We start from the raw sequence: 57,671 nt of genomic DNA, 5'->3' as shown, positions 1-57,671 counted from the left end.
GCTGCGCCCCCTTCTGGTTCTTGCCGTCCTTGAGGACCACGGCCGCGTCGCCGCCGCTCACCACCGGTGCCTTGCCGCTGTCGACGGCCGGGAACGGGAAGAACTTGGCGTCCTCGCCGAGCTTCTTGCCGAAGTCGTCCTTGGCCATGCCGCCGACGAAGTCGCCCTCGTAGACCATGCCGGCCTTGGGCTCGGGTCCGAAGACCTGCTCGATCGAGCCCGGGAAGTCGGTGCGCAGCGCGCCGTTCGCGCCGCCGGCGACGAGCTTCTTGTCCTTGAACACCTCACCCAGGGTGGTGAGTGCCTTGACCACGCTGGCGTCGGTCCACGGCAGGGTGTGGGCCGCCAGCTGGTCGTACTTCTCGGGTCCCGCCTGGGAGAGGTAGATGTTCTCGAACCAGTCGGTGAGGGTCCAGCCGTCCTCACCGGCGACGGAGAAGGCGGGCAGTCCCGAGTCGGAGAGCGTGCGGCCGGCCTTGAGCAGGTCCGCGTAGCTCTTGGGCTCGGTCACTCCGGCCTGCTGGAACGCGCTCGGGCTGTACCAGACGGTCGACTTGTGGGCCGCCTTGAAGTAGAGGCCGTAGTACGTCTTGTCGACGGTGCCGTAGTTCTTCCACACCTCGGCGAGGTTGGCGCCCGCGGTCGTCTCGGTCTTCTTCGACAGCGGTGCGAGCCAGCCCTCCTTGGCGAACTGCTGGAGTACACCGACCTGCGGCACCAGGGCCACGTCCGGCGCGTTCCCGCCCTCGATCTTGCTGCCGACGAAGGTGGAGACGTTGTCGCCGGTGGGCACGAAGACGGTCTTGGCGCCGGTCTGCTCGGTGAAGGCGTCCAGGACCTTCTTGAAGTTCTTCTGCTCGCTGCCGGTCCAGACTCCGGCCACGGTCACGGTCTGGCCGTTCAGTTCCTTGCCGCCGCTCGCCGGTCCCGGCGAGCCGCCGCACGCCGTCGCGCCGAGGGTGAGGGCGAGCACCGCCGATGCGGCCGCCGCGGTCCGGGTGGTGGTGAGTCGTCGCATGGTGAAGTCCTTTCGATTCAAGGGTGTGTTCAGGAGGTGGGGCAGTCGCCGGTCCACCACGCGGCGGTCGCTCCGGGGAGCACACCGTCCGGGCAGGGGCCGCTGGAGAGGAGCGGGGTGCCCGCGACGGGGGCGGGCACGGGGTCGGTACCGAAGTTGACCGCGCAGATCAGCCCGTCGCCGCGGACCATGGCCAGCACCTGCGGGGGCGACTCCAGCCAGCGCAGGCCGCCCTCGCCCAACTGGGGCAGGCTGTGCCGCAGTTGAAGTCCGTCGCGGTAGAGGTGCCAGAACGAGCGGGTGTCGGCCAGCGCCCGGTCGGTGGCGTGTTCGGCGAACCAGTCCGGCTGCGGCAGCCAGGGCCGGGCACCCGCCGCACCCTGGCTGAAGCCGAACGGGGAAGCGTGGCCCGACCAGGGCAGCGGCACCCGGCAGCCGTCCCGGATGCGGGCGCGGCTGCCGGTGCGGTGGAAGATCGGGTCGGTGAGCACCTCGTCCGGCAGGTCCAGGACTTCCGGGAGGCCGAGCTCCTCGCCCTGGTAGACGTACGCGGCGCCGGGCAGTGCCAGCATCAGCAGGGCGGCGGCGCGGGCACGCGCGGCACCGAGTCCGCTGCCCTCCACGCCGGGCTCGCCCGCGTAGCGGGTGACGGTACGCACCTGGTCGTGGTTGTTGAGCACCCAGGTGACGGTGGAGCCCGTCCCGGCGATGTCGCGTATCGCCTCCGTGATGGTCGTCCGGAAGGCTTCGGCGTCCCAGGGGGCGCTGAGCAGATCGAAGAAGAACGCCTGGTGCAGCTCGTCGGGCCGTACATACTCGGCGTGTTCGCGCGCCGTCGGTACGGAGACCTCGCCGACGAGCAGCCGCTCGTGGCCGTCCCGGGCTGCGTACTCCTCGCACACGGACCGCCAGCGGCGCCACACCTGGTGGACCTCGGGCTGGTTCCAGGCCAGCGGGTTCACCGAGTCCCGGGACCGCTCGTCGGCGGCGGGGTCGTCCGAGTCGGGCAGCTCGGGGTGCTTGAAGAGACCGGCGGCGACATCGATGCGGAAACCGTCGACACCCCGGTCCAGCCAGAAGCGCAGTACGCGCTCGAAGGAGTCGCCGATCTCGGGGTTGCGCCAGTTCAGGTCGGGCTGCTCCGGGGTGAACAGGTGCAGATACCACTGTCCCGGCGTGCCGTCGGGCTCGGTGACCCGGCTCCAGGCCGGCCCGCCGAACATCGCACGCCAGTTGTTGGGGGGCTCGGCGCCGTCCGGTCCGCGGCCGTCCGCGAAGTGGAAGCGGCCGCGGGCGGCGCTGCCGACAGGCGCGGTGAGCGCTTCGCGGAACCACGGGTGCTCGCTGGAGCAGTGGTTGGGGACGATGTCGAGCAGCAGCTTGAGTCCGAGCCGGCGGGCGTCGGCCATCAGCAGGTCGAACTCGGCCAGGTCGCCATAGACGGGGTCGACGTCGCAGTAGTCGGCGACGTCGTAGCCGTGGTCGTGCTGCGGCGACGGATAGAACGGGCTGAGCCAGATCCCGTCGACACCGAGCTTCCTCAGGTACGGAAGTCCGGCTCGTACGCCGGCCAGATCACCGATGCCGTCGCCCGTGCTGTCGAGGAAGCTGCGGACGTACACCTGGTAGATCACCGCGTCACGCCACCATGCGGTGGCCGTGCGGGAGGGGTGGCCGAGGGGGGCCGGAAGAGCAGTGAGCATCTCGCGCTGACCTGTTCCTGCTGGATGCGAGAGCGCCCCAGAGTGGGTGCGCCGTTATGCATGCATGTTAAGTAGCGATGACGGCAAGGTGTCAACGATGCTGCACAAAGCGGCCCTGATATGCCCGGATTTCTAGAGGTATGCACGAGCGGGTCACTACTTAACATGTAAGTAGTGACCCGGTGAAGGAAACGGTCGGACCTCAGCCCTTCCGGGAGATCGATCCCAGCTCACGGGAGAGCCGTGCCACGGCCTGCTGCGGCGTCTGGCGCAGCGCCATCACATCCTGGGCGACGGCCTGCACGGCGAGGCTCACCTGGTCGTAGCGAGGGCTCTTGGGGCGCGGCTCGGCCGCGAGTACGCTCTGCCGCAGCGTCGGCAGATACGGATAAGCCCTGATCAGAGCGGGGTCCTCGTACAACGCGGCGCGCACCGGTGGCAGCGAGCCCTCGGTCAGCACCTGCCGCTGGACGCGCTCGCTGGTGAGATAGGCGATCAGATCGGCTGCCGACTCCGGATGCCGGGAGTGGCTGCTGACAGCGAGATTGGAGCCGCCCAGCACGCTCGTGCCCGGCCCGGCCGGCCCCGGGAGCGGCACGGCGCCGAACTTGCCGGCCACCTTCGACCCCGGCGCGTTGGCCATCGAGTACACATACGGCCAGTTCCGCAGGAAGAGCAGCCGGCCGTCCTGGAAGGCCTGCCGGGACTCCTCCTCCTTGTAGTCCAGAGCCTTCGGGGAGATCCAGCCCTCCCGCACTCCGCCCGCCAGGAAATCGAGGCCGGCCCGGGCCGCGGCGGAGTCCACCGTGACCCTGGCGCCGTCGTCCCGCAGGATCGAGCCGCCCGCCGAGTGAACCGCCTCGGTGGCATTGACCGTCAGCCCCTCGTACGGCAGGAACTGGCCGGCATAGCCGTCCATGCCGTACGTGGGGGCGAGGGTCCTGGCCTGCCGGGCCAGCTCGGGCCAGCTGCGCGGCGGCTGCTCACCCGCCCGCTCGAGGATGTCCTTGCGGTAGTACAGCAACCCGGCGTTGGTGACGTAGGGAACGGCGTACAGACGGCCGTCGAAGGTGGCCGTGTCCACCACGGGCGCCAGGAAGGTGTTGAGCGGGAACCGGTCCCGCTGTACGGGGGAGATCCAGCCCGCCGCCGCGAACTCGGAAGTCCAGGCCACATCTATGTTCAGCACATCGAACCGGTCGCTGCCGGACCGCAGTTCGCTGATCATCTGGGCCCGGGTCTCGTCCGCCGAGTCGGGCAGTTCGAGCAGCGTCACCTTTTCCTTCGGATGGCTGCGGTTCCAGTCGCTGAGCAGTGGACCGAGATAGTCGGTCAGATCGCCCGCCGTCACCAGCGTCATGGGGCCGCGGCCCCTGGGGGCCGTCGCCGGCTGGGTGCTGAAGCCCGCGTAGCCCGCGAGGAGCACGGCGAGAACGAGGAGTCCCCTACCGGCGGCGTGCATCCACCGCATAGGTTCCTCCCAGTGCACCGATCCGGCCGCGACGCCGTCCCATGTGGCCTATGTATACCCGTTAGGCATGGGCGATACTAGATGTCCAGGCGGAGAAGGCAGGTGGCGCAAACCACAGCCCGTATCCGAGCCAACAAGAAACTATGGACCGGGAGGGAGGGGAGCGCGTGCGGCTGCCGCTCCTGGCACTCCTCACCCGTGGCCCGGCCCACGGTTACGAGCTCAAACAGGACCTTGAGAAGCTCCTGGGCGCCGCGTACCCTCAGCCGAACGTCGGCCAAATCTATGTCACCCTCGGTCGGCTGGAAAAGGCCGGTCTGATCGCCGGCGAGGACGTCGAGCAGTCGGGCAGACCCAATAAGCGTACGTACCGGCTCACCGACGCGGGACACGAGGCCGTACGCGCCTGGTTCGAAGAGACCACGATCGAGCCGCGGGTCCGGGACGAGTTCTTCATGAAGGTCGCCCTTGCCCCGCAGTCCGGACTCGCCGACCCGATCGCACTGATCAACAGGCAGCGGCGGCAGTACTTGAACACCATGCGTGATCTGTCGAAGCTGGCCGCGGCCGAGGACCGTGACAACAAGGTCTCCCAGCTGCTGATCGAAGGCGCGATGCTGCATCTGCAGGCCGACCTCGACTGGCTGGAACGCTGTCAGGAGGAGCTGGAATGAGCGACGACGACGCCGCTCCCGCCGTGCTGGGCGCAGCCGGCGCCGCACCCGTTTCGGGGGACCCGGTGCCGATCGTGCGCGCCGAGCGTCTGACCAAGACCCATCGTGGCGAAGGCGCGCCCGTGCACGCCGTACGCGGAGTGGATCTGACCGTTCAGCCCGGCGAGTTCGTTGCCGTCACCGGCCCCTCCGGCGCCGGCAAGTCCACACTGCTGCATCTGATCGGCGGGCTGCAGCGACCCGACAGCGGCAGTCTCTGGCTCGACGGCCGCCGGGTGGACGCGTACCGCGAGGCCCGCTGGGCGGTGCTGCGCCGCCGGAGCATCGGCATCGTCTTCCAGTTCTTCAATCTGGTCTCCGACCTGACCGTCGCCGACAACGTCGAACTGCCGGCGCTGCTGGCCGGCGCCTCGCCCAAGGCAGCCCGGGAGAGCCGGGCCGAACTGCTCGCCGAACTCGGCCTCGAAGGCAGAGAGCGATCCCTGCCCGGCGAGCTCTCCGGCGGCGAGCAGCAGCGCGTCGCCCTGGCCAGAGCACTGGTGAACCATCCCGCGCTGCTGCTCGCCGACGAACCGGCCGGCAGCCTGGACAGCAAGGGCACCCGAGAAGTGCTCCGGCTGCTCTCCCGCTTCCATCAGCGCGGCCAGACCATTCTGCTCGTCACGCATGACGCCCGGGTGGCCAGCGCGGCCGACCGCGTCATCAGCTTCTTCGACGGGCGAATAGCCGACGACGCTGCTCTCGACGCGGGCCACCGGACCACCGGCCGCGGAGTCTCCGGCGTGCTCGAACTGAAGGAGTGACCGTGCGGGCCACTCTTCGCTGGGCGCACGCCGATCTGAGGGCACACCGCGGGCAGTCGGTCTTCGTCGTCCTGGCCAGCGCCGGCATCATCGCCTCGCTGCTGCTCGCCGTGGCTCTGTTCAGCTACGCCGCCAACCCCTGGCAGCGGATCTTCACCCAGTCCCATGGCGCGCATGTCTGGCTCCACACGCAGGGCGCAGCCGAGACGGAGGCGCTGTCCGGTCTTGACGGCGTCGCCGGTGTCTCGGGGCCGTATCGCACGGGTCGTGCCACGCTCGAGTCCCGAGGCGTCCGGGCGAGCGTGTCCCTGCGCGCGACGGGCACCAGGCCGCCGGAGATCGCCCGGCCACTCGTCACCGCCGGCCACTGGCTCGACACACAGTCGGACGGTGTCGTACTGGAAAGCTCAGTCGCACGCGTGCTGTGGGCGGAGCCGGGCGACATCCTGACCGTCGCGGGAGCGAGCGGCGCGGCCCACACCCTCCAGGTCGCCGGTGTCGCCGAGGCCGCGGAACCCCGCTACCGGCCGGGCGGCGAGCCCGGTATCGGCTGGGTGCTGCCCGGCACGCTCGACCGCATCGCACCCCGGAGCACCGGGCAGAGCGTGGGGCTGCGTCTCGAGGATCCTGCCGACATCGACTTCACCGTCCAGCAGGCCGTCACCCGGCTCGGCGCCGACCGTGTCACCGAGGTGACCAAATGGCAGCAGGCGCGGGCCGAGGCCGGAAGCGACGACCGACTGCTCGGGCAGCTGTTCGCCGTATTCGGTCTGGGGTCGCTGCTGGCCGCCGCGCTCGCCGCATCCGGAGCGATCAGCGCCCGCATCCGCGGACAGTTGAGGGACATCTCCATCCTCAAGGCGATCGGGTTCACGCCGGGCCAGGTGGTACGCGGCTTTCTCGTCCAGCACCTCGCCTTCGCGCTGCTCGGGGTCACCCTGGGCACCGCGGCGATCGCGCTCGTCGGTTCCCGGATACCCGGCAGGATCGGGGAGGCGGCCGGGGTGTGGCAGGACCTGCCAGGGCACACCGCATTGATGATCGGCGTGCCGAGCGGTGCGGTGCTGCTGATCGCGACCGCCACCGGTCTCGCCGCCTGGCGGGCGGGCCGGGTGCCGCCGGTGCCCGTCGCCCGGGCGGCGCTTCCGGCGGCCTCACCGATGACCGGTCTCGGCCGCCGGGCGCTCGGCATGCGGGTGCCGCCCGCGCTGGTGCTCGGATGGCGGGCCGCGTTCCCCCGGCGGCCGCGCACGGTGATCACCGTGGCCCGGCTCGCACTGCCGCTGCTCATGATCACGGTTGCGCTCGTGGCCTGGTCCACCCTGGACATGTTCCGCAGCCGCCCCGCGGACATGGGGGTGCCCGCGGCGCTGACCGTGCGGGCCGAACAACCCGGCGGCCTGACCGGCCGGGAGCTGGGCCGGGCGCTGACCACGCCCCCGGACGTCGGCGCGGCCCACCCCGGCGTGGAGGTCGCGGCCCTGGTGCCGGGACAGACCGGCACCATCACCCTGCGCGGACTCGGCACCGCCCGCGCCCCCTATCCCTTCACCGTCGCCGAGGGGCGTGCCGCCACCGGGCTCGACGAGGCGGTCGCGGGCCAGGGACTGCTCGACCTGCTGGATGTGCGGGTGGGTGACTGGGTCCGGATGACGGTGGAAGGGCGGCCGCAGATCCTGCACATCGTCGGGCGCAGCATCGAACCGGAAGCCGGCGGCCGGGTGATCTCGACGACGGTCGACACACTCCGGGAACGCGATCCCTCACTGCGGCCGGACTTCTACCATCTCGTCCTGCGACCGGGCGCGGATCCCCGGGCGGTGAGCAGCGCTCTCGCCGAGGCGGCCGGAGGCGCCCTGGAAATCCGCGAGACGCCCAACCCGGCGGACCGGCTGGAACCGGCGCGGGCCGTGATCGCGGCCCTCATCGGAGTGCTTGCCCTGATCGGGCTCACCGAGCTGCTGACGCTCATCGGCACCAGTGTCCGCGACCGCGGCCGTGATCTGCTCGCGCTCAAGGCCATTGGCCTGACGCCTCGTCAGATCAGCGCGACGATCGTCACGGCCGCCGGATTCACGGCACTGCTGGCCGCCGCGCTCGGCACGGGTCTTGGGGTGCTGTCCGGCAGCTGGCTGGTGGACACCCAGGGCCGCTCCAGCGGGATGGGCGGGGGCATCGCGCATGTCCCGCCCGCACTGTTGCTTGCTTCGGTGGCGGCGGGCGCGGTGCTGGGCGCCGTGGTGGCCGCGGCGGTACCGGCGACCCGGACCGCGCGGCGACGCCTGGCGGATTCCCTGACCGAGACACTCTGAGGGACTGCCGCGGCCCACAGTGCCGCGGTTTACGGTGCCGCGTCGGGCCAGCCGTACGCGGAGATCGTACGCTCACCCATCGGCCCGGCACCCACCGCCTCCAGGTCCCGGTCCGCGACCCGCATCAGCTGCCCCGCGAGGTCCCGCATCGCGCGGCCTGCCGCGAGTTCGTCGCCGATCGCGGGGATGTCCACGTCCTGGGGGTTGCAGTGAGCGGTTCCGTGGCCGGTCAGCGTCGCGGTGCCGGTCTCCAGCACCGCCGTGGCCTTCGTCGTGCCTTCCTCCTCGACCAGGGACAGGCCGACCTTCCACTCCAGCGTCCGTGTCATGGCCTACCTCCTCGCCCGCGCCGCGCCGCGGTGGGCCGGCGCACTGCCGTCCTGTCTCCAGGATCCACCCGCGCCCGCCCGGCCGCGAGACTCGCCGAGAGCCGTGGTCGCCCCTCCGGAGGCCTTCGCCGAGGACAAGAGGCCGCAGGGCTTCCTGCCGGCCCGCAAACCGGCGGACTCCGGGCGGTAGAAACCGTCAACTCCCGCTTGGTCCAGACCTATTGACGATAGGTCTGGACCAACTTACCGTCGGGTCGGGGGCCGGGCACGGCGAGAAGGGAGCACAACATGATCGGTCGGAGGTTACGCCTGCTGGGCGTCGGCCTGGCGGTGGCGTGCGCCGTGCAGTTGCCGGCCGCCGCGGCCCCGAGCGCACCACGGGCCGACACCTGCGCGGTGAAGCCGAAGCCCTCGGGCAAGGTGCTCCAGGGCTACTGGGAGAACTGGGACGGCGCCGCCAACGGCGTTCACCCGCCCTTTGGATGGACCCCGATCACCGACACCCGCATCCGTGATCACGGCTACAACGTGGTCAATGCGGCATTCCCGGTCATCCGCTCGGACGGCACCGTCCTGTGGGAGAACGGAATGGACGCGACGGTGAAGGTCGCGACCCCGGCCGAGATGTGCCAGGCCAAGGCCGCCGGTCTCACCATCCTGCTGTCCATCGGAGGTGCGGCGGCCGGGATCGACCTCAGCTCCCGCACCGTCGCCGACCGGTTCATCCAGACGGTCGTGCCGATCCTCAAGGCGTACAACTTCGACGGCATCGACATCGACATCGAGACGGGCCTCGTGGGCAGCGGCAACATCAACCAGCTGTCGACCTCACAGGCCAACCTCGTGCACATCATCGACGGCGTGCTCGCCCAGATGCCCTCGAACTTCGGCCTGACGATGGCGCCCGAGACCGCCTACGTCACCGGTGGCAGCGTGGCCTACGGCTCGATCTGGGGCGCGTACCTGCCCATTGTGAAGAAGTACGCGGACAACGGCCGGCTCTGGTGGCTGAACATGCAGTACTACAACGGCAGCATGTACGGGTGCTCCGGCGACTCGTACTCTGCCGGCACCGTCCAGGGGTTCACCGCGCAGACGGACTGCCTGAACAAGGGACTTGTCGTCCAGGGCACCACGATCAAGGTTCCTTACGGCAAGCAGGTTCCGGGACTGCCCGCCCAACCGGGCGCGGGAGGCGGCTATATGTCGACAGGTCTGGTGTCGCAGGCGTGGAAGAACTACAGCAACACCTTGAAGGGCCTGATGACCTGGTCGATCAACTGGGACGGGTCGAAGGGGTGGACGTTCGGGAACAACGTCAAGGCTCTGCAGGGCCGCTGAGGCCGGCGGGGGACGAGCGCCCGGGCCCCGGCAGCCGCGTGATCACGCCTGGCCGGCCGGCTCCGTCCGGGAAGGCGCCGTGATGTGGTACGCCTTGCGCAACGCCTCATGCACGGTCCATGTGGTCCGGTCCCCCTCGCGCAGCACGCACGCGTCGCCGGGGCCGACGTCGAAGGTGGGGCCGTCTTCGACGGCGATGGTGGCCCGGCCGCTGACGACGACGAACAGTTCGTTCGCCTCGGTGTCGGTCACCACGCCGGGGGTGATCTGCCAGATCCCCCGGATCTGCTGACCGTCCTCCGACTCCCAGAGCACCAGTCCCGACACCTCGGGGCTGCCCTGCACGATCTGAGCCGGGTCGAGAGGATCCGGCTCCAGGTCTGCGTCGGGGATGTGTACGGCGAAGCTGGTGAACGTGGTCATGGCCCTGACGCTAGGACATGCCGGGTGCCGGGGCCCACGGACACACTGCCGCCCTCCCGGGCCGGCAGGACGACGATGTGCCGTGGCCCCGCACTCGGCGCTCGCACTGGGCCGGAGGTCAGGCGAGAAGGTGCGAGCCCACCTGCCGGGCCGTTTGTGGGCCGTACGCCTCGGTGAGTCTGCCGAGGAAGTCCTCGGCCTCGAGGGTGTACTCCTGGGTGCCGGTGACCTCCAGTACAAGGGTGGCCAGCAGACAGCCGACCTGGGCCGACACCTCGAGCGGCAGCTGCCGGACGGTGGCGGCGAGGAAGCCCGCGCGGAAGGCGTCGCCAACGCCGGTGGGGTCGGCGCGGTGCCGTTCGCGGGGCGGAGTGATGTCGACGGTGGGCCCGGACTCGCTTTCGATGCGTACGCCACTGGGACCGAGGGTGGTGAGCCAGGTGCCGACGCGGCGCAGGATGTCCCGCTCGGTGAGGCCGGTCTTCTGGATGAGCAGCTTGTGCTCGTAGGCGTTGGTGAAGAGATACGCGGCCCCGGTGAGCAGCTCGTTGATCTCCTCGCCCGTGAGGCGGGCGAGCTGCTGGGAGGGATCCGCGGCGAACGGGATTCCCAGGGCACGGCACTCGGCGGTGCGGCGCAGCATGGCGGCCGGGTCGTCGGGGCCGATCAGCACCAGGTCGGCGGGGCCGGTGCGGGCCAGCACCTCGGCCAGTTCGATTTCGGCCGCCCGGCTCATGGCACCCGGGTAGAAGGAGGCGATCTGGTTGTGGTCGCGGTCGGTGGTGCACAGGAAGCGCGCGGTGTAGAGCTCGGGGACGACGAGGACGCCCCGGGTGTCGACACCGTTGGCCCGAAGCCAGGCGCCGTACTCGCTGAAGTCGGCACCGGCCGCCCCGACAAGGCGCGGGCGCAGGCCGAGCCGGCCGAGGCCGACCGCGATGTTGGCGCCGACGCCGCCGCGCCGGATGTCGAGGTGGTCGACGAGGAAGGAGAGGGATATGTGGTGGAGCTCCTCGGGGAGGAGCTGTTCGGTCATGCGGCCGGGAAAGGTCATCAGGTGGTCGGTCGCGATGGAGCCGCTGACGACGATCCGCGCGGACACTCTGTCTCCTCTCGGTACGGGTCAGGAGGCGGCGGGCCCCAGTCGCGTCAGGGTGTCCAGCACCTTGGCGCGGCTGACGAAGACCTCGGGCGGCAGTGATACGTACAGCTGGATGGTGGTCACGCCGGCGCGGTGGTAGCGCAGGATGCGCTCGCGGCACTCCTCGGGCGAGCCGCTGATGAACAGTCCGTCCACGACCTCGTCGGGCAGCGCCTTCTGGGCGGCCTCGGGATCGCCGGCGGCCCACTGGTCGTGGGACTCACGCAGCAACTCGCCGTGGCCGAGCCACTCATGGAACTTGCGATACGGCTCGCGGTTGAGGATCCAGGCGAGGAAGGGGCGCGAGGCACGGTGCGCGTAGTCGGTGTCGTCGGTGGGACAGACGAACACCTTGACCACCAGTTCCTTGCCGGGCGGCTGCGGACCGACGGCGTCGAGGATCTTCGGTACGTCCTCGGGGAAGAGGAGGTTGGTGATGGCACCGTCCCCCTCGGTGAAGCCCAGTCGCAGCATGCCGGGGCGCAGCGCCCCCAGGATCACCTTCGCGGGCTGGGCCGGCGGGTGCGGCAGCCGGTAGCCGGTAATGGAGAAGGTGTCGAAGTCACCGGCGATGTGCTCGCCGCGCAGTGCGCGGGTGACGAAGCGCAGGACGTCCCTGGTGCGTTTGAAGGGCTCGTCGAACGGGATGCCGTTGATGTCGGTGACGTGTGCGGGGACGGACGCACCGAGTCCCAGCAGCAGCCGCCCGGGGGCGAGTTGGGCCAGCGTCGCCGCGGTCTGGGCGAGCACCGCGGGTCCGCGGGTGTGCACGGGAACGATGCCGGTGGCGATGCGCAGGGTCGGCGACCAGGCGGCGGTCACGGCGAGTGGGGTGAACGCGTCGGTCCCGCCGCCCTCCGCGCTCCACACATCGGTGTAGCCGAGCTCCGGCAGCCGTTCGATGATGAAGCGGTGCCGGTCGATGGTCAGTCCGGGCAGCGGGAGGGTGACACCCCACTTGGGGGGAACGGCTTCGGTACGCGGGGTGGGGTGGTGCGGCTCGGTCATGGAGTGACTGCCGTCCTCTCGTGCGGGGGCGGGGGGGATCAGCGGGCGGAGGCCGGACTCATGAGCCGACCGAGACCGTGGTCAGGTCCAGGAACCAGGACTGCGGCTGTATGAGCCCTCGTACCTTGGGCGACAGTGCCCGCGGATTGCGGTCGTTGACGACGAACAGCCATGGGGCGTCCTTGGTCACGAGGGAGAGCGCCTCGCGGTAGTCGGCCCGGCGCCGGGTGCGGTCGGTGGACGCCGAAGCGGAGGCGAGCAGCCGGTCGACGTCCGCGTTGCGGTAGTGGCCGGTCCAGAAGGGGCTGTTGCTGCCGATGAACAGCGGGAGCAGTGCCTCGGACTGGAAGAGGGTGGTGGACTGGGCGATGGCGTCTGAGCCGAGCGCGACCTTGCCGTCGGCCTCTGCGCCGATGAGGGTCGTCCAGTCGGTCGTGCGGATCTCGACCTTGATACCGACCGCCCCGAGGTCCCGCTGAATGGCTTCCGCGATCGGCACCGGCAGCAGATTGCCGGAGCCGCCGGTGGGGACCGTGACCGTGGTGCTCAGTCCCTTGTCGTAGCCGGCCTCGGCCAGCAACTTGCGGGCCTTGGCCGGGTCGTATGCATAGGTGTCACCCGACTTGTCGTAGGCGAAGGTGGCCCGGGGCGCGGCCTGCGCGGCGGGGTCGGCGGTGCCGTGCAGCAGTTTTTCGGCAATGGCTGCGCGGTCGACGGCGTAATTGGCCGCGCGCCTGACCCTCGGGTCCTTCCAGGGCTTCTTGGAGGTGTCGAGGATCCAGTACCAGAGGTGGTCATAGCTGTTGGTGGCGATCGTGGCACCGTCGGCCTTCAGGCTGTCGATGTCGTCGGGGTTCGGGTACTCGATCCAGTTGACGTCCCCCGAGCGCAGGGCCGCGGTGCGGGCGGCGGCGTCCGGGAGCGACTTGATCACCAGCTTGTCGAGCTTGGGTGCGCCCCGCCAGTAGTTCTTGTGGGCGGCCAGTTCGATCTGCTGCCCTTCCTTCTGCGAGGTGAAGGCGAACGGGCCGGTGCCGACAGGGTGGCGGGCGAAGTTCTTGGTGCCGGTCTTACGGACCGCCGTAGGGCTCGCGATCAGCACATGGGCCAGGTCTTCGGTGAAGTGGCCGTTCGGCTGCTTGGTGACCAGCTGTACGCGGCCTTCGCCGAGCTTGCGATAGCTGGTAATGTCCCCGGCGTACTCACCGGCGGCGGCGCCGAGCGCGTCGGTGTAGTACTGGCTCTTCTTGTTGAGGTAGCGGTCCAGGTTGAAGATCACGGCGTCGGCGTTGAAGGCGGTGCCGTCCTGGAAGGTGACGCCTTTGCGCAGGGTGAAGGTCCAGGTCTTGTTGTCAGCGGCGACCTTCCAGGCGGTCGCGAGCGCGCCGGTGATCTCGGGCGGAGCGTCGGTTTTCGACAGGTCGTAGCGGGTGAGTCCTTCGTAGAGCTGGAAGCTCACCAGCCGCTTGCCCTCGAATCCGGCGCCTCCGATGACGGTGTCGGGGTTGGGCAGCTTGCCGGTGGCGCCGATGACCAGGGTGCCGCCGCGGCCGGAGCCGCCTGCGCCCGGCTTCGCGGGGCCGGAGTCACCGGAGCCGCAGCCGGCGGTCCCGAGCAGAAGCAGTACGGCGGCCGGGATCGCGATGGCTCTGGCGATGGACCTGCGGTGCGTCATGGCGTTGGTTCCTTGTGGGTTCAGTGGAGCGGGGAGGGCTCGGGGGACGTTTCGGGGACGGGCTCATGCGGCCCCGGCCCGCCCCTGACGGCGGCGAGCAGGGCGCGGGTGTACGGGTGCCGGGGGTCGTCCCAGAGACGGGCGACCGGCCCTTCCTCCACGACCCGGCCGCGCCGGAGCACCAGCACGCGGTCGGCCAACTGCCGTACGACGGCCAGGTCGTGGGAGATGAAGAGGTAGCCGAGGCCGGTGTCCTGGCGCAGCTGAGCCAGCAGTTCCAGGACGCGGTGCTGGGAGGAACGGTCGAGGGAGGAGGTGGGTTCGTCGCAGACCACCAGGTCGGGGCCGGTCGCCAGGGCTCGGGCGACGGCGACCCGCTGAAGTTGCCCGCCGGACAGTTCGCGGGGATGGCGGCGGGCGAGCGCCGGGTCGAGGCCGACCTGCCGGAAGAGGTCCGCGACGGCCTCGGCGCGCTCGCGGCGCGGGGTGCCGTGGACGCGTAGGGCGAAGGCCACGGCGTCCCCTGCCGGCAGCGCCGGGTTGAGGGAGCCGCGCGGGTGCTGGGGGACGAACTGCAGCCGGGCGCGTACCGCCTTCCCGGCACGGCCGCGCAGCCGGTACGGATCGTGGCCCGCGAAGCGGACCGTGCCGGACTCGGGTCCGAGCAGGCCGAGCGCCAGCCGGGCGACGGTGGACTTGCCCGAGCCGGACTCGCCGACGAGGCCGACGGTTTCGCCCGGTGCGACGTGCAGGGTGACGTCCTGCAGGGCCGGTGGCGCCTGCCCGTACCGCTTGGTGACGTGCTCGAGAAGGAGCAGGGGCGTGCTCATCGGCGTACCTCCGGCTGCGCGGCCACCAGTTCGGCGGTGAAGGCGTGGCCGGGGCGGGAGAGCACCTGTTCGGGGGGGCCGGCCTCGACGATGCGCCCGGCCCGCATCACCGCCACCCGGCCGCCCACCCGGCGGGCGACGTCGAGGTCGTGGGTGACCAGCAGCAGAGCCGTGCCGTGCTGCGTCCGCAGCCGGTCGAAGAGGTCGAGCACCTGGGCCCGTACGAGGACGTCGAGCGCTGTCGTGGGCTCGTCGGCGACCAGCAGTCCGGGTCGGCAGGCGATCGCGAGGGCGATGGCCGCGCGCTGACGCTGGCCGCCGGAGAGTTGATGCGGATGGCTGCGGGCGACCCGCTCCGGATCGGCGATACCGGCGTCGGCGAGCAGCCCGGTCACGGCCGCTCCGGCGGCCCGGCGCCCGGCGGCGATCCGGTGGCGCAGCAGGATCTCGGTGAGCTGCGGGCCGATCCGGCGCAGCGGGTCGAGGGCGCCGGTCGGGTCCTGCGCCACATGGCCGATGCGGCGGCCACGTATCCGGGACAGGGTCCGCTCGTCCGTGGTGCGCAGGTCGGTCCCGTCGAGCCGGACACTCCCGGTGACCCGGGCGGTGCGGCCGGGCAGGCCGAGAACGGTGCGCGCCACCGTGGTCTTGCCGCTGCCGGACTCGCCCAGCAGCACGAGCGCGCCCCCGGCCTCGATACCGAACGACACGCCGTCCACCGCCCGGACCGGTCCCTCGGGGCCCGGATGGTCGACGGTCAGGTCCGTGACGGACAGCAGGGGCAGGCTCATCGCAGGTCCTCCCGGATGCCGACCCGGCGGCGCAGCCCCTCGCCGAGAACGTTGAAGACCACGGAGACGACCAGGATCGTGACGGCCGGCAGCACGGCGACCCAGGGGTGGGTCAGCAGGCTGGGGCGCAACTCGTCGAGCATGGCGCCCCATTCGGCGGTGGGTGGAGCGACGCCGAGGCCGAGGAAGGAGAGGCCGGCGGCGTAGACGATGGACAGTCCGATGAGCGAGGAGGCGTAGGCGAGCACCACGGGCGCGACGACCGGGAGAATCTGCCGCAGGGCGATCAACGTCCGTCCGGCGCCGCTCACTTGGGCGGCTTCCAGGTACTCGGAGGAGCGGATCCGCCGCACTTCGGTGTACGCGACCCGGGTCACCGCAGGGGTGAGGACCACGGACAGGGAGAGCACGGTGGCGCCGAGACCCGGTTGCAGGACGGTGCCCACGGCGATGGCCAGCAGGATGCCCGGGAAGGCGTAGAGCACGTCGAGGGAGCGCAGCAGCGCCTGCTCGGTGAGCCGGCCGCCGAGACCGGCGGCGATGCCCAGTGCGGTTCCGGCCGCCGCCGCCACCGCCACCGGTACGAAGCCGCCGATCAGAGACGGCCGGGCGGCCCAGATCAGCCGGCTGAGCACATCCCGGCCCTGGCCGTCGGTGCCGAGGAGGTGGCCGGGCGCGGCGGGGTCGAGCAGCCGGTCCCCCAGGGCGCCGGCCGCCGGGTCGTACGGGGCCAGCAGCGGTGCGGCGAGGGCCACCCCGAGCAGCAGGGCGGCGAGTACGGCGGGGATCAGCACACCGGCGGCGCGGCGGCGCGGCGCCTTCGGCGGGGAGGCCGGTTGCGGAGCATGCGTCGTGGGACCGGTCGCCGGAACGGACACCGGGCTCGCGGATTTCGTCATCTGCTTCGTCGTCGGCTTCGTCGTGGGCGGGGGCATCGTCAGCTCCGCACCCGCGGGTCGATCCACGCATGAGCCGTGTCGACGAGGAGGTTGACGCCGACGAAGGCGACCGCGACCATCAGCACGCCGCCCTGGACCAGGGGCAGGTCCCGCGCCGAGAGGGCGTCGTACAACAGCCGGCCGACACCGGGCCAGGCGAACAAGGTCTCCACAAAGACCACGCCCTCCAGGAGATAGGCGAGTTGGAGCCCGGCGATGGTGAGCAGCGCCGGGGAGGCGTTGTGCACGCAGTGCCACAGCACGGCCGGCCGGCTCAGACCGCGCGCCCGGAGGCTGTCCGGCAGATCCCCGGCGAGCACCGAGCCGAGTGCGGCCCGGAACACCCGGGCGGTCAGGCCGAGGGGGACGAGCGCGGCGGCGACGGCGGGCAGGACGAGATGGCGCAGCAGATCGAGGCCGCCTCCGCCGCCGAAGACGTCCTGGATGCCGCCCGCCGGGAGCCAGCGCAGCTGAACTGCGAAGACGGCGATGAGCAGGAGCGCGACCGAGTACTGCGGGGCGGAGATCGACAGCGTGCCGAGGGCGCCGGACAGCCGGCCGGGCAGCCCGCCGGGGAAAACGGCGCCGAGCGCGCCGAGCAGCGTTCCACCGACGATCACCAGCGCGAACGCCGCTCCTGTGAGGATCAGCGTCTCGCCGAGGGCCGGCAGCAGCAGCTGGGTGACAGGGCGCTGACCGGAGATGGAGATGCCGAGGTCACCCGACAGGGCGTGACCCAGCCAGGCGGCGTACTGGACGGGCAACGGCTGGTCGAGACCGAGGCGTTCGGTGAGTTCGCGCCGGGCCTCAGCAGGCGCGCCCGGTCCGAGGAAGACGCCGACAGGATCACCGGGAACGAGGGCGACGGTCGCGAAGACCACGGCCGTGACGCCCAGCAGGGTCGGAACGGCGAGCAGCACCCGGCGCAGCAGAAACCGTCTCATCGGTCCGCCCGCCGGGGCAGGTCGCCGGGCGGCCCGGCGGCGGGGCGGTGAGCGGTGGCGGGCATGGCCGGTCCTTCCCGTTGGTGGGTGGAGAAGAGGCGAAGCAAGGAACGGACGCGCCCGGTCGTGCGCGCTTGCGGCGATCGGCAACGGCAGGCGCGGAGTTGGGGACTGGGCCGGCGCCGGCCACAGGGCAGCAGGCAGGCGCCGCACCGAACGTTTTCGGTCGCTGTGACGAAGATTGCGGGCCGGGCGCAGCAACAGCCAGTCAGGGGTTCATGCTGATACCAGCGGTCATAGGATCCGCCCTCGGAGGTACGCGGTTGCGCCCTTGCCGCGGCGGGGGTATTCCCTTGACCAGCAACTGTGGCCCAAATTAGGCTGTCCAAATGACGTATCGGCGAACCGACTTCACCCTGGTCGGTATCGGCGGCTCGTGGCACCGGAGGTGCTTCGACGAGCTGTGTCGTCCGCGCGCCGGGCGCTGATCCTCGGCTGTCGCCGCCGAAAGCGCCCCTCCTCATCGCCGTACCGCCGTGCCCATGTGGCACGGCGTCGACCACCTTCGAGGGGAACGCACGCAATGCCGTACGACATGAGCAACAGCCTCCGCCCGGGCGGAGGTTCACGATGGGAACGCTGACCGAACTCCCGGAGCAGAGCACCGGACGCGTTCCGCGGCCCTGCACCGGGCGCAGAGCGCCGCACCGCGTCACCGGGCCGTCCTCCACCGACGACCTGCTCCATACCGAGATCGACAACCCACTGGACCTGATCGCCGGCCACCAGCTGTTGGCCGAATCCGATGCCCTGCCCGGCCGCCCTCGCACGGAGGCGGCCGTCTGCGCGTGTGGCCATCCCATGTGCGCGGTGAGCGACCACCGGGCGTCCACTGCCACCCGGGTGTTTCTGATCGCGCGTCACCCCGTCGCCGGTGCCGGGCTGCGCAGCGTCCTGGCCGCGGCGCCGGACATCGTTGTGGTCGGCAGCGCGGGCGATCCTGTGCAGGCACTCGGAGCCGTACGACGGGTGCGGCCCGATGTGATCCTGCTCGGGCGGGGCGCCACACTCAGCGACGATCTGGCGACCGTCGTCCGGCTGCGCGGCGCGCAAGGCGCCCCGCACGCACGGGTGTTGCTGCTGCGGCGGGCCGAGAGCGCGGCGGAGGCCGGCCGGATACTCCTGGCCGGGGCCAGCGGCTGCTTCCCGCTCGATCTGGCCGAGGAACGGATCATCGGCGCGGTCGGCCTGGCCGCCGCGGGTGGCTCGGTGTTCCTGCCCGCTCCCCCGCCGGCCAGGGTCCATCCGGCGAGCCTGGCCGGCCATGCCGCCGAACCGGCGCCGCAGCACTGTGGCCTCACGGACCGGGAGCGCGATGTGCTGGCTCAGCTCGCCCGCGGCCTCAGCAACGCCGAGATCGGCCGTGAACTGGCCCTCGCCGAGGCGACCGTCAAGAAGCACCTCACGCAGGCGATGCGCAAGACCGGCCAGTCGGACCGGCTGCGGGCCGCGCTGTACGCACACCGTCACGGCCTGGCCGGCTGACAGCGTCCAAGAAGGGCGGGCGCGCCAAAGGCATCCCCATGCCATCACCGGCGGGCACTGCGGCGGCACTTCGAAAGGCGGGCATCCCATGGCGGGTGCCCGCCCTTCGCGCGCCCGGCGCCGGAACGGGCCCCGCTTCGGGGGCGACCTTCGGAGCAGTCCGGGTCGCCGTTCGTCGCCCGTACCGTCGCCGTTCGGGGCTTCTGGCCGCTCGCCGGCGTACCTAGCGTTGCCGGCATACGTGACCACAGCGGTCCGTATCAGCCCTGACTGAGGAGCCCCCATGAGCGACGGGCACGAATCCCCAGAACAGCCCTTCGCATGCACTCCGCGCACCGCGTTGCTGGGCACCGCCCGCCCCGCCGGCGACCGTCCGCCCAAACATCCCCGATCCCCGTACCGGTCCATGCCCGGGGCCGAGCGCTCGGCCCTGTGGCGCCAACGGCTGCACGAGGCCGAGGCCGGCCTCACCCGCTTCCTGGTCTCCAAGGGAGACGAGGTCCAGCTGACGGCCTGGTTCGCCCTGCAGGCCGAGATCTTCGCCGAGCTGCCGGCACCAGGGGCATCGCCCCAGGCCTGGCAGCAGATCTTCTTCAGGGGACAGGCCCTGATGGAACGCTTCCTGGTCGTCCGGTACGGAGAGGACGTACTCGCCGACTGGGCCCGGGCCAACGCCGAGGTGCACCGGGAGGTCGAGCCCGACGGCGGCCGCGGCGCCGCCGACTCCATCCACCGCATCGCCCGCCAGGCCGAACTCTACGGCTCCGACTACGAGTTCGACGACGACCGGCCCCCCTCCGCCGAGCACGCCTCCTTGACCATCACCCACTGCGCCATCTGGGACTACCGCGAAAAGGCGCGCCGGGGCGGTGTCCGCCTGACGCTCGCCTCCCCCTGCACGTACTGCACCGAAGCCCTGTCCGCGAACATCCGCGCCAAGGGCTACCACCCGGCGCACCGGCTGCGCAGCGGTCCCACCGGGCACGGCTGCCGGTGGGAGGCGACCGCCCCGCGGCCTGCCGGTACCGAAGAGCCCGAGGAGGCTTAGATGTGCGGAGTCACCGGCTGGATCGACTGGGAAACCGATCTGCGCGGACAGGAACGGACCGTACGGGCCATGACCGACACCCTGGCCTGCCGGGGGCCCGACGCCCACGGCGTGTGGCTCTCCCGGCAGGCCGCCCTCGGCCACCGCCGGCTGTCCGTCATCGACATCGACGGCGGTAGTCAGCCACTCGCCGACAGCGCGGACCCGGGCGCGGTGCTCAGCTACAACGGCGAGCTCTACAACTACCGTGAGCTGCGGCAGGAGTTGAGCGGACTCGGTCATGTCTTTCGCACCCGCTCGGATACCGAGGTCGTACTGCGGGCCCACCTCCAGTGGGGTGCCGAGGCACCCCGGCGGTTCAATGGCATCTTCGCGTACGCGCTGTGGGACACCCGGCGCCAGGAGCTGCTGCTGGTCCGCGACCGTCTGGGCATCAAACCGCTCTACTGGCACGCCCACCGCACCGGCGTGCTGTTCGGCTCCGAGCCCAAGGCCGTGCTCGCCAACCCCCTCTTCCGCGCCGAACTGGACGCCGAGGGCATCGCGGAACTGTTCGCGCTGCCCGCGGCGCCGACCGCGGGACACGGCATCTTCCGGGGACTGCACGAGGTACGCCCCGGGCACCTGGTGACGGTCGGCCGGACGGCGACCCGCGAGGAACGTTACTGGCGGCTGGAATCCCTCCCGCACACCGATGACGCGGCGACCACCCGGGAGACGGTGCGGGCCCTGCTCGCCGACACGGTCGAGCGGCAGCTCCTCAGCGACGTCCCGTTGTGCACCCTGCTGTCGGGCGGGGTGGACTCCAGTGCCCTCACCGCGCTCGCGGCCGCGGCCCAGGAGCGGGCCGGCCACGGCAAGGTGACCACGTACTCGGTGGACTTCCCCGGCAGCTCGGACCGTACGCCCGACGCCTGGCGCACCTCGCACGACGCCCCGTACGTCCAAGCCGCCGTGGAACACATCGGCACGCTGCACACCTCGGTCGTGGTCCCGGACGACGACCTGCTGGATGCCCGCGACGCCGTACTGCGCGCCCGGGACCGGCCCGGCTGGGGCGAGATGGACGCCTCGCTGCATCTGCTCTTCCGCGAGGTGCGACGGCGCTCCACGGTGGCGCTGTCCGGCGAGGCGGCCGACGAACTCTTCGGCGGCTACCCCTACTTCCACGACCCCGCGGCGCTCGCCGCCGACACCTTCCCCTGGCTGCGCGGCCGGACCACCCCGGCCGCCCTGCTGCGCCCCGAGGTGCGGGCAGAGGCCCGCCCCGAGGAGTACACCGCCGAGGCATACCGGCGCTCGCTCGCCGACGTGCCGCGGCTGGACGGGGAGCACGCCCCCGACCGGCGCATCCGTGAGGTCTTCCATCTGGCACTCACCCGCTGGCTGCCACCGCTGCTGGATCGCGTGGACCGGGTGAGCATGTCGGTGGGCCTGGAGGTGCGGGTGCCGTTCTGCGACCACCGGCTGCTGGAGTACGTGTGGAACGTGCCGTGGGCGCTCAAGGCTCCCGAGGGCCGGCCCAAGGGCCTGCTGCGCGACGCCGTACGTGACCTGCTCCCGCCGAAGGTGACGGACCGGCCCAAGAGCGGCTACCCGTCCACTCCGGCGGTGCGCTACACCGAGGTACTGACCGCCCGTGCCCACGAGCTGCTGTCCGACCCGAACGCCCCGGTGTTCGATCTCGTCGACCGGGCGGCGGTCCGCAGCGCCCTCGCCGAGGGCCGCCCGCTGCCGAGCCCGCGGACCGCTCCCAACCCGGTCGGCGGCCTGGACCACCTGGTCCAGGTGGACGAATGGCTGCGGGCCTACCGCGTGAGCCTGCGATGAGCGCCGGCCGCGAGACGACGGCGGAGGACTTCCGCAGCGCCGCCAGGGGCTGGACCACCGGAGTGGCCGTGCTGACCGCCGGCAGCGGCGAGGAGGTCTTCGCCAAGACGGTCTCCTCGCTGTGCACGCTGTCCGTGAACCCGCTGCTGATCAGCGTCGCGGTGGACCGCCGCAGCCCACTGGTGTCCGCGGTGCGGAGCACCTCCCGGTACGCCGTCTCCGTACTGACACGTGATCAGGAGCCGTTGGCCCAGCGGTTCGCCGCCCCCGGAGCCGGCCGGGCGCTCGGCTTCTTCACCGCCGCGCCGATGCGTCCGGAAGCGACCGGCGCGCCGGTCCTGGAGGAGTGCCTGGCCTGGTTCGACTGCTGGCTGGACGGCGTTCTGCCGGGCGGCGACCACGCCGTCCTGGTCGGCCGCGTGGCGGCGGCGGCCAGCACCCCGGGCGAGCCGCTGCTCTACCACGGCGGCCGTTACCGCTCCCTCGACCACCTTCACCGTCCCACCTCCACCCCCAGGGGAGTCCGCGCATGACCCTGCTCACCGGCGACACCTACCGGGCCGGACTGGACGACGGCCGCGAGCTGTATCTGGACGGCAAGCGCATCAGCGACCCGGCCCTCCACCTCGCGTTCAAACCGGCCGTGGACGAACTGGCCAGGCTCCTGGACCTCCAGCACGACCCCGATCACCGCGAGCTGCTCACCTGGAAGGATCCGGACACCGGCCGCCGGCTGGCCCGCGCCTACCAGCCGCCCCGCACCCTGGAGGATCTGCGCCTGCAGCGGCGCAGCGCCGAGTTCTGGCACGCCGAGTCGCTGGGCCAGCACGGCCGGTCCCCCGCCTTCATGGCGTCGATCGCGCTCGGCGTGTACGACTTCCGTCACCGACTGGAGGCGCATCACACCGGGTTCGGCGCCAACGCCGAGGCCTGGTACCGCCACTGCGCGGACAACGATCTCGTCCTGTCCCATGCCCTGGGCGACCCGCAGATCGACCGCTCCGCCAACCCCGTGGACGACCCCGACCTGGCGCTGCGGGTCCTGGAGGAGAACGACCGGGGCATCGTGGTGCGCGGCGCCAAGCAGCTGACGACGCTGGCCCCGCTGGCGCACGAAGTACTCGTCTATCTGTCGGCGTCCTTCACCCAGGGCCGCGGCGAGCAGTTCGTGGTCTGGTTCGCGCTGCCGCTCAACACCCCCGGTCTGATCACGCTCTGCCGCGAACCGCTGGGCAGCGAACCGTGGGGGCACGCCCATCCGCTGGGCGCCCGCTTCGACGAGCAGGACGCCATGCTGTTCTTCGACGATGTGCTGGTGCCCTGGGACCGGGTGTTCCTGCTGCGCGACGGCGATCTGGCCCGGGTCGGACTCGGCCGGATCAACGCCTGGAGCGCCTACATCGGCCACGTCCGCTTCCGGGAACGGCTGCGTACGCTGCTGGCGACGGCGACCCTGGTGGCCGAGAGCATAGGCGTGGACGGCTTCCGCAACATTCAGGAGGACCTGGGGCGCCTGGCCGGCTATGCCGAGCTGACCGAGTACTTCCTGGACGCCGCCGAGGCCCGGGCCACGGTGACCGACAGCGGACTGTTCGCCCCCGGCGACACCGCGGCGAGCCGGGTCTGGTCCGCCGAAGTGGCGGGCAGCGCGGTGGAGATCGTCCGCCGGATCGGCGCGTCCGGACTGCTGATGCAGCCCACCGCCGGTGACCTCGCCCACCCCCGGCTCCGTCCCCACCTGGACCGCTATATGCGCGGCCGGGGCATCGACGCGGAGCGCAAGTCCCGGCTGTTCAGGCTCGCCTGGGAGCTGACGGGGGACGGTTTCGGCCAGCGCCAGGACCTCTACGAGTACGTCCACCGTGGCGATCTGGCCCGCAACCGGATCAACCTCTTCAAACGCTACGACCAGAGCGGAGTGCGCGAGCGGCTGCGGCAGCTCGTGGAAGCACCCGCAGCCACCGACCAGGAGGAGAGGCGATGACCACGCCCGCCGTCGAGATTCAGGCCCGCACCCTTGCCGGCTACGCGCACGCCAGCAGGCTCCGTCAGGAACACGACCGGGACTGGGTCCTCGACCACATACCGGGCGAGCCCGGTGTCCTGCTCGACCTCGGAAGCGGAATAGGACAGTTGCTGCAGGCCGCCCTGGACCGGTTCCCCTCGCTGCGGCAGGCGGTCGGTCTGGAACGCTCCCCGCACCGGATCGCCGAGGCGTCCGAGCGGCTTGAGTCCTACGGCGACCGGGCCGAGCTGCACGAGGCCGATCTGACCGCCCCCGGGCCGGTGCCGTACCGGGCCGACGTGGTGACGATGACGTCGGTGCTGCACTGGCTGTATCCCACCGAGGAGCGGATTCTGGCCTGGGCACGTGAACATCTCGCGCCGGACGGCCGCTTCCTGCTGACGACCTATCACCCGTCGCGTGACGAACACGGTCTGGGCGGTGAGGACGACATCGTGCGCGACGCCCTGACCGCCCTCGGGGTCCGGCGCGCGGACGTGCCCGCTCTGTTCGCCGACGGGGCGGTGCTGCCCATCGCCACCCGGACCCGGGCGGCCGACGAGCTCGCGGTGCTGCTCAAGGGGCACTTCCAGATCGCCGCCGTCCACGAGCGCGACGCGACGGTGACCGTCGAGGACGCCGGACAGTACGCACACTTCCACGCCGCGACGTTCGGCGACTACTACGGACGGCTCGTCGAGCCCGCCCGGCGTGGGGACTTCTTCGCGGCGGTCGGCGAGGCCGCCCGGCGGCGGCAGGAGGAGCGGGGGTGGGTCAGCCACATGCCGGTCCGGCTGTGGGAGCTCACCCCGCGCGGATGAGCACTCCCCTACCCTGTTCACAGCCGCAGCCGCAGTCGTAGCCGTACGCAGCCGAGGAGCCGTACACCATGTCAACTCCCCATGCCGGACCGGAGCTCGGGGCCTTTCTGCGGGCCCACCGCGAACTGCTGAAGCCGGCCGACGTGGGCCTGACGGCCACCGCCCGACGGCGCACCCCGGGGCTGCGCCGCGAGGAGGTGGCCTCGCTCTCGGGTGTGGGCCTTGCCTGGTACACCTGGCTGGAGCAGGGCCGGGTGACCGCCTCCCGGCAGGTCCTGGAGGCGGTCGCCCGGGCGCTGCGGCTGGACGCGGCGGGCCTGCGGCATGCGATGCGGCTGGCCGGCTATCACGAACCCGTCGGGCCTGCCGACGAGGAGGGGCACGGCGAACTGGCCGCGGCAGTACAGCCGGTGCTCGATTCATGGCCGACGAGCCCGGCGGTCCTGGTGGACCAGTACTTCGACCTGCTGGGCTGGAACGCCTCCTGGGGCGCCCTGTGGGGCGCCCCGGAGGCGGTTCCGGCCGAGCGCCGCAATCTGATGTGGCTGATCGCGGCCGACCGGCGGCTACGTGCGGTTCTGCACGACTGGGAGCCGCTGGCCATGAACGTCTTCCAGCACTTCCGCGCCCAGGCCGGACCCGCACTGGCCGACGCCAGGACGAGTGAGGTCTACCGGCATCTGGGCGAGGACGTGCCGGAGCTGAGCCACTGGTGGGGCTGCCACTCGGTGGCCGAACTGACCGCCCGTACGGTCACGGTGGAGCCGCGGACCGGGCAGCGGATGCAGCTGTCGCTGTCGTCCTTCCACCCGGTCGACGACCCGTCGGCGCTGGTCCTGCTGTTCACCCCGTGCTCGGCGGAGGACCGCTCCCGGATGGCGGCCCTCTCCGACGGCACCCTGCGCGCCGTACCCGCTACTCCTGACCTGCGGGCCGGCTGACCGCCGCCGCCCTGCGCAGCCCCGTGCTGAGCAGCAGACCACCGAGGGCCGCGAGCAGAGCGAGGCCCGCGCCCACGGCGAGAGTTCCGGCCGAGACATCGGCGAACGCGCCGACCGCCCAGGCGCCGAGTCCGGTGCCCGCGTACATCGTGGAGGTCAGCCAGGCGCTGGAGGTGGCGCGCAGCTCGGGTGCGGCCGTGCCGGCCAGCGTCTGCTGATCGGTGACAAATCCGCCGCTCGCCACGAACCACACCACGATCCCGGCGAGCGCCAGCACGAGGCCCGGTCCCTTCGCCGACAGCGCGATGCCCACCGCCAGCAGCAGACCCCACAGCGCGAGCAGCGGCAGATCGGTGCGCCCCGCCGCCCTGGCCCGGTCGCCCAGCCGTCCACCGAGCAGCGAACCGGCCACACTGCCCGCGCCGACCAGTACACCGATCAGCCCCAGGGCCTGAACCGAGAGCCCGAAGCGGTGCACCAGCAGCGCCCCGAGGAAGGTGTAGGCGCCCAGGTTGGCGGCGTGAAAGACCGTGTTGACCACAAGTGCCTTGCGGAGCGTCGGAATACCCCACGCTGCCAGCACGCCCTTGAGAGCTCCCACCTGAACGTCCTGTACGGCGGTGGGCCGCACTTGGCGCAGCAGCAGCGGAACAGCCGCGGCGGTGCCGATGGCCAGCGCCCAGAAGGCGGAACGCCAGCCCGCCACCCCGGCCAGCAGACCTCCGAGCGGCACACCGACGACCTGGCCGCAGGAGAACAGCGCCATTCCCAGGCCGAGCGCACGTCCGCGGACCCGGTCGGACGCCGTCTCGGCGATATGGGCCCAGATCGCGGGCCCGGCCGCCGCGGCGGCGAGCCCGGCGACCGCACGCGAAACCACCAGCAGCGTCAGGCCCGTGGAGAGGGCGGCAGCGGCATTGGACACGACGAACAGCGCCGTTCCCGCCACCAGCGCCCGGCGGCGGCCGAAGCGGTCACTGAGCAGGCCGAGGAAGGGCGCGGCGATCGCGTACGCGAGTACGTACGCGGTGACGCTGGAAGCCGCGGCGGCCTCACTCACCTTGATGTCGTCGGAAATCGTCGGCAGGAGCGGGGAGACCAGGAACGTCTCGGTACCGAACAGGAACAGCAGCGCGAACACGCCCGCATAGCGCAGCCAGTCGAAGGAGTCGGTCTGGCCGGTCTCGTCGGCCTGGCCGGTAGGGGCATCGGAGATGCTGCTCAAGCGGATCACCACCTTGTCGGGCATCAGGGCGGAGCCGCGTCCCGGCACAGGGGTGCCCTCGCCGGGGCCGGCGGCGCGTCATGCGACTCCGGTGGGAAGGGGCCGTCCGGCCCGGCCATCTTCGGCCGACCGCCGGGCGTCAGCCAGACAGGCATTCATGCTGTGACCACAGCTCACAGGCTGGCGGCGCTCGCGCTGGGGGGTGTCTTTCGGGTCAGGCCGGATCGGCGAGCGGGATCACTCGACGGGCCAGGTATGTACCGGCGCGTTGAGGTGCATGTAGTCGATGTACTGCCGGGTCATCAGCCGCAGCGCTTCATGGTGCCCGACATGGGTGGTGTCGTAGATGCGGTGGAACATCTCCTTCTGCCACACCGCGCCGTTGCGACCGGAGACACACCGCTGTTCGATGATCCCCAGCAGCGGCTCCCGCCAGGCCGCGTCCATGCCCGAGTGCTCCAGTCCCTGGTGCGCCAGCGGCAGCAGACGTCTCAGGACCAGTTCGGAGGCGGGCACCTCGCCCATGCCGGGCCAGTACAGCCGCGCGTCGATCCCGTCCTGCGCCGCGGTGTGCAGGTTGTCCGCCGCGGCCGAGAACGACATCCGTGACCAGACCGGCCGTTCCTCGTCGACCAGCGCGCGCGTCAGCCCGTAGTAGAAGGCACCGTTCGCGAGGACGTCGGCGACCGTCGGGCCGGCCGGGAGCACCCGGTTCTCGATCCGCAGATGCGGTTTCTCGTGAGCAACGGCGTAGATCGGGCGGTTCCAGCGGTAGATCGTGCCGTTGTGCAGCGTGAGCTCGGCCAGTTCAGGGGTGTCGCCGCCGTCCAGGGTCTGCTTCGGGTCCTGCTCGTCGCACAGGGGCAGCAGCGCGGGGAAGTAGCGCACGTTCTCCTCGAAGAGATCGAAGACGCTGGTGATCCACCGTTCTCCGAACCACACCCGGGGCCGCACCCCCTGCACCTTGATCTCTTCCGACCGGGTGTCGGTGGCCTGTTCGAAGAGCGGGATACGTGTCTCGTGCCAGAGCTCCTTGCCGAACAGGAACGGCGAGTTCGCGGCCAGGGCCACCTGGACCCCGGCGATCGCCTGCGCCGCGTTCCAGTAGGCGGCGAACTCGCCCGGCGAGACCTGCAGGTGGAACTGGGTACTGGTGCAGGCCGCCTCGGGCGTGATGGTGTCCGCGTACGTCCGCAGCCGGTCCTCTCCGTCCAGGGCGATCCGCAGATCCTCGCCGCGGGCCGCGAACACCTGCTCGTTCAGCAGCCGGTACCGCGGATTCTCGGACAGCGCCGCCTCACCCACATCCTCCTGCCGCAAAGTCGGCAGGATTCCCACCATGATCAGATGCGCGGCCACCGCCGCGGCCCGCTCATCCGCGTGATTGAGCGCGTCCCTGATCTCCTTCTCCCACGCATCGGGACCGCCGGCCGTCAGGCGCCGCGGCGGAACATTGATCTCCAGGTTGAACCGGCCCAGCTCACTCGACCAGGCGGGGTCCGCGATCGCTTCGAGCACCTCGGTGCTGCGCATCGTCGGCTCGCCCCGCTCGTCCACCAGGTTCAGCTCGATCTCCAGCCCGACCTGGGGCCGCTCGAACTCGAACCGTGACTCACGCAGCATCTGCGCGAACGCGTCGAGGCATTCCTGCATCTTGATCCGGTACTGGCGGCGGTCGTCACGTGTGAAGACCCGCGCCGGGACATCTCGGCCCATCGGCCCTCCCGAGTCCCCTCGGCAGACACCTCTCTCCAAGCGTCCCACTACCCGGCCGACCGGACCAGTGAAGGCGCCTCCTCCACGCTCCCTCGCCCGTCCCCCGACGTCCACCGCACGCACAGTGTGATCACAAAGAGTGCCGCTCATCGCGCCCCCATTGCGGTGACCGTAGGTAGCGGGGCGCAAAGGCCGTACGGGCCGATCGGGTGTTTTGCCGACCGGACCGGTGCCTTCCGAGCCCTTCCGGGTACAGCGGCGCACATGACCGGAATCGAGCTCACAAGCGCGGCGTTCGGCGACCACGCGACGATCCCCCGCCGGTACAGCGGGGAAGGGGACGATGTCTCGCCTCCCCTGACCTGGTCCGGGGTGCCGGACGGGACACAGGAGCTGGTGCTGCTCTGCGAGGACCCCGACGCGCCGAGTGGGACATTCCTGCACTGGCTGGTCACCGGCATCGCCCCGGAGAGTTCCGGTGTGGCGGAGGGGGTGGGGCCTCCCGGCGGCCGCGAGTGGCCCAACGGCTTCGGGCGGGTGGGCTGGGGCGGGCCGATGCCTCCACCGGGTCACGGGGCGCACCGCTACGTCTTCCGGCTGTTCGCCGTGTCCGAGCCGCTGCCCCTCCATGGCCGCGTGTCGTCCGACTCCGTGCACCGGGCCCTGGAGGGGCGGACGTTGGACGACGGCACGCTAGTGGGCACGTATCAGCGCTGACGCATCCACGACGACGCGCGGCCGCCTCCTGCTTCAGACGTGCTCCACTGTCCCGGCCTTGGCAATGGGCATGTCGACGAGCGAGCCGAGCGTCACGGACGTCCTCACGGGAGCGGGCGTCGAGGATGGCCGTGTTCGGGTCGCCCAGATGCAGCGCCGCCCCGATCTCATCGGCGGGCGTCTTTTTCGTCCACCGGGCGCCCGGCGTCCGGACGGCGGTCGGAACGTGACGTTTCATGCCGTGCGGACGCCGGGAGCAACTGCCGGCGAAAGTGCTGTCAGGAATCGAGAACGAGCAGCTGGGCGTGGTCCTGGTCCCAGCCGACGCACACCTCCGCCTCGACTTCGGCGGCGGAGCGCGAGCTCGGGGACATCTCCCGCAGCAACAGCTCCTGCTCCCCCACCCGCAGGCGGTGGCGGATGGTGGCGCCGAGGTTGGTGGAGGACACCACATTGCCCTTCACGCTGTTCTGAGACCGTTCGGCGGGAATGAACGCCAGATGCTCCGGGCGGATGGACACCGCGTACCGGTCGCCGGTGGCCCCGCGGTCCCGTACCCGGCAGGTCCCGAGCGGGCCGAGGTCGACGACGGCCGTGTCGCCGGAGCGTTCCACGATGGTGCACGGCAGGAGGTTGGTGTCGCCGAGGAAGTTGGCCACCCAGTCGGTCGCGGGATGCGCGTACACGTCCTCGGGAGCGCCCTGCTGCACGATCCTGCCGTCGCGCATCACAACGATTCGGTCCGACATGGACATGGCTTCGTCCTGGTCGTGGGTGACGAACAGTACGGAGATCCCGAGCGACCGCTGGATGGTCTTGATCTCCTCCTGCATCTGCTCGCGCAGCCGCTTGTCCAGCGCCGCCATCGGCTCGTCCAGGAGCAGCGCCGACGGGTTGAAGACCAGGGCGCGGGCCAGCGCGACCCGCTGCTGCTGTCCTCCGGACAGCTGACGCGGGCGGCGGTCGCCCAGCTTGGCCAGACCGACCCGTTCGAGGGCCTCCTCGGCCCGCCGGCGCCGCCCCGCCGGCTTGACCTTGCGCATGCGCAGGGCGAACTCGACGTTCTCCCGGGCGCTCATATGCGGGAACAGGGCGTAACTCTGGAACACCACACCGAGGTTGCGGTCCTTCGGCGGCAGCTTGTCGACCGGTTCGCCGTTGATCAGCACCGTGCCGGAGGTGAGTTCCTCGAAGCCGGCGACCATCATCATGGTGGTGGTCTTGCCGGAACCGCTGGGGCCGAGCAGGGTGACGAACTCGCCGGGCTGCACGGTCAGATCGAGATCGTCGACCGCGGCGACATCGCCGTAGGTCTTGCGCACGCTGCGCAGTTCGATGGAACCCTGTTGCTGTTTGCCCACCACCGGCGAGGCAGCGGTCGGGAGCATGGCGGAGGTTGTCATGGAGCTCACCCTGTCTGGTCGGCGGCCACCGTCGTCAACGGCAGCATCCGGGCGATGGAACGGCGGCGGAGCATGAAGAGGACCTGCACGAGCAGTCCGAGCGTGGCGACGGTGACCAACATGGCCGAGGAGACAGCGATCTTCGGCGTCAGGTTGTACTGGATGTCGGTGAACATCTTCACCGGCAGCGTCGTCGCGCTCGGCGACTGCAGGAACAGGGCGATCACCGTCTCGTCGATGGAGACGGAAAAGGCGAACAGTGCGCCTGCGATGAGACCGGGCCGGATGACCGGGAGGTAGACGAACCGTGCCACGGACGGTGTGCCGGCTCCCAGACTCTGCGCGGAGCGCACCAGGGCCGGATTCAGTCCGGAGAGGCTGGCGCGGACCGTGAGGAACGCGTACGGGGTGGCGATCACGGCGTGGGCGAGGCCGATCGGAACAATCGTGCCGACCAGTCCTACGGAGTTGAAGAACTGGTAGAAACCCAGCGCCAGCACCACGGCGGGGACGATCATCGGGGCGAGGATCACCCCGGTCACCGCTGACTGGCCGCGGAACGAGCGTCCGTGCAGGGCCACTGCCGCACTGCCGCCCAGCAGCACCGCGAGCGTCACGGCGATGGCCGCGGCCTGCAGACTCGCCGCGACCGCCGACATCCAGGCCGTGTCGCCGAAGAACCCGGTGACCGCGTCGGTGGAGAGTTGATCCGGCGGGAAGGTGATGTACCGGCTGTGGTTGAACGCCATCGGCACCACGATCGCGGTGGGCACGACGAGGAACACAAAGACCGGTACGGCGGCGAGCAGCGCCGGGGAGAACCGGGAACTAGCCGACTTCATGGGCACCTCCCGCACGCAGGACCCGCTGGTAGACCGCGACGAGCACGCTCACGATGGCGGTCAGCACGAGCGCGAGCGCGGATGCGCCGGCGAAGTCCGTCAACTCCATGGCGTAGAAGTCGATCTGATTGGCAATCATCTGGTCTCCCGGTCCACCGAGCACGACCGGTGTGATGAAGAAGCCGGTGCTGATGATGAACACCAGCAGCCCCGCGGCCGAAACGCCCGGCACGGTGAGCGGAAGGATGACCCGGCGGAAGACCGACAGCTCACCCGCGCCCAGCGAACGCGCGGCCAGCTCCAGCCGGTTGTCGATCGCGGCCAGCGCGGCGAAGATCGGGAACACGGCGTAGGGCAGGAGGTAGTGCACCATCCCCACCACGACCGCGAACCGGTTGTGCAGCAGCGTCAGCGGGTGGTCGGTGAGCCCCAGTCCCTGCAGGGCGGCGTTCACCAGACCGTTGTCCTGCAGGAGGACCGCCCAGGCGAAGTTCTTCACCAGGACTCCGGTCCAGAAGGGCAGCAGTACCAGGGCGAACAGAACGACCCGCGTGAGCGCGCCACTGCGCCAGATCGCCCAGGCCAGCAGATAGCCGATCACGACGGTCGCGAGCGTGGAGACGGCGCTGATCTCAAAGGTGTTGATCAACGACCTGATGACCAGCGGGTCTTCGAGCACCCGCTGGTAGGCACTGTTGTGCAGGCTGGAGGACACGAGCGTCCCCAGCGGGGTCAGAAACAGGACGGCGTCGAAAGCGGCGATCGGCGCGAGGAGCAGCAACCACGCCCCGCGGACGCGAAAGACGCGTCCGCGGGAGGTGGCGCGGGCCTGCACAGGCGCCGCGGCGGCGAGAGGCATTGTCAGCTGCCCGCCTGCCACAGCTTGAACTTCTGCTCCGTCGCCTTGAGGTGCTCCGCCCACCACGCGTCGTCGCGCACCAGAAGGCTGTCCGCCAGCTTCGGGCTGGTGGGAAGAGTGTCGGCGACAGCGGCGGGCAGCTTCGCGAGCGCGGGGGTGTTGGCCAGCGTCAGGTTCGTCGTCTGGTCGAAGTCGGCCCCGGCGTCGGCGTCGTTGCTCATGAAGTTCATCAGCCGGAACGCCGCCTCCTTGTTCCTCGCGCCCTTGGGAACGACGAAGTAGTCGCCCGCGAGGACAGCGTTGGAGGAGGAGAAGTTCAGCCGGGCTCCGTCCTTGCGGGCGGCGCTGATCCGGTTGTTGAAGCTGGTCGACAGCGTGACCTCGCCCGAAGTCAACTGCTGGACCGGCTCCTGGTTGGCCGTGTGGTAGATCAGCTTCTCGCGTCCGGGGTGCTGCGCAAGGTAACTGAGCGCCGCGTCCACATCCAGCGGATAGATCTTGTCGAACGGGACTCCCGCGGCCAGCCGCGCCGCCTCCAGCACGGAGCTGTCCGAGAGCTGTCCGTACACCGAGCGCTTGGTGGGGTATCTGCCCTGGTCGAAGAACTGGGTCCAGTTCTTCGGTGCCTGCGCGTCCGGGATGTGCTTCTGGTCCCAGGCCATCACAAACAGGAAGCTCAGGTACTTGATGCCGTACTCCGCCTTCGCGTAGGAAGGCAGCCCCTTGTCGCTGATGATGTCGTAGTCGAACTTCTCGAGCAGCCCTTCCTTGACGGCCTGGACGTACTCCGGAGCCGTCAGCTCCACCAGGTCCCACTGCACGTCGCCGGACTGCACCTGCGTCTTGAGCGCCGCCAGGCTGGTGTTGGCGAGCAGCGTCGAGCGGATGCCCGTCTTCTTCTCGAACGGCTTCAGGATGGTCTTCGTCAACTGGTCGTTGTAGGAGCCGCCGTACGAGGTGACCGTCACGGTCTTGTTCGGCGGCGCGGTGTTGGCGGACTTGGTGCTGCAGGAGGTGAGCAGGCTTCCCGCGAACGGGACCGCCAGCGCAGCACCTGCTCCCGTCCTCAGTATCGACCGCCGGGTGATGGGTGTCCTTGGCTGCGTCATTTCGGCACGGCCTCTCTGGGAATTTCCACGCATGCGGAAATCGGGCGATGACAATTTCAGGCTGAGCAAAGGGGGGATCTACGCCGTCATTGGCGGAGTGGGGAGAGTGGCCGCACTGCTGGGCCGTCGACGAATCGCCGAGGCTTTGCGGGTTCCGCTTATGCCTTGGCGCGTCGCGAACCTTCAGATCTCGAACGATCCATGATTCGTCGCGATGGCTGCGTCACACCGCCGACCGCGTGCCGCAAACCATAGGGTTCGGTCCTCTGCCCGTCAACGATTGTTTTCCGGAAATGCCTGTGCTGGTCACAGGCCGCCCCCAGCGTCCTGTCCCTGACACGGAGTTGGCCCTGGCGGCCGCCCGGCGGTATCGCCGATGCCGGCCAGGGATCATGCGCGGTGCCGAGCGGCCGCGGACGCAGAGCCGGACACGCCACCGGAGAGGGAGGCCATGGCACCGGAGAGGGCAGCCAGGGCAGAACGGGCGCCCCTTTCAGGCAGTTCGCACGGATTCAGGGTCGTTTCAGAATGTGCAGGACATCCACTGAGTGGCCGGCCAGTGGATGGAACGTACACTTCCAGCCCGCTGGGCTCCCGGCCTAGGTTTCGTACCGCGAGACGGCAGTCGACCGTTCGCGGCCCCGGGTGACCCCCGCACAGGCCGTACGGCACCGCCCCCGCACGCTCCCCCGCACCAGCCTGGGTTCGGACGTCACACGGACCCGTTTCCCCGTTATTGCGCCCCTGGAATCAAAGGATTCGACGTGGCCGACCGCGCACTACAGCGCCGCTTCCTTCATTCGCGTCAAGGAATTGCGTTAACCCTGACAATCCTGGAATCGGCGCGTCACTGCGCGACAGTCTCCTGATGTCTGCCGGCACTCGCGCATTCGGCGTCGGCGAGCGGCCGGGATTCTCCCCGTACGGCCGGGCGGCGAGCCTGCACCACGCGAAAGCGGCCGGTGATGAACGAAGGGTCGGCGAGGGCGCTGTGCGCGCCCGGGGACACCTCCGTACCGCAGAAATCGCCATAGACCGCCGACTGGTCCATGAAGACGCTCGCGGCGAGGTTTTCCGACAGATGCACCCCGGCGTCCAATGCTGCGATCTCGACGGCCCCCAGCACCAGCGGGTCCGTCGAGTGGACCGTGGCGTACTGGCCGCCGTGTCTGCGCGCGGTGCGGCGGAAGATGTCCAGGCTGTGCGAGGTCGATTCGGTGGCGATCACGAAGGAGACGGGCCCGGCCCATTCACGGGAGTACACCTGCTCGTCGTGTGACTCCAGTCGGACGATCAGCGGAGTGCGGATGTCCGCTGCCGGATGGTCGGGGTGTGCGACCGGCGCTGAGGCATGCACCACCATCCCGCATCCGGCCGCGTGTGCCAGCGAGGTGCGGATGCGGTCGCTGCCGATCGCGCCGAGAATCCCCGCCGCACGTCGCGGTTCCGTGAGGAGCCGCTTGACGGCACGGCTCAGGTCGACGCTGAACCGCCCTATGGACTTGTGACCTTCGTCGGTGCGGATCCCGGCGGAGGGCACCAGGATGTTCTGCGGGGCGGTACAACTCTGGCCGCTGCAGAGCGAAAGCGAGAGCGCGAGCTCTCGCAGCATCCTGCGGTAGCCGTCGGTGGAGTCCACCAGCACCGTGCCGGCTCCCGTCGATGTGGCGAACACGGTGGCCTGACGGGCGTTGCGCCGCAGCCAGTCGCCGAAGCGGACCGAGCCGGTGAAGTCGATGACGCGGACCTCGGGATCGGTCGCGAGCCGGGACGCCAGTTGCTCGCCGGGCTTCTCCGCCGCCAGCGTCACCACGTTGGGATCGTGCCCTGCCTTCTTCAGCACGTCCCGCGCCACTTGTACGGTCAGGGCGAGCGGCAGCACGGCGCGCGGATGGGGCTTGACGATCACCGGGTTCCCGGTCACCAGGCTTGCGAAGAGGCCCGGATAGCCGTTCCAGGTAGGGAAGTCCGGACAGCCGATGAGCAGGGAAACACCGCGCGGTACGACAGTGCGGGTGCCGTCCATGTCCGGTGGGACGTCCATCCGCAGGGGGCCGCCCCTCTCGGCGAGCCGCGGCCCGTACCCGGCGCCCGAGGTCCGCAACGACGCTGCCAGCGCGTGGGCCACGGCCTCCAGTCCCCGGTCCTGCGCATGCGGACCGCCCGCCCGGTGAGCCGTGGCGTAGGCCTGCCCGGTGGTGTGGTGCAGCGCGTGCGCGATCTCATGGCTGCGGTCATGGAGCCGGCAGAGCATTTCCACCGCGAGCTCCGCCCGGCGCCGCGGTCCCGCCGCACGCCAGCCGGCCGTGGCCCGCACCGCCGCCCGCACCAACTCACCGGGTTCGGAACGGAGATAGCGCACACCCAGGCCGATGCCGTACGGAGACGACTCGGTCCCCACCCGTTCCCGGGCACCGGGCTGCCCCAGGCCGAAGTCCTGCCCGAGCATCGACCGGAACACCGCTCCCGCGCTGTGCGCCGCGCCTCTGCGACGGTCGACAGCTCCGGCCGGCCCCTCGGTGAACGGTGTGAAACCCGCGCCGTTCACCGCAGCCTGTACCGCCTGCTCCAGCAGGCTGCGCTCTTCGAAGGAGCCGGTACGCATCAGACATCAGCCTTTCCGGTGATCCGCATGCCCCGCAGCCGCGCGGGACGATCGGTCGCGCCAGCGCATGTACTCCTGTTCCGCGTCGCCCGTGTACGACCACGGCGCCCGGGTGGCTCGCCCCTTGAGCAGGTCGAAGACCGTCGCGGCCTCGACGAGAAGTCCGGCCTGCGCCAGACCGTGGGCAAGATGGTTCAGATCGGCGACGTCCTGCGCGGCCTCGTGGGGAGAGCGGACCGCTATCCAACGCTCCATGGTTTCCACCAGGTCCCAGCGCTCCCCCGCCCAGTAACCGACCAACGTGTGGGGCCGGGTCCCCTCCGTCTCGGTGCGATGACGGAACTCCTCCGCGCGAGCGACCTGCGGCATGACCAGCAACGGGGAGCCGGCCGGAGCGTAGACCGCGCAGTCACGGGCGAAGGTGTACGCCTGGCCGTGCGAGCCGTGCCAGCGCGCCGACATGTAGCGCAGAGCCTGGTGGTGCGCCTCCCGGTGGTAAGGATCCCGGGCCAGGAGTTCCGGCCACCACCGGTTCATGGAGTGGGTACCGCTTTCGTACAGCCTGCCCAGCGTGATCAGCGACACCCAGGGATGAGGGTCGTCGGGGAAGGCCTCGGAGGCGTTCAGACAGATGTGGGCCGTGCGGTCCAGACTCCCGGGGCTCGGCATGGTTCCCGTGCGGGCGGCTGCGAAGTGCCGCATCACCTCGGTGTCCGCGCGGAGCACGAGGGCGTCCGCGCTGCTCGGCTGGGCGGTCTGCCAGGCCTCCACGATCCGTTTGTCCGCGGCGGTGTGGGCAAGCAGCCGGATACGGTGGCTGCGCCGGTCCCAGTCCTTGTGGGGGCCGGTGGCCAGCAGGTCGTGTGCGCCTTCCCAGCGGCCCATGACCATGTCCTCGCACGCGTCGGACAACGCCTTGTCGCCGAAGGTCTGGTCGTAGTGAAGTGCCGCGGAGCGTCGTCGGGTCCAGGCCGGGGCCATGGCGGGCGTCCTTTGATCAGAAGGCGGAACTGGAAGTCAGAAGTCCGTGAGGAGTTCGTCGCGGCTCCTGGCGAGGTTGACGAGGTGTGTCTCGTCCGAATCCGCGCCCCCGAAGGAGTCGTCCATGGCACGCGCCCGGTCGGCGTCGAGACGCCCGGGCTCGAAGTACGGCCGCTGCCGAAGCCACGCGGCGAGCATCGGCAAAAGCCCCAGGGCGAGCGTGCCGAACCCGATGGTCAGCGCCGACGAGCTCAGCGAGGCCACCGACTCGATCATGATCCACAGCATGAACAGCGCGCCGGCCAACGGCCAGAGGCCCATGAAGAGGAAGTTGGACACGGAGGTGCGCAGCAGTTTGCGGTGGACGACGACGGCGCCCAGCCCGGCGAGGCTGTAGTAGAAGGTGACCTGCAGACCCACGCCACTGACCGCGTCCGACAGCAGCGACTCGCCCGGCTCCAGCCGAGCGGCCTCGACGATGGCGAGCGTGCCGGCGGCGACCGCGATGACGGCTGTGGCCACCCACGGCGTATGCCGCTTGGCGTGAATACGGCCGAACGCGGGGAGGAAGGTGCGGTCCCGGCCCATGGCGAAGAGGGTGCGGCTGGCCTGGATGAGAGCGGTCTCCAGCATGGCGACCGTGGACAGCAGCAGCGCGAGCACGAGCAGCGTGCCGCCCACACCCGGCCAGACCTGCTGACCGAGCGCGATCAGAATGCCGTCCGGGGTGCTCGACACGGCGGCCGGCGTCATGAGGACATTGACCGCGACGGCGACCAGGGCGAAGAGCAGGAACGCCAGCACCACACCGATGACTCCGCCGAAGCCCGAACCACGCGAGCCGCGTCGGGTCTCCTCACCCAGATTGCTGGTCACGTCCCAGCCCCAGAACGCGAACGTGGCGATCAGCGCGCCCGTGACAAAGGAGTCCTGCCCCTCGAAATGACTGAAGCCGAACCAGGACAGGGAGAACTCCGTCCCGCTCCCGTCGGAGAGCAGCGCGGCCACCGCAAAACCGATCAGCAGCACCAGCTGCACGGCAGTGATGACGGTCAGCACGCGGGCCCCGATGCGGGCTCCGTACGCCACTACCCCGGCCATCAGCAGGAACCAGCCCGAACCCACGACCGCGGCCAGGACGGGATCACCGACCAGGCTCGGCGCGACGAGTGACAACGTCGCATTGCCGGCGGGCACGGTGCTGGACGCCATGAAGACGGTGCAGGCGACCACCAGCGACCAGCCGCACAGGAACCCGAGGAAGGGGTGCAGCGATCGGGCCACCCAGCTGTACGCGGCTCCCGCGTTGGGGTCCACACGGCCGAGTTGGCGGTAGGCGAGCGCGATGCCGATCACCGGTATCGCGCAGTAGAGCAGAGCGGCGGGGCTCGCCACACCGACGGCGGCGATCAGCGCGGGAATCGTTCCGGCAACCGTGTACGCCGGACCGCATCCCGCGACGGCCATGACCACCGTGTCGTACGTGCTGAGGGCGTCCGCCCGCAGGCCCCCTCCGGTGCCGGATTTCATGCTCAACGAACGTGCCTTTCGGAGAGGAGGCGCAACGGCAGGGGCGTACCTCAGCCGGCTGTGTGACGAGGCGGAGTCCTGGGCCGTTCTCACGTGGGACAGCGGCCCGCCCGGGGGCTGACGAACAGCTCAGGGTGTGTGGTTTTTCGGCGACCCACGGGCGAGATGACAGCCAAATATGCGGCCGATCAGCACGGACCCGACAGATCCTGCCGAAATGAATGTCGATTTGCAAGCGTTCGAGCAGGGGAATATCCACATTCACGCCGGCCCCTCGGGCCGAGCCGAGGCGGACTACCTGGGCGCGCGGACGAGGCGGCCATCCTGCGCCTGGTGCTCGTGGACGAGGCGTAGCGCCATGGCGCCCGCGGCGGAGGCCACTCGCTTGACGCAGCCGCTCCTGACGTCGCCTGCCGCGAAGACACCCGGGCAGCGTGGTTTCCCAGCATCAGCGGTCATGCCGGCGGCCAGGCGGGAGCTGGTCCGGTACGACCTGGATCCCGAAGGGGAACCTGGACCGACGGCGGCCGACGAAGTCTGATGCGGCCCGCGCGGGTCGGGCGCCGGGCGATCAGCCCGGCCAGGTCCACTCGGCGACCTCCGGCAGATCGGTGCCGTGCTCCCGGATCCAGGCGTGGTGGCGGGTGCGCACGTCGGCCATTTCCTGCCGCAGCGCCACAGCGCGCACCCCCAGACCGGGGACGCGGTCGATGACGTCCATGACGAGTCGGTACCGGTCGAGATCGTTGCGTACGACCATGTCGAACGGCGTGGTGGTGGTGCCCATTTCCTTGTAGCCGCGCACATGGAGGTGCGGGTGGCCGGTCCGGCGGTAGGCCAGGCGGTGGATCAGCCAGGGGTAGCCGTGGTAGGCGAAGATCACCGGCTTGTCGCGGGTGAACAGCGCGTCGTACTCGAAGTCCGGCATGCCGTGCGGGTGTTCTTCCTTGGGCATGAGCCGGGCCATGTCGACGACATTGACGACCCGCACGGCAAGCTGCGGCAGGTGAGCGCGGAGCAGGCCTGCCGCGGCGAGAATTTCCTGGGTGGGGACATCTCCGGCGCAGGCCAGCACCACGTCGGGTTCCCGGCCGCCGTTCTCGGTGCCGGCCCATTCCCACACTCCCGCGCCGCGGGCGCAGTGGGTTCGGGCCTCCTCCAGGGTGAGCCAGTCGAAAGTGGGCTGCTTCCCGGCGACGATCACATTGACGTAGTCATGGCTGCGCAACGCGTGGTCCGCCACCGACAGCAGGGTGTTCGCGTCCGGCGGCAGATAGACCCGCACCACCTCGGGGCTCTTGTTCAGGACGTGGTCGACGAAGCCCGGGTCCTGATGCGAGAAGCCGTTGTGGTCCTGTCGCCACACATGCGAGGTGAGCAGGTAGTTGAGGGAGGCCACCGGCGCACGCCACGACAGGGACCGCGAGGTCTTGAGCCACTTGATGTGCTGGTTGACCATCGAGTCGACGATATGAACGAACGCCTCGTAGCAGGAGAACAGCCCGTGCCGGCCGGTCAGGAGATAGCCCTCGAGCCAGCCCTGGCACAGATGCTCCGAGAGGATCTCCATCACCCGGCCGTCATGCTCGAGATGCTCGTCGGTGGCCAGAGTCTGCGCCTGCCACGCCTTGCCTGTGACGTCGAAGAGCGCCTGGAGCCGGTTGGAGGCGGTCTCGTCCGGGCCGACGACGCGGAAGTCCCTGCGCTCGGCGGAGTCCGCCATGAGCTGCGCGAGGAGACCGCCGAGGACACGGGTGGGCTCATGCAGGGTCGCCCCCGGCTTGTCGACGGGAACGGCGAAGTGTTCCAGCGGCGGCATGGGCAGGTCGCGGACGAGCAGCCCGCCGTTGGCGTGCGGCGTGGCGCCGAGCCGGCGCTCCCCCTCGGGAACGCAGGCCAGCACTTCGGGCCGGGGCCGGCCTGCTTCGTCGAAGAGCTCCTCCGGACGGTACGAACGCAGCCACGCCTGCAGTTGGGCGAGGTGAGCGGGGTTCTCCCGGACGCCGGCGAGGGGGACTTGGTGGGCGCGCCACGTGCCTTCGACGGGGACGCCGTCGACCTCGGCGGGCCCGGTCCAGCCCTTCGGTGTACGCAGCACGATCATCGGCCAGCGTGAGCGGGCGGTCCTGCCCTTGCTGCGGGCGTCGTGCTGGATGTCCGAGACACGGTCCAGGGCCTCGTCCATCGCCGCCGCCATCGCTTTGTGTACCGCCTCCGGTTCGGCGCCGGTGACATGCAGCGGTTCATGGCCGTATCCGCGCAGCAGTTCGTCGAGTTCGGCCTCGGGCAGCCGGGCGAGGACCGTCGGGTTGGCGATCTTGTAGCCGTTGAGGTGCAGGATCGGCAGCACGGCGCCGTCGTGCACCGGGTCGAGGAACTTGTTGGAGTGCCAGGACGCGGCCAGCGGCCCGGTCTCGGCCTCGCCGTCACCGATCACGCAGGCCACGAGCAGCTCCGGGTTGTCGAGCGCGGCGCCGTAGGCGTGCGCGAGCGAGTAGCCGAGCTCACCGCCCTCATGGATCGAACCCGGTGTCTCCGGTGCGACATGGCTGGGCACTCCGCCGGGGAAGGAGAACTGCCTGAACAGTCGCTCCATGCCGGCCTCGTCCCGGCTCACGTTCGGATACGTCTGCGAGTAGCTGCCCTCCAGCCAGCAGTTGGCGAGCACAGCGGGACCGCCGTGGCCCGGACCCCAGATGCACACGGCGGACAGGTCGCGGGCCTTGATGACCCGGTTGAGATGGGTGTGGACCAGGTTGAGACCGGGTGAGGTGCCCCAGTGGCCGAGGAGCCGCGGCTTGATGTGCTCCGGACGCAACTCCTCGGTCAGCAGCGGATTGCCCATCAGATAGATCTGGCCGACCGCGAGATAGTTCGCGGCCCGCCAGTGCGCGTCGAGCGCCTTCAGTTCCTCGGCGCGCAGTGCGGTGCGGTGCTGACGCTTGACCTTGGACACGATTTCCTCCATAACGTCGTTGCATGGCACTCAAGAAGGGACCGAAGCAGCCCGCGAAGCTGCCGCGTGCGCTGTACGAGCGTGAGCTGCTCCGGCTGCAGACGGAGCTGGTGAAACTCCAGGAGTGGGTGCGCGCCGAAGCCGCCCGGCTGGTCATCGTCTTCGAGGGGCGCGACGCGGCCGGCAAGGGCAGCACGATCAAGCGGGTCACGGAGCATCTCAATCCTCGGGTGGCGAGCATCGTCGCGCTCCCCAAGCCCACCGAACGCGAGCGCACCCAGTGGTACTTCCAGCGCTACACCGCACACCTTCCCGCCGCCGGGGAAATAGTCCTGTTCGACCGGAGCTGGTACAACCGGGCCGGCGTCGAGCACGTCATGGGGTTCTGCACCAAGGAGGAACACCAGCGCTTCCTTCACCAGTGCCCCATCTTCGAGCGGATGCTGGTGGAGGACGGGATTCTGCTGCGCAAGTACTGGTTCTCGGTGAGTGACGCCGTACAGGAGGAGCGGTTCAGGCGGCGGCTGGAAGATCCCACCCGGCGCTGGAAGCTCTCGCCGATGGACCTGGAGTCGATCACCCATTGGGAGGCGTACTCCCGGGCGAAGGACGAGATGTTCGTCCATACGGACATCGCGGAGGCACCCTGGAATGTCGTCGAGAGCGACGACAAGCGCCGGGCACGGCTCAATATGATCGCCCACCTGCTGTCGACCGTGCCATACCGCGATGTGCCACCACCGCAACTCGAGCTCCCGCCGCGGCCGCCCGCCACGGGCTATCAACGGCCGCCGCGCGATCTGCAGTCCTACGTGCCCGACCACGCGGCGGGGCTGCTGGACTGACACCAGGTGTTCCCGTACCTCGGCGGGGTGATCCTCGCCGAGCACCTGGCAGCAGCCTGTCCGGAACTCGCGCCGGGGCCTGATTGCCGCCAACCTGAAAGGAGGCCCTCGCCTGCGCGGTCCTGTGTACGAAGGAGCTGACAGTCATGACTACGACTCCTGCGGCGTACGACCCGGTAAGAGTGGAAGCAGCGCTGGACTCACCGCTGTCGCGCTGGCTGTGGCTGGTCAAATGGCTGCTCCTGATCCCCCACTACATTGTGCTGTTCTTCCTGTGGATCGCCTTCCTGCTGGTCAGCGTGGTCGCGTTCTTCGCCATTCTGATCACCGAGCGTTACCCTCGGCCGCTGTTCGACTTCAACGTCGGGGTGCTGCGCTGGACCTGGCGGGTCTCCTACTACGGGTACAGCGCACTCGCCACCGACCGCTACCCGCCGTTCAGTCTCGGGGCGGAGCCCGGCTATCCGGCACGGCTGGACATCGTCTACCCGGAGCGACTGTCGCGCGGCCTTGTCCTGGTGAAGTGGTGGCTGCTCGCCATCCCGCACTACATCGTGATCGGCTTCTTCGTCGGCGGATACCGGGCCGGCTGGTGGGACGGTGGGCTGGTCTCCGTGCTGGCCATCATCGCCGCCGTCATCCTTGCCTTCACCGAGAAGTATCCGAAGGACCTGTTCGACCTCGTCATCGGACTCAACCGCTGGGTTCTGCGGGTTGCTGCCTACGCGAGCCTGATGACCGACGCCTATCCGCCCTTCAGGCTGGACATGGGCGGTTCCGAGCCGGCTGCCCCGCCTCTGCCGCGGTATTGAACGTGGCGCCCTGAAGCCCATGCGCCGCTGAATCCGGCCGTCAGGGGTGAACAGCGAGAGCGGGCGACACCGCGCCTGGCAGGCCGTGCGCCGCGGGGCTGGGCCGATTGACCCCTTTCGGGCACCAACCGGCCTGTACGGCGGCCTGCTTCCGGCGGAGGCTGGACCTGGAAGAGACACCGCTGCGCGACGGAGCGTCGTGGATCACCGAGGGATGTGTTGCGCATGTCGGAGAATGAGCTGGGTGGCTCGCCCAACCAGCAGTACAGCACGGCAGGGGGCGACATCGGCCGTCGGGTTGCACAGCGCCGTGAGGAGCTTGGGCTCACCCGTGAGGACGTCGCCCGGCGCGCAGGATCGGCACCCGGCTACCTCCAGTACGTGGAGGAACGGGCCGGCGCACCGGGCATCGGCTTCCTGCTGCGCCTGGCCGACGCGCTGGAAACCACGGTGGGCGAGCTGACCGGGGGCGGCATGGATCTGCCGCCGGGCATCGGCAAGGCGAGTTACCACTCGGAACTGGTGGAAATGACCGCCGAGGAGTGCCGTGAGCGGCTGTTGACGCATGGCGTGGGCAGGGTGGCGGTGTCCACTTCTGACGGACCCGCCATTGTTCCCGTCAACTACCTCGTCATGGACGACATCGTGGCGTACAGAACAGCCCCGGATGCCGTTCCGGCCGCGGCGGCAGGCACAGAGGTCGCCTTCGAGGTGGATCACATCGACGATGCGTTGAGCCAGGGCTGGAGCGTTCTCGTCGTCGGCCCCGCACGTACCGTCACCGACGCCGAAGCCGTGCGCCACTTGGAGGAACAGGCGGCCACCACCCCCTGGGCGGGAGGCAACCGCGGACTGTGGCTGACCATCACGCCCACCCGCCTCACGGGGCGCCGGATCCACGTCAGGCAGACCCATGTGCCTCCCTCCGAAGACCCCAGGACATGAACCTTCTGGTGGGATACGCCACCGCACACGGCTCCACCCGCGAGATCGCGGAGCGCCTGGGCGCGCGGCTCGGCGAGACCGGGCTGAAGGCCGACGTCAGGTCCCTGGCCGACGTCGAGGACGCGGACGCGTATGAGGCGTTCGTGCTCGGCAGCGCGGTCCACGGTCAGGCCTGGCTCGAACCGGCGCAGGACTTTCTGCGCCGCAACAGCGAACTGCTCCGCGTGCGTCCTGTGTGGATCTTCAGTGTGGGGATGCCGAGCGCGCTGCGCGGGCCGTGGAAAGGCATGGCGAACAAGGAAGAGTCCGTCATCACCGCGCATCTGCCGGGAAACATCCCCTACCAGGGGCACCGGCTTCTGTCGGGCGTCATCGCACGGGAGCACCTGCCTTTCACCGGGCGTGTGGGCTTCCGGTTGATGGGCGGCCGGTACGGCGACTTCCGTGACTGGCCGGCCATCGACACCTGGGCGGCGGAGATCGTGCGGGAGCTGACCTACGGATGACGGGCCGCCGTGTCGGCACCCTCGGCGGCCACGAGACGGTGTCACGCTTGTGACACCTCACACGTGAGATATCGGCCCGGTACCGGGCCTGGGAGGTTTCTGATGAGCGCCGACCCGACCACGGACACGGCTGCCGCTCCCCTGCTGCTCGACAGCGCGCTGCAGGACTTCCGGTTCAGCCGCCTGGAATGCCTGATGATCGACGCCACACCTTCCGCGGTGTACGAAGCGACGCGCCGGCTGGACCTTCTCACCATTCACTCGCCGCTGTTCGACATGGTCATGTGGGCACGCGGGGTGCCGGACAGGCTTCGTCGGCGCCCCCTGCCGGCCCCGCCGACCATGCGGGTGGCCGATCTGTTCGACGTCGACACGCACGACCAGAACCAGCCCTGGGTGGCGCTGGGCGAGACCCCGGGACGGGAACTCGCCTTCGGAGCCGTCGGCAAGGTGTGGAAGCCAGCCATCGAATGGCGCCGGATCGAGCCGGCGGCGTTCACCGGCTTCGAGGAGCCCGGCTGGGCCAAGATGGCGGCCGCTTTCACCGTCCATCCCTACGGCACGCGGCGATCCCTGCTGGTCTACGAAGCACGCACCGTGTGCACCGACCCGGAGTCCACGGCCCGCTTCGGCCGCTACTGGACACTCGTCTCGCCGGGCGTCGGCATCGTCCTGCGGGCAGCGCTGCGGTCGGTGAAGACGGCCGCGGAGCACCCGGACCGGCCGGGCCCGGTCCGGGTGCAAGGCACGGAAACGGAAAGGGATGAGACGTGAGGGGTGTCGTCATCGCGTAGGAGTGCCTCTCGTGAGTGGTCTGCCGATGGTTGGCGGTTCGCCGGCACCCCCCGATTGGCCCAATGGCCGCGGCCCTCTGCAACGACGAGATCGGGGCGTCGTCCAGGCGGCCGGCACCGAGGACCGCTGGCATCGTCGAAAGCTCTGCCGCGCCGGTGCGATCGAGTTCGAGTGGCGACCCAACAGTGGACGGCGGAGACTGAAGGCACGGTCCTGTGACCGGACAAGAGCCCACGACCTCGTGGTTTCCGGATTACTCGCACTGCCCATTGACGAGCGCGAGGACAGAGCGCCGACCGCAATCGCCGATGGTGGTCGAATTTTCCGCTAGGAGCGCGCGTGGAGGAAATATCCGTCGAAGTCTTGACGGCCGGGCCGGATGAATCTGCAATCGCCAAGCGCAGGGACACCGGCCAGAAGACCGGCGTCGAGACAGACTTCGCCGAGGTGCTGGCTGACGTCCTGAGCGTGGAGCAGGTGCCGGCCGACAGCCACTTCTTCGATGACCTCGGCGCCAACTCGTTGGTGATGGCGCATTTCTGCGCCCGGGTCAGGAAGCGGGCGGAGCTGCCCTCGGTGTCGATGAAGGACATCTACCGGCATCCAACGATCCGAAGCCTGGCTACGGCGCTCGCGGACACAGCGCCCACTCCTGTCGAGTCGTCGGCCCCGGCGTCGACCGAGGTGGTGACGCCGGCCGGCACCCTGCAGTACGTCCTCTGCGGAACGCTGCAGTTCCTGATTTTCCTCGGATATTGCTTTCTCACCGGACTTGTCACAGCCCGAGGCTACGAATGGGTCTCCACCGGCTCAGGCGTGGGCGACATCTACCTGCGGTCGCTCCTCTTCGGCGGCGCCGGCTTCGTCGGCCTGTGCATGTTCCCGATCGCGGCCAAATGGATCCTCATCGGTCGTTGGAAACCCAGCCAGTTCCCGGTCTGGGGTCTGACCTATCTGCGCTTCTGGACCGTCAAGGCGCTGGTCCACGCCAACCCGATGATCTTCTTCGTCGGCAATCCGCTGTACGTGCTGTACCTGCGTGCCCTCGGCGCGCGGATCGGCAAGGGCGTCACGATCCTCTCCCCCACCGTTCCGGTCTGCACCGACCTGCTCACGATCGGCGCCGGTACGGTGATCCGCAAAGACTCGTTCTTCCTCTGCTACCGGGCGCACGCCGGGCGTATCCAGACTGGCCGGGTCACCCTCGGCCAGGACGTGTTCATCGGCGAGAAGACCGTGCTCGACATCGACACGTCGATGGGCGACGGGGCGCAGCTCGGCCACACGTCCACGCTGCACAGCGGCCAGGTGGTCCCGGACGGCCAGCGGTGGCACGGATCCCCGGCACAGCGCACGGAACTTGACTACGTGAGAATCGCGCCGACTGATTGCGGCACGCTGCGCCGGGCCGGCTTCGGCCTCCTCACCGTGCTCCAGTTGCTCTTCCTGTACGTGCCGCTGACCGTCGGGGGCGCGTACATGCTGGTGACCGAGGTTCCGGCGGTGGGCAATCTGCTGGGTCCGGGCACGGTGGGGTTCACGTCGATCAGGCTCTACATCGACGCGCTGGTCCTTTCCGTGGTGCTGTTCTTCGGCTTCGTCGTCGTGGGCCTCGCCATGATGCTCACCGTTCCGCGCCTGCTGAATCTGGTGGTCGAGCCGGACAAGGTCTATCCGCTGTATGGACTCCATTACTCGGCCCACCGGGCGATCGCGCGCATGACCAACGTCAAGTTCTTCAAATGGCTCTTCGGCGACAGCTCGTACATCGTCCACTATTTGCGCGGCCTCGGATACGACTTGTCCCATGTTGAGCAGACCGGGTCGAACTTCGGCACGGAAGTGCAGCACGAGACGCCGTATCTGAGCTCTGTCGGCAGCGGAACGATGGTCGCCGACGGGCTCTCCATCGTCAATGCCGACTTCTCGAGCACGTCTTTCCGCGTGTCCCGAGCGTCGATCGGGCCACACAACTTCCTTGGGAACAACATCGCCTTTCCCTCGGGGGCCAGGACGGGCGACAACTGCCTCCTCGCGACGAAGGTGATGATTCCGCTCGACGGTGCGGTCCGCGAGGGGGTGGGCCTGCTCGGATCGCCCTGCTTCGAGATTCCCCGATCGGTGGAACGCGACAGCCGATTCGACCATCTCCGGACCGGGGAGGAAAAACGCCGCAACCTCGCGGCAAAGAACCGCTACAACATCCGCACGATGGGCTTCTTCCTGTTCGTGCGGTGGCTGCATGTCTTCGTGCTCACGGTGTTCGGCCTTGGGGCCGTCGATCTGTACGGCGTTTTCGGGCAGTTGGTGATCGCCGCGTCCCTGGCGCTCACCCTTGGGTTCACCGCTGTCTACTTCGTACTGGTGGAGCGTGGCATCGCGGCATTCCGAGCGCTGAGGCCGCAGTTGTGCTCCATCTACGACCCGTACTTCTGGTGGCACGAGCGCCTCTGGAAGGTGCCTGACGAGTACCTCAACGTCTTCAACGGCACCCCTTTCAAGAACGTGATCTGGCGAATGCTCGGCGTCCGGCTCGGCAGCAGGGTCTTCGACGACGGCTGCTATCTGACGGAGCGGACGCTCACCACCATCGGGAACGACTGCACGCTCAACGCGGGCAGCAAAATCCAGTGCCACTCGCAGGAGGACGGCACCTTCAAGTCCGACCGCAGCACGATCGGTGTCGGCTGCACCCTCGGTGTCGGCGCCCACGTCCACTACGGCGTGACGATGGGCGACGGCGCAGTGCTCGCCCCCGACTCCTTCCTCATGAAGGGCGAGGAAATCCCCCCGCACGCACGGTGGGGAGGGAACCCAGCCACGGAGACGCGAGATGCCCACTATCGGCCTGCAGCCGGTGAGTGAACGGGGAAGACGATGGGAGTGCACGTGGACGCCGACCGGGAATTCTGGCGCGGTGTGCTCGTCGCCGGTGGATTCACCGCTATCCCGCGGTGGACGCTCAATCCGGTGATGGGCGTCGCCGAGCACGAGGCGACGATCCCGGACGATGTCGTGGGAGCGTTGTGCCGGCTGGCGCAGGACCTGTCGGTGCCGCTCGACTCGGTGCTGCTGGCCGCGCACGCCAAGGTGCTCGCCGCGCTGTCCGGCGAGCCCGAAGTCGCGACCGGCTATGTCGCGGTGGCGGGCGGCCAACCGCTGCCCTGCCGGCTGACGACCGAACCCGACTCGTGGCGGACGCTGCTGCTGAACACCCATCAGGTCGCCTCGGAACTGCTGTCGCACAAGGACTTTCCGGTCGATGATCTCAGCCGTGAGCTGGGCCTGACCGAACCATCGCTCGAGACTGCGTTCGACCCGACCGGCGTCGGCGGCGACCTCGCCGAAGGCACCGCGCTGTGGGTGGGATTCTCGCAACTCGCAGGCCGACTCGTGCTGCGGCTGCGGTACCGGACCGACGTGCTCGACGCAGACCGCGCCGCCAAAATCGCCGGCTATCACCTCACCGCGCTCGCGCTGATCGCCGCCGATCCGGATGCCGAGCACGGGCGGCAGAGCCTGCTCTCCGCCGAGGAACTCCGCTTCCAGCTCGAAGGGCTCGCGGGACCGCGCCGGGAGCTGCCGGACTGCCGGTTCCACGAGCTGTTCGAGCAGCGGGTGAGGGCACACCCGGACGCCGTCGCAGCCGTGCACGGCGACCGGCAGTGGACTTACCGGGAGCTCAACGCCCGTGCCAACCGACTGGGACGAGCCCTGCTGGCGCGAGGCCTGCGCCGCGAAGGAGTCGTCGCGGTGGTGACCGAGCGCAACCTGGACTGGATGGCCGCCGTCCTCGCTGTCTTCAAGGCCGGTGGCGTATACCTGCCCATCGAGCCGCACTTCCCGGCCGAGCGCATTGCGACCACGCTCTCCCGGGCCGAGTGCGGGCTCGTGCTGACCGAACCCGGCAGCACCACCACGCTCGACCAGGCCCTCGACTCACTGTCCGGAGTCCAGACGCTCGTCGTCGACGCGGCCTACCAGGAAGACCATGCCGACGGTGATCTCGGCATCGGCGTCGCGCCGGACCAGCTCGCGTACATCTACTTCACCTCCGGCTCCACCGGTGAGCCCAAGGGTGCGATGTGCGAGCACGCGGGCATGCTCAACCACCTCTACGCCAAGATCGACGACTTGGAGATCAGCGAGGGGCAGGTGGTCGCCCAGACCGCACCCCAGTGCTTCGACATCTCGCTGTGGCAACTGGTGTCCGCGCTCCTGGTCGGCGGGCGGACCCTGCTGGTCGAGCAGGAGGCGGTCCTGGACGTCCAGCGGTTCGTCGACAAGATCGTTGCCGGCGGGGTCGCGGTGCTCCAGGTCGTGCCGTCGTACCTCGAAGTCGTCCTGACCTATCTGGAGCAGCGCCCCCGCGAGCTGCCGGACCTGCGGTGCGTGTCGGTCACCGGCGAGGCGCTGAAGAAGGAGCTCACGCAGCGCTGGTTCGCCGCCGAGCCCAAAGTCAAGCTGGTCAACGCCTACGGGCTGACCGAGACCTCGGACGACACCAACCACGAGGTCATGGACGAAGCGCCGGACCGGGACCGGGTCCCGCTCGGTACCCCCGTCAACAACGTGCACGTCTACGTCGTCGACGAGCACCTGTCACCGGTGCCGCTGGGCGCCCCCGGCGAGATCGTCTTCTCCGGGATCTGCGTGGGCCGCGGATACGTCAACGACCTCGAACGCACCCGGCTGGCCTTCATGGCCGACCCGCACCGCGAGGGCCACCGGCTCTACCGGAGCGGCGACCACGGCCGCTGGCAGCCCGAGGGCAAGCTGGAGTTCCTCGGCCGCCGGGACACCCAGGTCAAGATTCGCGGCTTCCGGATCGAGATCGGCGAGATCGAGAACACCCTGCTACGGGTGCCTGGTGTCCGCGACGGTGCGGTGGTGGTTGCAGAGCGTGCCGACCAGAGCAGGCATCTGGTGGCCTTCTACTCCGGCCCGCGGCCACTCGAGCCCAACGTACTGCCGGAGCTGCTGGGTGAGTCGCTGCCCGAGTACATGGTCCCGTCGGCCTTCCATTGGCGGGTACATCTGCCGCTGACCGCCAACAGCAAGATCGACAGGAAGACGCTGACGGTGCTCGCCGGGGAACTCGACACCGTCGAGGAGGACTACCTCGCGCCGCGTACACCGACCGAACAGCGACTGGCGGCCGCATGGGCGAAGGTGCTCGGCATCGCGCAGAACCAGATCGGACGGCGGGACCACTTCTTCGACCGGGGCGGCACGTCGCTGTCGGCAGTGAAGCTGGCGATCACCCTGGACCGTGCGGTGTCCCTCAAGGACGTCACCGGTCACCCGATCCTCGCCGATCTGGCCGGGCTGGTCGACGGCAGGTCCGAGCGGCGCTCCGGGCTACTGCAGTCACTGTCGGAATCGGACGGTGTGCGGGCCGGTGCTCTTGTGTGCTTCCCCTACGCCGGCGGCAACGCGGTGAACTTCCACCCGATGGCCGGGGCACTGACGGCCGGCGGCTTGGCGGTCCACGCCGTCGAGCTGCCCGGTCACGACGTGGCCGCCGACAGCGAGCCGTTCGCGCCGATCGCACAGGTGGTCGAACAGGTCATCGCCGAGATCGCCAGGCGTGGCCTGACCAGGGTCCTGCTGTGGGGCCATTCCTCGGGCACCGCGTTGGCCTTGGAGACGGCCAGGAAGCTGCAGCAGCGCGGGGTGGACGTCCAGCGGGTGTTCCTCGGCGCGCAGCTGCTCGGTGACGCCACCGGCCGCCGCGCCACCATCACCGAGCTGACCGGGCGGAGCAACGCCGAGATCGCCGCGGAGCTGAGCACTGACAGCGGCTACACCGAGCTCGGTGAGCTGGATGCGCGGCATGCCGAGCATGTCGGTGCCGCCTACCGGCACGACTGCGTGTCCGCACACCGCTATTTCGCCGACGCCCTGGACGCCCCGCCGACGGTGAAGCTGTCCGCGCCAGTCACCGTGGTCGTTGCCGCCGACGACCCGAACACGGCGGAGTTCCCCCGCCGGTACCGCGACTGGCAGCTCCTGGCCGAGCGCGTCGACCTGCACGAACTCGCCGACGGCGGCCACTACTTCCTGCGCACCCGTCCGACCGAGGCGGCACAGGCCGTGTTGCGCGCCGCCGAATTGTTGGCTTCTTCATGAGTCGCAACGGAAAGGAGTCGAGATGTCGTCCTCATCCCCGGCGTCCCTGCTCGATCTGGAGCTGCAACCCGGCAGACCTCCGATACTGCGGGTCGAGACCACCGGCGACGCGCTGAGCTGGGCGGCCAAGCACCGGGACGCGCTGCGCGCTGTCGTCGCCGAGCACGGTTCGGTCCTGGCCCGCGGCCTCGGGCTGCACGACGCTGCCGAGACCGGTGCCGTCTTTCAGCGGCTGACCACCGGGCTGCTGACCGAGAAGGAGGCCTTCGCGCCCCGGCGGACCTACGCCGAAGGCGTGTACTCCTCATCGCAGTGGCCGCCGAACCAGCCGATGTGCATGCACCACGAACTGAGCTACCGGCTTGAGTTCCCCGGCCTGATGCTGTTCGCGTGCCTCAGCGCGCCCACCGAGGGCGGGGCGACCGCGGTGGCCGACTCACCGACCGTGCTCGACGCGCTGCCCACCGAGTTGACCCAGCGGTTCGAGCAAGAGGGCTGGCTGCTCACCCGCAGCTACAACGACGAGATCGGGGCGTCCTTGGCCGAGTCGTTCGGCACCGAGGACCGGGGCGCCGTCGAGAGCTACTGCCGCGCCAACTCGATCGAGTTCGAGTGGCAACCTGACGGTGGACTGCGCACCAGGCAGCGCCGCAGCGCCGTGGTGCGCCACCCGGTCACCGGCCGGCGCTGCTGGTTCAACCAGATCGCGTTCCTCAACGAGTGGACGCTGGCCCCCGAGGTGCGCGAGTACCTGATCGACGAGTACGGCGCCGACGGACTGCCGTTCAACACCCGTTTCGGTAAGGGCGACCCGATCGGCGAGGACGTCGTACAACTGCTCAACAAGGTCTACGACGACAACACTTCACGCGAACCGTGGCAGGCCGGCGACCTGATGCTCGTCGACAACGTCCGCACCGCGCACAGCAGGGAGCCCTTCGAGGGTCCGCGCGAAGTGCTCGTCGCGATGGCCGACGCGGTGCACCTGGCCGACTGCTCGCCGACCGACGAGGTGACCGCAGGATGACCACGAGCCGTTCCACCCCAACCGAGTCCGCACTGTCCGAGCCGATCACCGTGCCCCCATTCGCGGTGATCTCCGGTGCCCAGGTCCAGCGCGCCCTGCAGGGGCGCGAGAAGCAGATCATGGAGTTGGTCGAGGCCACCTACCGGCTGCACAGCGCCGGTGATTCGGTGAACCCGGCCTCCTACTTCTTGCGTTTCTCCGACCGCCCGTCCTCCCGGATCATCGCGCTGCCCGCCTCGATAGGCGGGCAGGTGCGGGTGGACGGCGTGAAGTGGATCTCCAGCTTCCCGGACAACGTGGAAGCCGGCATCCCGAGGGCCTCGGCCGTGCTGATCCTCAACGACCATGACACCGGCTACCCGTTCGCCTGCCTGGAGAGCTCGATCATCAGCGCCACCAGGACGGCCGCGTCGGCGGCGCTGGCGGCTGACCGGCTCAGCCGCGACCGACGGCGGCCGACGCGTGTCGGGTTCTTCGGGGCGGGCTTGATCGCCCGCTACATCCACACCTTCCTGGCCGGCACCGGCTGGTCGTTCGACGAGATCGGCGTGCATGACCTGTCCACCGACAGCACGGCAGGCTTCCGGTGCTACCTGGAGCAGTCGGGCACCGCCGGCCGGATCACCGTGCGGGACAGTGCCGAGGAGTTGATCCGCAACAGCGACCTGGTGGTCTTTGCCACCGTCGCCGGTCAGCCGCATGTCAGCGACCTGTCGTGGTTCGCACACAATCCGTTGGTGCTGCACGTGTCGCTGCGCGACCTCGCGCCGGAGATCGTGCTCGCCTCAACCAACATCGTCGATGACGTCGAGCATTGTCTGAAGGCCAACACCTCGCCGCATCTGGCCGAGCAGCTCACGGGCAACCGGGACTTCCTGCACGGCACGTTGGACGACGTGATGGCCGGGCGGGTGGCGGTGCCGACGGACCGGCCGCTGGTGTTCTCGCCCTTCGGCCTCGGGGTGCTCGACCTCGCGGTGGGCAAGTACGTCTACGACGAGGTGGCCCACTCCGGAGAGTTGCACGTCGTCGACGACTTCTTTCACGAACTGAGCCGGTACGGATGAGCAGGCCGAGAGTCCAGGAGGCTTGTGCATGACTGATCCCTGGAGAGATCACCGGTCAGGAAGCCGCAGGTCAGAGCGGACGACACCGCGGACGCTGATGCAGGGCTCCCTCGTCTGGCTTGGTTGGACACAGGCTCCCACCGGCACAAGCGAGAAGCCCGCCCACGGTCGGATGGACGTTCCGCAAGTGATCTGCTGCAGATGAGGAGACCATCGTGCCCGTCATATCCGTTCCCCATGACTTCAACGAGGAAGAGCTCTATGTCGACCTTCGGTCGATCTTCGGGCACCCGCTCTTCCTGAAGTGTGAGGGCTTCAACTTCGCCGGCTCCATCAAGCTGAAGGCCGCGGCCGAGATGGTGGAGACCGCCGAGCGGGACGGAGTCCTGACGCCGGAATCGATTCTGGTCGAGTCCTCGTCCGGAAACCTCGGCGTGGCACTGAGCATGATCGCGGCGAGCAAGGGCTACCGGTTCCTGTGCGTCACGGACTCCCGCTGCAACCTGTCGACCAGGATGATGATGGAGGCGCTGGGCAGCCAGGTGCACACCATCGCCGGACAGGAGGCCAAAGGCGGCTTCCTCAGCGCGCGGATCGACTGCGTCCGAGCGCTGTGCGCCTCCGACGACCGGTACGTATGGCTCAGCCAGTACACCAATCCGAGCAACTGGAAGGCGCACTACCGCAAGACAGCGCCGGAGATCGCCCGCCAGTTCCCGCGGCTGGATGTGCTGTTTGTCGGGGCCGGCACCACCGGGACGCTGATGGGCTGCGCGCGCTACTTCGACGAGTGGCACCGGCCGGTGCGAATCATCGCAGTGGACAGCGTCGGCTCGGTGGCCTTCGGTGGTACGCCAGGCCGCCGGATGATTCCCGGCCTGGGCACGAGCATCCGTCCGCCGCTGCTCGACGAGTCCTATGTGGATGAGGCGATTCACGTCGAGGAGGCGGACACCATCCGCGCCTGCCATCGTCTGGCCAGACACGGATTCCTGTTCGGCGGCTCCACCGGCACAGTGGTCAGCGGCGCAATGGACTGGTTGGCCGAGCGTGACACACGCGAACTCACCGCGGTAGCCATCGCCCCGGACCTGGGCGAGCGCTACCTCGACACCATCTACCAGACCACCTGGCTGCAGACTCTTTACGGCGAGGATGTGCTCAACTCCGACGAGGTGGCCGCCGATTCCTGGGCAGCCTGACCCACGCCACCGACGCGGTCGCCGGACCGGCGGCCGGACCTGCAGACCGGCAACCGCGGTGGAACGACCCGAACGACCGCGTGGAAACGTCGCTGGGGCGCGGCAGGTCCTGGAGAGGCCGGGCAGGTGCGAGTAGCCAAATGTGTGAAACCCGGGCCACGGCCATGAGCTGCGGCGTGCCGAACAGCAGCCCTTGGCGACTTCCCCCTGCCAGGCCGAGTTCCCACCCGTGGGGCGGTCGGCCACCCGCATCGCCCATAGGCCGGCGTCGGGTTGCCGGAAGACGTCGAGCGGACTTGACCCAACCGACCGTCTCGTGGCTCAGCACCTGTCGGCCCTACCTGATCGAGATGTACCGCGAGCAGCTGCGGCTCGGTGAGCCGCTGCTGCTCACCCAGTTGGACTCCGCCGACATCCGGCGGTGGTCGCGTTCGGACGGCGTCATCGTCGCGAATGTCGACACCTGTTACCCGGGCACACGCCGGATGAGGACGCTGCCCCTCCTCGGCGGCCGGCTGCACGTCCCGACCGGGCTGCTCGCGCTCGCCACAAGACGGTCCGTCGAGGTCCGGGCCATGGCTGTCCCGGACGTGGCCGGCCGTCCCGCCCCTCAGGTGAGCGCACGGCTGCCCGGTGACGTCGACGGGGCGCTCACCACCTACGCCGGGCATCTGGAGGGCTGGGTGAGCGCCTTTCCGGAGCAGTGGATGGCGTGGGGAAGTCTGTGCCGCTGACGCGCTTCCCTGAGCGCCAGGGAACCTTTCGCCGCGTAGCGTCCCGTCTGCGGGCCCCTCTGTCTGGGGCCCGGAGCAGCCTCTACGTGCCCGTCATGGTGGCCGCGCGCACAGCCGTGCCGAGAACTATGGTGTCCCGCCACATACGCCCCTGACCTGCGCCTTCCTACGGTGTGGCGACACGTAACCGTCCCCGCACCTCGCCCGGAAGTGGTGACCATGGCCGCCTCTGCAACCGCTCCGCCAGCCCCGAGCTCACTCAAGCGCATCGTCGCCGCGAGTCTCATCGGCACCACCATCGAGTGGTACGACTTCTTCCTCTACGGATCGGCCGCCGCGCTGGTCTTCAACAAGCTGTTCTTCCCCGGCTCCGACCCGCTCGTCGGCACTCTGCTCTCCTTCCTCACCTACGCCGTCGGGTTCGCCGCACGGCCTCTTGGGGCTCTCGTCTTCGGGCACTACGGCGACCGGCTCGGCCGGAAGAAGCTGCTGGTGCTCAGTCTGCTGCTGATGGGCGGGGCGACCTTCGCGATCGGGCTGTTGCCGACCCACGCCACCGTCGGGGCCGCCGCGCCCGTGCTGCTCACCGTTCTGCGGCTGGTGCAGGGTTTCGCGCTCGGTGGTGAGTGGGGCGGGGCCGTGCTGCTTGTGTCGGAGCACGGGGATGCGAAGCGGCGCGGGTTCTGGGCGTCGTGGCCCCAGACCGGGGCGCCCGCAGGGCAGTTGCTCGCCACCGGGGTGCTCTCCGTGCTGACGGCGTTGCTGTCGGATGCCGCCTTCGTCTCATGGGGCTGGCGCATACCGTTCCTGCTCTCCGGTGTGCTGGTCGTTGTCGGCTTGTGGATTCGTCTCTCTGTCGATGAGTCGCCGGTCTTCAAGACCGCGCTGGCGCAGGCCGAGGCGCGCAAGGCGGCCGCCGGGCAGGGCGAGAAGATGCCGCTCGTCGCCGTGTTGCGCCACCACTGGCGCGATGTCCTGGTGGCGATGGGCGCGCGGATGGCGGAGAACATCAGCTACTACGTCATCACCGCCTTCATCCTGGTGTACGCGACGACCGCGGTGGAGATGAGCAAGCAGACCGCGCTCAATGCCGTACTCATCGCCTCGGCCGTGCACTTCGCGGTGATCCCGGCCTGGGGCGCGCTGTCGGACCGGATCGGGCGCAGGCCGGTGTATCTCATCGGCGCGATCGGCGTCGGCGCCTGGATGTTCCCCTTCTTCTCGCTCATCGACACCGGCAGCTTCGGCAGTCTGCTGCTCGCCGTCACGGTGGGGCTCGTGCTGCACGGGGCGATGTACGCGCCGCAGGCCGCGTTCTTCTCCGAGATGTTCGCGACGCGGGTGCGGTACTCCGGGGCGTCCATCGGCGCGCAGTTCTCCTCGGTCGCGGCGGGGGCCCCCGCGCCGTTGATCGCTACGGCTCTGCTCGCCGACTACGACTCGTCGACCCCGATCGCCCTGTACGTCATCGCCGCAGCCCTGCTCACCGCGGTGGCCATCGCCTGCGCTCGGGAGACCCGGCACCGGGATCTCTCCGCAATCGAGGCGGAGCCGGTGGACGATGCGTCTGCGGCGCGCACTGCGGATGTGCGGACTGCCTGACGGGCAACGCGGACTGCCGGCGGGCAGCGCGGAGCAGGGCTCGCATCTGCCGCGCGGATCTCCTCAAAGAGGTCCGCGCGGTGGCGCGTCAGCGGAAGACGGCCGAAGACATCGCGAGCAGCCGCAGCGCCAGCTGGATCTCGAGTGCCCTCTCCGGTGACTGCCAGTCGGGGCCGAGCAGTCGGCCTATTCGTTCCAGGCGCTGGGCCACCGTGTTCACATGGACGTGCAGATCGTCCTTCGTACGGGCTGGGCTCATGCCGCTCGCGAAGTACGCGTCGAGCGTGCCGACGAGGTCGGTGCCGCGCCGTCGGTCGTACTCGACGACCTCGCCCATCGTGCGCTGTACGAAGCCGTCGATGTCGCCGGGGTCGGCCAGCAGCAGGCCGAGGAAGCCCAGGTCCTGTGCCGCGGCTCCCTGCCCCGCCCGGCCGAGCAGGCGCAGGGCGTCGAGGCAGCGGCGCGCCTGT

General features: G+C 69.7%; 47 protein-coding genes and 1 pseudogene (2 of these 48 only partly in view). 25 read left to right on the top strand and 23 right to left on the bottom strand.

From position 1 onward, the window contains the following. From ACQEVG_RS15005 to ACQEVG_RS14995, 3 genes are all read right to left on the bottom strand, one after another. Positions 1–1,018, bottom strand: the 5' portion of a protein-coding gene (locus ACQEVG_RS15005) for an ABC transporter substrate-binding protein (protein ID WP_432982796.1). 311 nt of this gene lie to the left of the window's left edge; 1,018 of the gene's 1,329 nt are visible here — the first part of the coding sequence; it begins with the start codon at positions 1,016–1,018; the stop codon falls past the left edge of the window. Between the two features lie 29 nt (positions 1,019–1,047). Then, the gene (locus tag ACQEVG_RS15000) at positions 1,048–2,721 is read right to left on the bottom strand and encodes a glycoside hydrolase family 13 protein (RefSeq protein ID WP_432982793.1); all 1,674 of its coding nucleotides are present in this window, start codon (positions 2,719–2,721) and stop codon (positions 1,048–1,050) included. A gap of 202 nt (positions 2,722–2,923) precedes the next feature. Further along, positions 2,924–4,192 carry an ABC transporter substrate-binding protein gene (locus ACQEVG_RS14995; protein ID WP_432982790.1) on the bottom strand — a complete coding sequence of 423 codons (1,269 nt, stop codon included), beginning with the start codon at positions 4,190–4,192 and terminating at the stop codon, positions 2,924–2,926. Between the two features lie 167 nt (positions 4,193–4,359). On the opposite strand from ACQEVG_RS14995, the gene ACQEVG_RS14990 reads away from it, so the two are divergent. From ACQEVG_RS14990 to ACQEVG_RS14980, 3 genes are read left to right on the top strand one after another with little or no spacing between them, the layout of a single operon-like run. Beyond that, positions 4,360–4,866, top strand: coding sequence for a PadR family transcriptional regulator (locus ACQEVG_RS14990; protein WP_432982787.1), 507 nt, complete (start codon positions 4,360–4,362; stop codon positions 4,864–4,866). Continuing rightward, positions 4,863–5,669 carry an ABC transporter ATP-binding protein gene (locus ACQEVG_RS14985; protein ID WP_432982784.1) on the top strand — a complete coding sequence of 269 codons (807 nt, stop codon included), beginning with the start codon at positions 4,863–4,865 and terminating at the stop codon, positions 5,667–5,669. The genes ACQEVG_RS14990 and ACQEVG_RS14985 overlap by 4 nt, the downstream gene beginning before the upstream one ends. A gap of 2 nt (positions 5,670–5,671) precedes the next feature. Further along, positions 5,672–7,981, top strand: coding sequence for an FtsX-like permease family protein (locus ACQEVG_RS14980; protein ID WP_432982781.1), 2,310 nt, complete (start codon positions 5,672–5,674; stop codon positions 7,979–7,981). Positions 7,982–8,010: 29 nt separating this feature from the next. Here ACQEVG_RS14980 and ACQEVG_RS14975 read toward each other — a convergent pair whose 3' ends face one another. Beyond that, a complete protein-coding gene (locus ACQEVG_RS14975) occupies positions 8,011–8,310 on the bottom strand; it encodes a DUF1876 domain-containing protein (protein ID WP_360875473.1) in 300 nt (99 codons plus the stop codon). Here ACQEVG_RS14975 and ACQEVG_RS14970 point away from each other — a divergent pair. Continuing rightward, entirely contained in the window at positions 8,309–8,500 is a 192-nt protein-coding gene (locus ACQEVG_RS14970; protein WP_432982776.1) for a hypothetical protein, read from the top strand. The genes ACQEVG_RS14975 and ACQEVG_RS14970 overlap by 2 nt on opposite strands. A 98-nt stretch (positions 8,501–8,598) precedes the next feature. Further along, positions 8,599–9,651: a chitinase gene (locus tag ACQEVG_RS14965; protein ID WP_432982773.1), complete on the top strand. Its 1,053-nt coding sequence runs from the start codon at positions 8,599–8,601 to the stop codon at positions 9,649–9,651. A gap of 42 nt (positions 9,652–9,693) precedes the next feature. On the opposite strand, the gene ACQEVG_RS14960 is transcribed toward ACQEVG_RS14965, so the two are convergent. From ACQEVG_RS14960 to ACQEVG_RS14925, 8 genes are all read right to left on the bottom strand, one after another. Further along, positions 9,694–10,074, bottom strand: coding sequence for a cupin domain-containing protein (locus tag ACQEVG_RS14960; RefSeq protein ID WP_432982770.1), 381 nt, complete (start codon positions 10,072–10,074; stop codon positions 9,694–9,696). 118 nt (positions 10,075–10,192) lie between these two features. Further along, complete coding sequence (locus ACQEVG_RS14955; RefSeq protein WP_432985361.1) at positions 10,193–11,128, bottom strand: carbohydrate kinase family protein; 936 nt, start codon at positions 11,126–11,128, stop codon at positions 10,193–10,195. Between the two features lie 69 nt (positions 11,129–11,197). Beyond that, positions 11,198–12,223: an LLM class F420-dependent oxidoreductase gene (locus ACQEVG_RS14950; RefSeq protein ID WP_432982766.1), complete on the bottom strand. Its 1,026-nt coding sequence runs from the start codon at positions 12,221–12,223 to the stop codon at positions 11,198–11,200. 58 nt (positions 12,224–12,281) lie between these two features. Further along, positions 12,282–13,898 (bottom strand): ABC transporter substrate-binding protein, encoded by a 1,617-nt coding sequence (locus tag ACQEVG_RS14945; RefSeq protein ID WP_432982763.1) that lies wholly within the window; start codon positions 13,896–13,898, stop codon positions 12,282–12,284. 20 nt (positions 13,899–13,918) lie between these two features. Next, positions 13,919–14,728: an ABC transporter ATP-binding protein gene (locus ACQEVG_RS14940; protein ID WP_432982760.1), complete on the bottom strand. Its 810-nt coding sequence runs from the start codon at positions 14,726–14,728 to the stop codon at positions 13,919–13,921. Further along, positions 14,725–15,519: an ABC transporter ATP-binding protein gene (locus ACQEVG_RS14935; RefSeq protein ID WP_432982757.1), complete on the bottom strand. Its 795-nt coding sequence runs from the start codon at positions 15,517–15,519 to the stop codon at positions 14,725–14,727. Before ACQEVG_RS14935 ends, ACQEVG_RS14940 begins: the two co-directional genes overlap by 4 nt. Next, a complete protein-coding gene (locus ACQEVG_RS14930) occupies positions 15,516–16,454 on the bottom strand; it encodes an ABC transporter permease (RefSeq protein ID WP_432982754.1) in 939 nt (312 codons plus the stop codon). Before ACQEVG_RS14930 ends, ACQEVG_RS14935 begins: the two co-directional genes overlap by 4 nt. Positions 16,455–16,456: 2 nt before the next feature. Beyond that, the gene (locus tag ACQEVG_RS14925; protein ID WP_432982751.1) at positions 16,457–17,401 is read right to left on the bottom strand and encodes an ABC transporter permease; all 945 of its coding nucleotides are present in this window, start codon (positions 17,399–17,401) and stop codon (positions 16,457–16,459) included. A gap of 630 nt (positions 17,402–18,031) precedes the next feature. Here ACQEVG_RS14925 and ACQEVG_RS14920 point away from each other — a divergent pair. From ACQEVG_RS14920 to ACQEVG_RS14890, 7 genes are all read left to right on the top strand, one after another. Next, complete coding sequence (locus tag ACQEVG_RS14920; protein WP_432982748.1) at positions 18,032–18,946, top strand: LuxR C-terminal-related transcriptional regulator; 915 nt, start codon at positions 18,032–18,034, stop codon at positions 18,944–18,946. A gap of 283 nt (positions 18,947–19,229) precedes the next feature. Then, positions 19,230–19,994 (top strand): hypothetical protein, encoded by a 765-nt coding sequence (locus ACQEVG_RS14915; protein ID WP_432982745.1) that lies wholly within the window; start codon positions 19,230–19,232, stop codon positions 19,992–19,994. Further along, entirely contained in the window at positions 19,995–21,824 is a 1,830-nt protein-coding gene (gene asnB / locus ACQEVG_RS14910; protein ID WP_432982742.1) for an asparagine synthase (glutamine-hydrolyzing), read from the top strand. Next, on the top strand, positions 21,821–22,357 hold the full coding sequence (locus tag ACQEVG_RS14905) for a flavin reductase family protein (RefSeq protein WP_432982739.1): 537 nt from the start codon (positions 21,821–21,823) through the stop codon (positions 22,355–22,357). The genes asnB and ACQEVG_RS14905 overlap by 4 nt, the downstream gene beginning before the upstream one ends. Beyond that, positions 22,354–23,808: a 4-hydroxyphenylacetate 3-hydroxylase family protein gene (locus ACQEVG_RS14900; protein WP_432982736.1), complete on the top strand. Its 1,455-nt coding sequence runs from the start codon at positions 22,354–22,356 to the stop codon at positions 23,806–23,808. The genes ACQEVG_RS14905 and ACQEVG_RS14900 overlap by 4 nt, the downstream gene beginning before the upstream one ends. Beyond that, positions 23,805–24,650, top strand: a complete 846-nt coding sequence (locus tag ACQEVG_RS14895) for a class I SAM-dependent methyltransferase (RefSeq protein ID WP_432982733.1) — start codon at positions 23,805–23,807, stop codon at positions 24,648–24,650. Before ACQEVG_RS14900 ends, ACQEVG_RS14895 begins: the two co-directional genes overlap by 4 nt. 68 nt (positions 24,651–24,718) lie before the next feature. After that, positions 24,719–25,591, top strand: coding sequence for a helix-turn-helix domain-containing protein (locus ACQEVG_RS14890; protein WP_432982730.1), 873 nt, complete (start codon positions 24,719–24,721; stop codon positions 25,589–25,591). Here the strand turns inward: ACQEVG_RS14890 and ACQEVG_RS14885 are convergent. Further along, positions 25,566–26,816, bottom strand: a complete 1,251-nt coding sequence (locus ACQEVG_RS14885) for an MFS transporter (protein ID WP_432982727.1) — start codon at positions 26,814–26,816, stop codon at positions 25,566–25,568. The genes ACQEVG_RS14890 and ACQEVG_RS14885 overlap by 26 nt on opposite strands. Before the next feature lie 237 nt (positions 26,817–27,053). Continuing rightward, positions 27,054–28,532 (bottom strand): glutamate--cysteine ligase, encoded by a 1,479-nt coding sequence (locus tag ACQEVG_RS14880; RefSeq protein ID WP_432982724.1) that lies wholly within the window; start codon positions 28,530–28,532, stop codon positions 27,054–27,056. Positions 28,533–28,796: 264 nt separating this feature from the next. Here ACQEVG_RS14880 and ACQEVG_RS14875 point away from each other — a divergent pair, with 264 nt between their 5' ends. Continuing rightward, positions 28,797–29,249: a YbhB/YbcL family Raf kinase inhibitor-like protein gene (locus tag ACQEVG_RS14875; protein ID WP_432982721.1), complete on the top strand. Its 453-nt coding sequence runs from the start codon at positions 28,797–28,799 to the stop codon at positions 29,247–29,249. A 278-nt stretch (positions 29,250–29,527) separates the two neighbouring features. On the opposite strand, the gene ACQEVG_RS14870 is transcribed toward ACQEVG_RS14875, so the two are convergent. From ACQEVG_RS14870 to ACQEVG_RS14835, 8 genes are all read right to left on the bottom strand, one after another. Further along, positions 29,528–30,652 carry an ABC transporter ATP-binding protein gene (locus tag ACQEVG_RS14870; RefSeq protein WP_432982718.1) on the bottom strand — a complete coding sequence of 375 codons (1,125 nt, stop codon included), beginning with the start codon at positions 30,650–30,652 and terminating at the stop codon, positions 29,528–29,530. Between the two features lie 5 nt (positions 30,653–30,657). Beyond that, the gene (locus ACQEVG_RS14865) at positions 30,658–31,494 is read right to left on the bottom strand and encodes an ABC transporter permease (protein ID WP_432982715.1); all 837 of its coding nucleotides are present in this window, start codon (positions 31,492–31,494) and stop codon (positions 30,658–30,660) included. Further along, positions 31,481–32,353 carry an ABC transporter permease gene (locus ACQEVG_RS14860; RefSeq protein ID WP_432982712.1) on the bottom strand — a complete coding sequence of 291 codons (873 nt, stop codon included), beginning with the start codon at positions 32,351–32,353 and terminating at the stop codon, positions 31,481–31,483. The genes ACQEVG_RS14865 and ACQEVG_RS14860 overlap by 14 nt, the downstream gene beginning before the upstream one ends. A gap of 2 nt (positions 32,354–32,355) precedes the next feature. Beyond that, entirely contained in the window at positions 32,356–33,462 is a 1,107-nt protein-coding gene (locus ACQEVG_RS14855) for an extracellular solute-binding protein (protein ID WP_432982709.1), read from the bottom strand. Positions 33,463–34,309: 847 nt separating this feature from the next. Then, complete coding sequence (paaN, locus tag ACQEVG_RS14850; protein WP_432982706.1) at positions 34,310–36,067, bottom strand: phenylacetic acid degradation protein PaaN; 1,758 nt, start codon at positions 36,065–36,067, stop codon at positions 34,310–34,312. Positions 36,068–36,073: 6 nt separating this feature from the next. Then, the gene (locus ACQEVG_RS14845; RefSeq protein WP_432982703.1) at positions 36,074–37,048 is read right to left on the bottom strand and encodes a hypothetical protein; all 975 of its coding nucleotides are present in this window, start codon (positions 37,046–37,048) and stop codon (positions 36,074–36,076) included. 36 nt (positions 37,049–37,084) lie between these two features. Further along, a complete protein-coding gene (locus ACQEVG_RS14840; protein WP_432982700.1) occupies positions 37,085–38,578 on the bottom strand; it encodes an APC family permease in 1,494 nt (497 codons plus the stop codon). Positions 38,579–39,149: 571 nt separating this feature from the next. Further along, complete coding sequence (locus ACQEVG_RS14835) at positions 39,150–41,534, bottom strand: phosphoketolase family protein (protein ID WP_432982697.1); 2,385 nt, start codon at positions 41,532–41,534, stop codon at positions 39,150–39,152. Positions 41,535–41,557: 23 nt separating this feature from the next. Between ACQEVG_RS14835 and ppk2 the strand changes: the two genes are divergently transcribed. The 12 genes and pseudogenes from ppk2 to ACQEVG_RS14775 all read left to right on the top strand — a co-directional run bounded on the left by ppk2 (position 41,558) and on the right by ACQEVG_RS14775 (position 57,201). After that, positions 41,558–42,379, top strand: coding sequence for a polyphosphate kinase 2 (gene ppk2 / locus ACQEVG_RS14830; RefSeq protein ID WP_432982694.1), 822 nt, complete (start codon positions 41,558–41,560; stop codon positions 42,377–42,379). A 146-nt stretch (positions 42,380–42,525) separates the two neighbouring features. After that, positions 42,526–43,191 (top strand): DUF4389 domain-containing protein, encoded by a 666-nt coding sequence (locus ACQEVG_RS14825; RefSeq protein WP_432982691.1) that lies wholly within the window; start codon positions 42,526–42,528, stop codon positions 43,189–43,191. A gap of 225 nt (positions 43,192–43,416) precedes the next feature. Further along, a complete protein-coding gene (locus ACQEVG_RS14820) occupies positions 43,417–44,136 on the top strand; it encodes a helix-turn-helix domain-containing protein (RefSeq protein ID WP_432982688.1) in 720 nt (239 codons plus the stop codon). Further along, positions 44,133–44,642, top strand: coding sequence for a flavodoxin domain-containing protein (locus ACQEVG_RS14815; protein ID WP_432982685.1), 510 nt, complete (start codon positions 44,133–44,135; stop codon positions 44,640–44,642). The genes ACQEVG_RS14820 and ACQEVG_RS14815 overlap by 4 nt, the downstream gene beginning before the upstream one ends. 102 nt (positions 44,643–44,744) lie before the next feature. Beyond that, positions 44,745–45,416: a hypothetical protein gene (locus tag ACQEVG_RS14810; RefSeq protein ID WP_432982682.1), complete on the top strand. Its 672-nt coding sequence runs from the start codon at positions 44,745–44,747 to the stop codon at positions 45,414–45,416. A 360-nt stretch (positions 45,417–45,776) separates the two neighbouring features. Next, on the top strand, positions 45,777–48,302 hold the full coding sequence (locus ACQEVG_RS14805; RefSeq protein ID WP_432982679.1) for a Pls/PosA family non-ribosomal peptide synthetase: 2,526 nt from the start codon (positions 45,777–45,779) through the stop codon (positions 48,300–48,302). A gap of 12 nt (positions 48,303–48,314) precedes the next feature. Continuing rightward, on the top strand, positions 48,315–51,569 hold the full coding sequence (locus tag ACQEVG_RS14800) for a non-ribosomal peptide synthetase (RefSeq protein ID WP_432982676.1): 3,255 nt from the start codon (positions 48,315–48,317) through the stop codon (positions 51,567–51,569). Between the two features lie 22 nt (positions 51,570–51,591). Beyond that, the gene (locus ACQEVG_RS14795) at positions 51,592–52,596 is read left to right on the top strand and encodes a TauD/TfdA family dioxygenase (RefSeq protein ID WP_432982673.1); all 1,005 of its coding nucleotides are present in this window, start codon (positions 51,592–51,594) and stop codon (positions 52,594–52,596) included. Continuing rightward, positions 52,593–53,663, top strand: coding sequence for a 2,3-diaminopropionate biosynthesis protein SbnB (sbnB, locus tag ACQEVG_RS14790; RefSeq protein WP_432982670.1), 1,071 nt, complete (start codon positions 52,593–52,595; stop codon positions 53,661–53,663). Before ACQEVG_RS14795 ends, sbnB begins: the two co-directional genes overlap by 4 nt. Before the next feature lie 215 nt (positions 53,664–53,878). Next, positions 53,879–54,862 (top strand): annotated as a pseudogene (sbnA, locus tag ACQEVG_RS14785) (2,3-diaminopropionate biosynthesis protein SbnA); the annotation flags it as partial. A gap of 299 nt (positions 54,863–55,161) precedes the next feature. Further along, positions 55,162–55,599 carry a hypothetical protein gene (locus ACQEVG_RS14780; protein WP_432982667.1) on the top strand — a complete coding sequence of 146 codons (438 nt, stop codon included), beginning with the start codon at positions 55,162–55,164 and terminating at the stop codon, positions 55,597–55,599. Between the two features lie 219 nt (positions 55,600–55,818). Then, positions 55,819–57,201: an MFS transporter gene (locus ACQEVG_RS14775; protein ID WP_432982664.1), complete on the top strand. Its 1,383-nt coding sequence runs from the start codon at positions 55,819–55,821 to the stop codon at positions 57,199–57,201. A gap of 88 nt (positions 57,202–57,289) precedes the next feature. Here the strand turns inward: ACQEVG_RS14775 and ACQEVG_RS14770 are convergent, their stop codons facing one another. After that, on the bottom strand, positions 57,290–57,671 hold the final stretch of the coding sequence (locus ACQEVG_RS14770; RefSeq protein WP_432982661.1) for a helix-turn-helix domain-containing protein. It continues 1,523 nt past the right edge of the window; only the last 382 of its 1,905 coding nucleotides appear in the window; its start codon lies off the right edge, out of view; its stop codon occupies positions 57,290–57,292.

It is taken from the genome of Streptomyces sp. CA-135486 (assembly GCF_050936555.1).
Lineage (GTDB): Bacteria > Actinomycetota > Actinomycetes > Streptomycetales > Streptomycetaceae > Streptomyces.
The sequence above is the reverse complement of the archived record's forward strand: the minus strand, read 5'-3'. Positions and strand labels throughout refer to the sequence as shown.

Excerpts from the sequence above, each read along its gene's own strand:
- ACQEVG_RS14945 (WP_432982763.1), bottom strand. The coding sequence starts at position 13,898 with ATGACGCACCGCAGGTCCATCGCCAGAGCCATCGCGATCCCGGCCGCC.
- ACQEVG_RS14930 (WP_432982754.1), bottom strand. The coding sequence starts at position 16,454 with ATGCCCCCGCCCACGACGAAGCCGACGACGAAGCAGATGACGAAATCC.
- ACQEVG_RS14955 (WP_432985361.1), bottom strand. The coding sequence starts at position 11,128 with ATGACCTTTCCCGGCCGCATGACCGAACAGCTCCTCCCCGAGGAGCTC.
- asnB (WP_432982742.1), top strand. The coding sequence starts at position 19,995 with ATGTGCGGAGTCACCGGCTGGATCGACTGGGAAACCGATCTGCGCGGA.
- paaN (WP_432982706.1), bottom strand. The coding sequence starts at position 36,067 with ATGCGTACCGGCTCCTTCGAAGAGCGCAGCCTGCTGGAGCAGGCGGTA.
- ACQEVG_RS14965 (WP_432982773.1), top strand. The coding sequence starts at position 8,599 with ATGATCGGTCGGAGGTTACGCCTGCTGGGCGTCGGCCTGGCGGTGGCG.
- ACQEVG_RS14915 (WP_432982745.1), top strand. The coding sequence starts at position 19,230 with ATGAGCGACGGGCACGAATCCCCAGAACAGCCCTTCGCATGCACTCCG.
- ACQEVG_RS14840 (WP_432982700.1), bottom strand. The coding sequence starts at position 38,578 with ATGAAATCCGGCACCGGAGGGGGCCTGCGGGCGGACGCCCTCAGCACG.
- ACQEVG_RS14855 (WP_432982709.1), bottom strand. The coding sequence starts at position 33,462 with ATGACGCAGCCAAGGACACCCATCACCCGGCGGTCGATACTGAGGACG.
- ACQEVG_RS14975 (WP_360875473.1), bottom strand. The coding sequence starts at position 8,310 with ATGACACGGACGCTGGAGTGGAAGGTCGGCCTGTCCCTGGTCGAGGAG.
- ACQEVG_RS14815 (WP_432982685.1), top strand. The coding sequence starts at position 44,133 with ATGAACCTTCTGGTGGGATACGCCACCGCACACGGCTCCACCCGCGAG.
- ACQEVG_RS14920 (WP_432982748.1), top strand. The coding sequence starts at position 18,032 with ATGGGAACGCTGACCGAACTCCCGGAGCAGAGCACCGGACGCGTTCCG.
- ACQEVG_RS14800 (WP_432982676.1), top strand. The coding sequence starts at position 48,315 with ATGGGAGTGCACGTGGACGCCGACCGGGAATTCTGGCGCGGTGTGCTC.
- ACQEVG_RS14895 (WP_432982733.1), top strand. The coding sequence starts at position 23,805 with ATGACCACGCCCGCCGTCGAGATTCAGGCCCGCACCCTTGCCGGCTAC.
- ACQEVG_RS14890 (WP_432982730.1), top strand. The coding sequence starts at position 24,719 with ATGTCAACTCCCCATGCCGGACCGGAGCTCGGGGCCTTTCTGCGGGCC.
- ACQEVG_RS14900 (WP_432982736.1), top strand. The coding sequence starts at position 22,354 with ATGACCCTGCTCACCGGCGACACCTACCGGGCCGGACTGGACGACGGC.
- ppk2 (WP_432982694.1), top strand. The coding sequence starts at position 41,558 with ATGGCACTCAAGAAGGGACCGAAGCAGCCCGCGAAGCTGCCGCGTGCG.
- ACQEVG_RS14810 (WP_432982682.1), top strand. The coding sequence starts at position 44,745 with ATGAGCGCCGACCCGACCACGGACACGGCTGCCGCTCCCCTGCTGCTC.
- ACQEVG_RS14845 (WP_432982703.1), bottom strand. The coding sequence starts at position 37,048 with ATGGCCCCGGCCTGGACCCGACGACGCTCCGCGGCACTTCACTACGAC.
- ACQEVG_RS14935 (WP_432982757.1), bottom strand. The coding sequence starts at position 15,519 with ATGAGCCTGCCCCTGCTGTCCGTCACGGACCTGACCGTCGACCATCCG.
- sbnB (WP_432982670.1), top strand. The coding sequence starts at position 52,593 with ATGACCACGAGCCGTTCCACCCCAACCGAGTCCGCACTGTCCGAGCCG.
- ACQEVG_RS14995 (WP_432982790.1), bottom strand. The coding sequence starts at position 4,192 with ATGCGGTGGATGCACGCCGCCGGTAGGGGACTCCTCGTTCTCGCCGTG.
- ACQEVG_RS14775 (WP_432982664.1), top strand. The coding sequence starts at position 55,819 with ATGGCCGCCTCTGCAACCGCTCCGCCAGCCCCGAGCTCACTCAAGCGC.
- ACQEVG_RS14860 (WP_432982712.1), bottom strand. The coding sequence starts at position 32,353 with ATGCCTCTCGCCGCCGCGGCGCCTGTGCAGGCCCGCGCCACCTCCCGC.
- ACQEVG_RS14865 (WP_432982715.1), bottom strand. The coding sequence starts at position 31,494 with ATGAAGTCGGCTAGTTCCCGGTTCTCCCCGGCGCTGCTCGCCGCCGTA.
- ACQEVG_RS14875 (WP_432982721.1), top strand. The coding sequence starts at position 28,797 with ATGACCGGAATCGAGCTCACAAGCGCGGCGTTCGGCGACCACGCGACG.
- ACQEVG_RS14905 (WP_432982739.1), top strand. The coding sequence starts at position 21,821 with ATGAGCGCCGGCCGCGAGACGACGGCGGAGGACTTCCGCAGCGCCGCC.
- ACQEVG_RS14970 (WP_432982776.1), top strand. The coding sequence starts at position 8,309 with ATGGCCTACCTCCTCGCCCGCGCCGCGCCGCGGTGGGCCGGCGCACTG.
- ACQEVG_RS14940 (WP_432982760.1), bottom strand. The coding sequence starts at position 14,728 with ATGAGCACGCCCCTGCTCCTTCTCGAGCACGTCACCAAGCGGTACGGG.
- ACQEVG_RS14795 (WP_432982673.1), top strand. The coding sequence starts at position 51,592 with ATGTCGTCCTCATCCCCGGCGTCCCTGCTCGATCTGGAGCTGCAACCC.
- ACQEVG_RS15000 (WP_432982793.1), bottom strand. The coding sequence starts at position 2,721 with ATGCTCACTGCTCTTCCGGCCCCCCTCGGCCACCCCTCCCGCACGGCC.
- ACQEVG_RS14950 (WP_432982766.1), bottom strand. The coding sequence starts at position 12,223 with ATGACCGAGCCGCACCACCCCACCCCGCGTACCGAAGCCGTTCCCCCC.
- ACQEVG_RS14925 (WP_432982751.1), bottom strand. The coding sequence starts at position 17,401 with ATGAGACGGTTTCTGCTGCGCCGGGTGCTGCTCGCCGTTCCGACCCTG.
- ACQEVG_RS14960 (WP_432982770.1), bottom strand. The coding sequence starts at position 10,074 with ATGACCACGTTCACCAGCTTCGCCGTACACATCCCCGACGCAGACCTG.
- ACQEVG_RS14880 (WP_432982724.1), bottom strand. The coding sequence starts at position 28,532 with ATGGGCCGAGATGTCCCGGCGCGGGTCTTCACACGTGACGACCGCCGC.
- ACQEVG_RS14825 (WP_432982691.1), top strand. The coding sequence starts at position 42,526 with ATGACTACGACTCCTGCGGCGTACGACCCGGTAAGAGTGGAAGCAGCG.
- ACQEVG_RS14820 (WP_432982688.1), top strand. The coding sequence starts at position 43,417 with ATGTCGGAGAATGAGCTGGGTGGCTCGCCCAACCAGCAGTACAGCACG.
- ACQEVG_RS14870 (WP_432982718.1), bottom strand. The coding sequence starts at position 30,652 with ATGACAACCTCCGCCATGCTCCCGACCGCTGCCTCGCCGGTGGTGGGC.
- ACQEVG_RS14985 (WP_432982784.1), top strand. The coding sequence starts at position 4,863 with ATGAGCGACGACGACGCCGCTCCCGCCGTGCTGGGCGCAGCCGGCGCC.